This is a genomic window from Gluconacetobacter entanii (genome assembly GCF_003206495.1).
GTDB lineage: Bacteria > Pseudomonadota > Alphaproteobacteria > Acetobacterales > Acetobacteraceae > Novacetimonas > Novacetimonas entanii.
This window is the reverse complement of sequence record NZ_NKUF01000026.1, coordinates 1-43,060: the sequence shown is the minus strand read 5'-3', so window position 1 is coordinate 43,060 and position 43,060 is coordinate 1. Positions and strand designations below refer to the sequence as shown.

At 62.8% G+C, this 43,060-nt stretch carries 37 protein-coding genes; 18 read left to right on the top strand and 19 right to left on the bottom strand.

Features of this window, described 5'->3' with window-relative positions; translation table 11 throughout:
- Positions 1 to 118 precede the first annotated feature (118 nt).
- From CFR72_RS11440 to CFR72_RS11405, 8 genes are all read left to right on the top strand, one after another.
- Positions 119 to 847 carry an aldehyde dehydrogenase family protein gene (locus CFR72_RS11440; RefSeq protein WP_244182266.1) on the top strand — a complete coding sequence of 243 codons (729 nt, stop codon included), beginning with the start codon at positions 119 to 121 and terminating at the stop codon, positions 845 to 847.
- Positions 848 to 1,005: 158 nt separating this feature from the next.
- A complete protein-coding gene (gene hpaD / locus CFR72_RS11435; protein ID WP_110914069.1) occupies positions 1,006 to 1,986 on the top strand; it encodes a 3,4-dihydroxyphenylacetate 2,3-dioxygenase in 981 nt (326 codons plus the stop codon).
- A 50-nt stretch (positions 1,987 to 2,036) separates the two neighbouring features.
- Positions 2,037 to 2,915: a fumarylacetoacetate hydrolase family protein gene (locus CFR72_RS11430; RefSeq protein WP_110914068.1), complete on the top strand. Its 879-nt coding sequence runs from the start codon at positions 2,037 to 2,039 to the stop codon at positions 2,913 to 2,915.
- Positions 2,909 to 3,712: a 2-oxo-hept-4-ene-1,7-dioate hydratase gene (gene hpaH, locus CFR72_RS11425; RefSeq protein WP_110914067.1), complete on the top strand. Its 804-nt coding sequence runs from the start codon at positions 2,909 to 2,911 to the stop codon at positions 3,710 to 3,712. The genes CFR72_RS11430 and hpaH overlap by 7 nt, the downstream gene beginning before the upstream one ends.
- 13 nt (positions 3,713 to 3,725) lie before the next feature.
- Positions 3,726 to 4,526: a 4-hydroxy-2-oxoheptanedioate aldolase gene (hpaI, locus tag CFR72_RS11420; protein ID WP_110914066.1), complete on the top strand. Its 801-nt coding sequence runs from the start codon at positions 3,726 to 3,728 to the stop codon at positions 4,524 to 4,526.
- A 396-nt stretch (positions 4,527 to 4,922) separates the two neighbouring features.
- Entirely contained in the window at positions 4,923 to 6,365 is a 1,443-nt protein-coding gene (locus CFR72_RS11415; RefSeq protein WP_167400364.1) for a SphA family protein, read from the top strand.
- 160 nt (positions 6,366 to 6,525) lie between these two features.
- Entirely contained in the window at positions 6,526 to 8,112 is a 1,587-nt protein-coding gene (pckA, locus tag CFR72_RS11410) for a phosphoenolpyruvate carboxykinase (ATP) (protein ID WP_110914064.1), read from the top strand.
- A 517-nt stretch (positions 8,113 to 8,629) separates the two neighbouring features.
- A complete protein-coding gene (locus CFR72_RS11405; RefSeq protein WP_110914077.1) occupies positions 8,630 to 8,866 on the top strand; it encodes a con-10 family general stress protein in 237 nt (78 codons plus the stop codon).
- Between the two features lie 160 nt (positions 8,867 to 9,026).
- Here the strand turns inward: CFR72_RS11405 and msrQ are convergent, their stop codons facing one another.
- The 3 genes from msrQ to CFR72_RS11390 form a co-directional block, all read right to left on the bottom strand.
- Complete coding sequence (gene msrQ, locus CFR72_RS11400) at positions 9,027 to 9,644, bottom strand: protein-methionine-sulfoxide reductase heme-binding subunit MsrQ (protein WP_110914063.1); 618 nt, start codon at positions 9,642 to 9,644, stop codon at positions 9,027 to 9,029.
- Between the two features lies 1 nt (position 9,645).
- Positions 9,646 to 10,599: a protein-methionine-sulfoxide reductase catalytic subunit MsrP gene (gene msrP, locus CFR72_RS11395; RefSeq protein ID WP_110914062.1), complete on the bottom strand. Its 954-nt coding sequence runs from the start codon at positions 10,597 to 10,599 to the stop codon at positions 9,646 to 9,648.
- A 275-nt stretch (positions 10,600 to 10,874) separates the two neighbouring features.
- Complete coding sequence (locus tag CFR72_RS11390; protein ID WP_110914061.1) at positions 10,875 to 12,266, bottom strand: NAD-dependent succinate-semialdehyde dehydrogenase; 1,392 nt, start codon at positions 12,264 to 12,266, stop codon at positions 10,875 to 10,877.
- Between the two features lie 90 nt (positions 12,267 to 12,356).
- On the opposite strand from CFR72_RS11390, the gene CFR72_RS17570 reads away from it, so the two are divergent.
- The gene (locus tag CFR72_RS17570) at positions 12,357 to 12,509 is read left to right on the top strand and encodes a hypothetical protein (RefSeq protein ID WP_167400363.1); all 153 of its coding nucleotides are present in this window, start codon (positions 12,357 to 12,359) and stop codon (positions 12,507 to 12,509) included.
- 43 nt (positions 12,510 to 12,552) lie between these two features.
- Here CFR72_RS17570 and CFR72_RS11385 read toward each other — a convergent pair whose 3' ends face one another.
- Together CFR72_RS11385 and CFR72_RS11380 are read right to left on the bottom strand one after the other, a co-directional pair.
- Positions 12,553 to 13,608, bottom strand: a complete 1,056-nt coding sequence (locus CFR72_RS11385; RefSeq protein ID WP_110914060.1) for an NAD(P)-dependent alcohol dehydrogenase — start codon at positions 13,606 to 13,608, stop codon at positions 12,553 to 12,555.
- 289 nt (positions 13,609 to 13,897) lie between these two features.
- Complete coding sequence (locus CFR72_RS11380; RefSeq protein WP_110914059.1) at positions 13,898 to 15,238, bottom strand: B12-binding domain-containing radical SAM protein; 1,341 nt, start codon at positions 15,236 to 15,238, stop codon at positions 13,898 to 13,900.
- Between the two features lie 580 nt (positions 15,239 to 15,818).
- Here CFR72_RS11380 and CFR72_RS11375 point away from each other — a divergent pair.
- Complete coding sequence (locus CFR72_RS11375; protein WP_110914076.1) at positions 15,819 to 17,495, top strand: SulP family inorganic anion transporter; 1,677 nt, start codon at positions 15,819 to 15,821, stop codon at positions 17,493 to 17,495.
- Between the two features lie 188 nt (positions 17,496 to 17,683).
- Here the strand turns inward: CFR72_RS11375 and aroA are convergent, their stop codons facing one another.
- Positions 17,684 to 18,955, bottom strand: a complete 1,272-nt coding sequence (aroA, locus tag CFR72_RS11370) for a 3-phosphoshikimate 1-carboxyvinyltransferase (RefSeq protein WP_167400362.1) — start codon at positions 18,953 to 18,955, stop codon at positions 17,684 to 17,686.
- 167 nt (positions 18,956 to 19,122) lie between these two features.
- Positions 19,123 to 21,264, bottom strand: a complete 2,142-nt coding sequence (locus CFR72_RS11365) for an FUSC family protein (protein WP_146220717.1) — start codon at positions 21,262 to 21,264, stop codon at positions 19,123 to 19,125.
- 280 nt (positions 21,265 to 21,544) lie between these two features.
- On the opposite strand from CFR72_RS11365, the gene CFR72_RS11360 reads away from it, so the two are divergent.
- Positions 21,545 to 21,982 carry an Rrf2 family transcriptional regulator gene (locus CFR72_RS11360; RefSeq protein WP_110914057.1) on the top strand — a complete coding sequence of 146 codons (438 nt, stop codon included), beginning with the start codon at positions 21,545 to 21,547 and terminating at the stop codon, positions 21,980 to 21,982.
- Between the two features lie 123 nt (positions 21,983 to 22,105).
- Here the strand turns inward: CFR72_RS11360 and CFR72_RS11355 are convergent, their stop codons facing one another.
- The 3 genes from CFR72_RS11355 to CFR72_RS11345 all read right to left on the bottom strand — a co-directional run bounded on the left by CFR72_RS11355 (position 22,106) and on the right by CFR72_RS11345 (position 24,507).
- Entirely contained in the window at positions 22,106 to 23,257 is a 1,152-nt protein-coding gene (locus tag CFR72_RS11355; protein WP_110914056.1) for an SMP-30/gluconolactonase/LRE family protein, read from the bottom strand.
- A gap of 311 nt (positions 23,258 to 23,568) precedes the next feature.
- Positions 23,569 to 24,108 carry a DUF1269 domain-containing protein gene (locus CFR72_RS11350; RefSeq protein WP_110914055.1) on the bottom strand — a complete coding sequence of 180 codons (540 nt, stop codon included), beginning with the start codon at positions 24,106 to 24,108 and terminating at the stop codon, positions 23,569 to 23,571.
- Positions 24,109 to 24,324: 216 nt separating this feature from the next.
- Positions 24,325 to 24,507, bottom strand: coding sequence for a hypothetical protein (locus CFR72_RS11345; RefSeq protein ID WP_146220716.1), 183 nt, complete (start codon positions 24,505 to 24,507; stop codon positions 24,325 to 24,327).
- Between the two features lie 665 nt (positions 24,508 to 25,172).
- On the opposite strand from CFR72_RS11345, the gene CFR72_RS11340 reads away from it, so the two are divergent.
- Together CFR72_RS11340 and fumC are read left to right on the top strand one after the other, a co-directional pair.
- The gene (locus tag CFR72_RS11340; protein ID WP_408869975.1) at positions 25,173 to 27,497 is read left to right on the top strand and encodes a TonB-dependent siderophore receptor; all 2,325 of its coding nucleotides are present in this window, start codon (positions 25,173 to 25,175) and stop codon (positions 27,495 to 27,497) included.
- 102 nt (positions 27,498 to 27,599) lie between these two features.
- Complete coding sequence (fumC, locus tag CFR72_RS11335) at positions 27,600 to 29,048, top strand: class II fumarate hydratase (protein ID WP_110914052.1); 1,449 nt, start codon at positions 27,600 to 27,602, stop codon at positions 29,046 to 29,048.
- A gap of 222 nt (positions 29,049 to 29,270) precedes the next feature.
- Here fumC and CFR72_RS11330 read toward each other — a convergent pair whose 3' ends face one another.
- The 4 genes from CFR72_RS11330 to CFR72_RS11315 all read right to left on the bottom strand — a co-directional run bounded on the left by CFR72_RS11330 (position 29,271) and on the right by CFR72_RS11315 (position 32,217).
- Positions 29,271 to 30,464: an SMP-30/gluconolactonase/LRE family protein gene (locus tag CFR72_RS11330; protein WP_110914074.1), complete on the bottom strand. Its 1,194-nt coding sequence runs from the start codon at positions 30,462 to 30,464 to the stop codon at positions 29,271 to 29,273.
- 145 nt (positions 30,465 to 30,609) lie between these two features.
- Positions 30,610 to 30,945, bottom strand: a complete 336-nt coding sequence (locus CFR72_RS11325; protein WP_110914051.1) for an antibiotic biosynthesis monooxygenase family protein — start codon at positions 30,943 to 30,945, stop codon at positions 30,610 to 30,612.
- 43 nt (positions 30,946 to 30,988) lie between these two features.
- Complete coding sequence (locus tag CFR72_RS11320) at positions 30,989 to 31,747, bottom strand: SDR family NAD(P)-dependent oxidoreductase (protein ID WP_110914073.1); 759 nt, start codon at positions 31,745 to 31,747, stop codon at positions 30,989 to 30,991.
- Between the two features lie 113 nt (positions 31,748 to 31,860).
- Positions 31,861 to 32,217: a YidB family protein gene (locus CFR72_RS11315; protein ID WP_110914072.1), complete on the bottom strand. Its 357-nt coding sequence runs from the start codon at positions 32,215 to 32,217 to the stop codon at positions 31,861 to 31,863.
- A 286-nt stretch (positions 32,218 to 32,503) separates the two neighbouring features.
- On the opposite strand from CFR72_RS11315, the gene CFR72_RS18075 reads away from it, so the two are divergent.
- Positions 32,504 to 32,842: a hypothetical protein gene (locus CFR72_RS18075; protein ID WP_227744259.1), complete on the top strand. Its 339-nt coding sequence runs from the start codon at positions 32,504 to 32,506 to the stop codon at positions 32,840 to 32,842.
- Between the two features lie 167 nt (positions 32,843 to 33,009).
- Here the strand turns inward: CFR72_RS18075 and CFR72_RS11305 are convergent, their stop codons facing one another.
- The gene (locus CFR72_RS11305) at positions 33,010 to 33,357 is read right to left on the bottom strand and encodes a DUF3147 family protein (RefSeq protein WP_110914050.1); all 348 of its coding nucleotides are present in this window, start codon (positions 33,355 to 33,357) and stop codon (positions 33,010 to 33,012) included.
- Positions 33,358 to 33,458: 101 nt separating this feature from the next.
- Here CFR72_RS11305 and CFR72_RS11300 point away from each other — a divergent pair, with 101 nt between their 5' ends.
- Positions 33,459 to 34,946: a cryptochrome/photolyase family protein gene (locus CFR72_RS11300; RefSeq protein ID WP_110914071.1), complete on the top strand. Its 1,488-nt coding sequence runs from the start codon at positions 33,459 to 33,461 to the stop codon at positions 34,944 to 34,946.
- A 17-nt stretch (positions 34,947 to 34,963) separates the two neighbouring features.
- Here the strand turns inward: CFR72_RS11300 and CFR72_RS11295 are convergent, their stop codons facing one another.
- Complete coding sequence (locus CFR72_RS11295; RefSeq protein WP_110914049.1) at positions 34,964 to 35,866, bottom strand: ion channel; 903 nt, start codon at positions 35,864 to 35,866, stop codon at positions 34,964 to 34,966.
- A 110-nt stretch (positions 35,867 to 35,976) separates the two neighbouring features.
- Positions 35,977 to 36,444, bottom strand: a complete 468-nt coding sequence (locus CFR72_RS11290) for an Lrp/AsnC family transcriptional regulator (RefSeq protein WP_110914048.1) — start codon at positions 36,442 to 36,444, stop codon at positions 35,977 to 35,979.
- A 112-nt stretch (positions 36,445 to 36,556) separates the two neighbouring features.
- On the opposite strand from CFR72_RS11290, the gene CFR72_RS11285 reads away from it, so the two are divergent.
- On the top strand, positions 36,557 to 37,513 hold the full coding sequence (locus tag CFR72_RS11285; protein WP_110914047.1) for a DMT family transporter: 957 nt from the start codon (positions 36,557 to 36,559) through the stop codon (positions 37,511 to 37,513).
- Positions 37,514 to 37,529: 16 nt separating this feature from the next.
- Here CFR72_RS11285 and CFR72_RS17565 read toward each other — a convergent pair whose 3' ends face one another.
- Both CFR72_RS17565 and CFR72_RS11280 read right to left on the bottom strand, forming a co-directional pair.
- Positions 37,530 to 37,667 (bottom strand): hypothetical protein, encoded by a 138-nt coding sequence (locus CFR72_RS17565; RefSeq protein WP_167400359.1) that lies wholly within the window; start codon positions 37,665 to 37,667, stop codon positions 37,530 to 37,532.
- Between the two features lie 14 nt (positions 37,668 to 37,681).
- A complete protein-coding gene (locus CFR72_RS11280; RefSeq protein WP_110914046.1) occupies positions 37,682 to 39,406 on the bottom strand; it encodes an ABC transporter ATP-binding protein/permease in 1,725 nt (574 codons plus the stop codon).
- A 297-nt stretch (positions 39,407 to 39,703) separates the two neighbouring features.
- Here CFR72_RS11280 and CFR72_RS11275 point away from each other — a divergent pair, with 297 nt between their 5' ends.
- Both CFR72_RS11275 and CFR72_RS11270 read left to right on the top strand, forming a co-directional pair.
- On the top strand, positions 39,704 to 41,881 hold the full coding sequence (locus CFR72_RS11275; protein ID WP_167400360.1) for a putative bifunctional diguanylate cyclase/phosphodiesterase: 2,178 nt from the start codon (positions 39,704 to 39,706) through the stop codon (positions 41,879 to 41,881).
- A 343-nt stretch (positions 41,882 to 42,224) separates the two neighbouring features.
- The gene (locus tag CFR72_RS11270; protein ID WP_110914070.1) at positions 42,225 to 42,674 is read left to right on the top strand and encodes a DUF2501 domain-containing protein; all 450 of its coding nucleotides are present in this window, start codon (positions 42,225 to 42,227) and stop codon (positions 42,672 to 42,674) included.
- Positions 42,675 to 43,060 lie beyond the last annotated feature (386 nt).

The following is a 43,060-nucleotide window of genomic DNA, read 5'->3' as shown; positions in this document are numbered from 1 at the left end:
AGTCGTTAAACAGGCTCAGACCATGGATCCAAAACACGGAGAAGAAAAAATGATCTCGCAGTGAAAGTGGCCATTGACGTGAAACTCCTCATGTGAGGGGGCCGACAGCCTCAAGCGCGTGCACTTCGAACTTGGCGGAAAAAACCCTGTCATTGTCTTTGCCGATGCGGACCTTGAACGTGCGGCGCAGGCGGTGGCGTTCATGATCTACTCCCTCAACGGGGAACGCTGCACCTCCTCGTCGCGGTTGCTGGTGGAGGAAAGCATCCATGACCGCTTTACCGACCTTGTCGCGCAGAAGGCGCGCGCCATAAAGGTCGGGCATCCGCTGGATCCCGAAACGGTGGTTGGTCCGCTGATCCACCCGGAACATGAAAGAAAGGTTCTGGAATATTTCGAAATCGGCCGGGGAGAGGGCGCATCGGTCGCCGTGGGCGGGACACGTGTGGACGGGCCGGGTGGGGGCTGTTATGTCGCGCCCACGCTGTTCACCCATGCCCGCAATGACATGCGTATCGCGCAGGAGGAGATTTTCGGGCCGGTCCTGACGGCCATTCCATTCCGTGACGAGGCCGAGGCCCTGTCCCTTGCCAATGGCGTGCAATATGGCCTGTCGGGATATGTGTGGACATCGGATGTCACGCGCGCCTTTCGTGTCGGTGATGCGCTGGAGGCCGGGATGATCTGGATAAATTCGGAAAATGTCCGTCATCTTCCGGCACCTTTTGGGGGGGTGAAAAACTCCGGCATCGGGCGTGACGGGGGGGACTGGTCCTTTGATTTCTACATGGAAACCAAGAATATCGCGTTCGCCACGACCGCGCATCCGATCCCGAAACTGGGATGAGGAAGAATCATGAAATAATAAAAGTTTTTGGGTGTCGCCTTTTTTCAAAAAGGTGACGTTCTTTGAAGCTTTTTGAAAAAAGCTTCACCAAAAACTTCTTTTCGTTTTTTCGGAATGTCTTGTAACGGGCCTGCAGGCAGTAATAACGGAGAAAAATAATGCCGATTCCCATGCCGAACCTCTATCCGCCTTTCAATATCGTGCGCCTGAGCCACGTGGAATTCATCGTGACCGACCTTGCGCGCAGTCGCGCCTTCTATGCCGATACGCTTGGTCTTCAGGTCGTGGCGGAGGAAGGGGAGCGTATCTATCTGCGCGCAATGGAAGAGCGCGGACATCATTGCGTAATCCTGCGACAGGGACCAAAATCCGAAATATCCATGCTGGCGCTGAAACTTTATTCCGAAGACGACCTCGACAAGGCATGGGACTGGCTGTGTGAGCAGGGATTGCCGGTCGAATGGGTGGAACGTCCCCACCAGGGCCGGACGCTGCGTACGCGCGACCCATCCGGCATGCCGCTGGAATTCTATTTCCAGATGGAACGCCTGCCCCCGATCCATCAGAAATATGCGCTCTATCACGGGGTAAAGCCGCTGCGTATCGACCATTTCAACTGCTTTTCCACGGATGTCGATGCATCGGTCGAATTTTACAACCGGATCGGTTTCCGCGTCACCGAATATACCGAGGACGATGAAAGCGGGCGACTGTGGGCGGCGTGGATGCACCGCAAGGGCGGCGTGCACGATATTGCATTCACCAACGGGCGGGGGCCACGCCTGCACCATACCGCGTTCTGGGTGCCGACGCCGCTGAACATCATCGACCTGCTGGACCTGATGTCCACCACCGGATACCTTGCCAATATTGAACGTGGCCCCGGCCGCCATGGCATTTCGAATGCATTTTTCCTGTATATCCTCGACCCAGACGGGCACAGGATCGAAATATACTGCTCTGATTACCAGACGGTGGACCCCGACCTTGAACCCATCAAATGGGACCTGAAGGACCCGCAGCGCCAGACATTGTGGGGGGCGCCCGCGCCGCGTTCATGGTTCGAACATGGCAGCGTCTTTACGGGGGCACGGGTGGAAGAACCCCTGCTGAAGGCCCAGCCAATCATCGCACCGTAATGCCGTCCCCTATCGAAAGGGCAGTTCCCGCCAGAGCAGGATCGCGTGAAATGTTTCCGAAATTCATCAGTTTTTCAAATCAGGGACGCCCCGGTTACGGTCTGGTGCGCGAGGACGGGATCGTGGACCTGTCGCGCCATTATGGTGACCGATGGCCCACATTGCGCGCCGTTGTGGCCGCAGGTGCGCTCGACGAACTGGCCCATGATGCGCAGGGATGGGTGGCGGATCTTGTGCACACCGCCATTCATTATGAAATTCCCATTCCTGATGCGGAAAAGATCATCTGCGTGGGTGTGAACTACCCTGACCGGAACGCGGAATATAAGGACGGGCAGGAGGCCCCGCCCTATCCGTCGCTGTTCCTTCGCCTTGCACGCAGTTTCGTCGGCCATGACGAACCGCTGCGTCGGCCGCCGGAATCCGTGCAACTGGATTATGAGGGCGAGATCGTCGTGGTGATCGGCAAAGGGGGGCGGCGTATTCCCGCCGAACGCGCGCTTGAACATGTGGCGGGCCTGTCGCTGTGTAACGAGGGGACGATCCGTGACTGGGTGCGGCATGCGAAATTCAATGTGACACAGGGCAAGAATTTCGATGGGTCGGGTGCGATCGGCCCGTATCTGGTGCCGTTTTCCGATCCGGCGCAGATGGCCGACATCACACTGGAAACCCGTGTGAACGGTGCGGTGCGCCAGCATGACCGCACGGGGCGGATGATATTCCCGGTTGCGTATCTTGTCTCCTATATCTCGACCTTTACCACCCTGACACCCGGCGACATGATCGTGACCGGCACGCCCACCGGGGCAGGCGCACGCCATGACCCGCCCATCTGGCTGAAACCCGGCGATGTGGTGGAGGTGCAGGCCGATGGGCTTGGCACCCTGCGCAACAGCGTGATCGACGAAGGGGAAAGCCCATGCTGACGACGGCCGAGCGTGAGGCGCAGGTCGCACTGCTGGACACGGCGGAGCGAAACGGTGTGCAGACCGGCCTGATTTCGGGCCGGTATCCCGATGCGGACCTTGACGATGCCTATGCCATCCAGGCGGGGTGGATAAAGCGCAAGATCGCGGCAGGCAGGCGGGTCATTGGGTGGAAGATCGGCCTGACCTCCCGGGCGATGCAGTCGGCGCTGAATATCGAAACCCAGGATTCCGGTGTCCTGCTTGACGACATGATGTTCGAGGACGGGGCACATATCCCGGCGGGACGCTTCATCCAGCCCCGGATCGAGGCGGAGATTGCCTTTGTCATGAAAACCCCGCTGCGGGGCGCGGATGTCGGGATATGCGACGTGCTTGATGCAACGGCCTATGTGGCCCCCGCGCTGGAAATCCTCGATACCCGTATCGTGCGCGTGGACCGTGAAACCGGGCGGGCCCGGACGGTTATCGACACGATTGCGGATAATGCGGCCAATGCCGGGATCGTACTGGGCGGGCAGGCGATCAGGACCGGGGACGTGGACATGCGGTGGATGGGGGCGATCGTTTCACGCAATGCGGTGGTGGAGGAGACGGGACTGGGCGCGGGTGTCCTGAACCATCCGGTACGCGGGATTGTCTGGCTGGTCCGTCGCCTTGCGGCCTATGGGCAGGGGATTGATGCAGGGCATGTCGTCCTGGCCGGGTCCTTCATCCGCCCCATCGAGGCACGACATGGTGACACCATCGTGGCGGATTATGGTCCCCACGGCACGCTGAGCTGTTATTTTGAATAGGGAGACACGGAAAATGCCTGCTCCTGACAACAGGTTCAAGAATGCCATCCGGAATGGGGAATGCCAGGTCGGGTTATGGCTGGCGCTGGCAAATCCCTATACTGCCGAAATCTGCGCCGGTGCGGGGTATGACTGGCTGCTGCTGGATGGGGAACATGCCCCCAATGACATCCCGACCCTGATGGCGCAGCTTCAGGTCCTGCATGGTGGCAGCCATCCGGTGGTGCGGCCCCCGACGGGGGCGGTGTGGATGATCAAGCAGATCCTCGATCTCGGGGCGCAGACGGTTCTGGTTCCCATGATCGAAAGCGCCGGACAGGCGCGCGAGATGGTGCGTGCGGTGCGGTATCCCCCGCAGGGTGTCCGCGGCATTGGCGCGTCGCTGGCGCGGGCTTCGGCGTTCAACCGTATTCCCGACTATCTTGCCACCGCGAATGCGCAGGTCTGCCTGCTTTTGCAGGTGGAAAGCCGCGCGGGCCTTGCCGCGATCGAGGAAATCTGCGCGGTGGAGGGGGTGGACGGGGTGTTTGTCGGTCCCGCCGACCTTGCCGCCGATATGGGATATCTGGGCCAACCCGGTGCGCCTGCGGTGCAGGAAGAAGTGGAAAAGGCCATCCTGCGTATCCGCGCCTGTGGCCGGCCCGCAGGTGTGCTGACGTCCGATCAGGCGCTTGCGCGGCGTTATGCCGAACTTGGGGCAAGCTTTGTCGCCATCGGGAGCGATGTCGGCCTGCTGGTGGCGGCCACGTCGCGGCACCTGCAGGAGTTCCGCACAGGCATGGCGCCGCCTGCGGCACAGGGCGGGGTCTATTGAACAGACCTTCCTGAAAACATGAAAAAAGTTTTTGGTGAAGCTTTTTTCAAAAAGCTTCGAGAAACATCGCCTTTCAGAGAAAAGGCAACGCCCGGAAACGTCTGAATCTCAAGCTTCAAACACGAACGGATGCCCATGCTGCCCCCTCCCGCGTCGTAACAGTGGCACGGGACAAGGCATGGGGCCGGAATCTCGATAAAGTCGGTCTGAAAAATTCTCCAGAATAACAAGAAAAAATGGAGTGCAGGTGACATGGCGACGAACGGGTATGCTGTTGTCCCGCCATCGCGTACAGGGCGATATGCCATCTATGATGCTGTGGCAGCGGTTTATTTCATTCTTGCAAGTGTGGTTTTCATCGGTCTGGGTGAACATGCCCATGACTATCCATGGGTCATGGCGCATCCCTATATCCTTGCGTTCCTGAAATTCGCCTGCCTTGCGACATTCGGGGAATGCCTGCGCGGGCGCATTGCCTCGGGCCGGTGGATCCCGCGTGCATTGCTGGCGCGCGTGGTGATCTGGGGATGTCTTGGGGTCTGGATCGCCTTTGCCTTTCAGGTGATTGATGCAGGTGTGGGCCACCTGCTTGGCCCGGGCGCGCATTCTGCCCTATGGCGTGCGCTGTGTGCGAGCGTGTGGATAAATATCCTGTCCGGTTATGGTTTTTTCATGATGACCGCGCATTTCGTGACGGACCGGGTCATTGATGACGGGTGGCAATCCCCATGGCACGCCCTGCAACATCCCAGCTTTTCGCCATGGGCGCGCATCGTCCTGCTGACGTTGGTGTGCTTCTGGGTGCCCGCGCATACCATCACGTTCCTACTGCCGCCTGCATGGCGTGTCGTCTTTGCGGCCTATCTGTGGATTGCGCTGGGGCTTCTGCTGTCCTTCAGCAATGCGCGCGCGCGCAGGCAGGCGCGGATGGACGCCGGCATGGCGGGGCATGGGGTGGCGCTTGCGCTGGGGTGTCTGGTGGTGCTGGCGTCAGGCCGTGCGTACGCCACCGAGGGCGGGGGCAGCGTCTATCCCACCGGGGTCAATACCGTGATGCCCGCCATCCTGCCCGGCCCGAACGAGACGGAACTGTTCAACTATATCGTTGATGTGCCGATGCCTTCGCTGAACAATGCGAAGGGCAAGTCCACCGTGCCGTTCCGTGCCAACCTGTTCGCCTATGCCCCGCGCCTTGTCCATGGATGGAACGTCGATTACCACGGCCTGCACCTTGAAACCGGTATCTCCCCCGTTCTGCAACGCAAGAGCGTTCGTGTGGGGGACAGCAGCGATTTCGCGATGAACATGTCGTCGTTCGACCTGCAGGCACTGTACCTGACATGGTCGCGTGGAAATGTGCATCTGATGGTGGGGCAGGATTTCTGGTTTCCCGGCTCCACCTTCAACCGTCGCGCGCTGGCCAATGTCAGCCCGAACAAGGTGACCTTCATGCCCGAGGGCGCGGTGACATGGATGCCGGGACGATGGGAAGTGTCCGTGGAATTCACGGGACAGTTTTCAACCATAAACCCTGCCACCCATTACCATGATGGTGCGCTGTTCGATCTGGATTACGGCATCGGTTATCGCCCCTTTCGCAAAATCCCGAAGCTGCAGATCGGGTTCCAGGGTAATTTCGCCAACCAGTTCAGCGATGACATGCAGTACGGCGTGCCGTACGAAAATGGATACCGCATGCGCAACTTCACCATCGGGCCACAGTTTGTCTATAGCATCAGGCGCGGCGTGGGCGTGGCGCTGAAGTGGCAGCATAATGTCATTTCCCACAATACGGTGGGCGGGGAGCGGTTCTGGGTGCAGTTCGCGTTCACGCTGTGAAATGGCTGATGAATAAAACAAAGGTTTTTGGCGAAGCTTTTTTCAGAAAGCTTTGAAGGATGCTGGTCTGTCAAAAAAATCAGCCCCCAAAAACGTCTTCACGGGTTTTGGGGCATGTCCGGATCCGGCTGTCAAACAAGAAAAAACGGGAGCGAACCTGATGAGCGGTTCCATCACCATGCAGACCACGTCCCCCCATGACGGCGCCTTCACCGATGCGCTGGCCGGGGCGCGGCATGTATTTCACAACCTGTCGGCCGGGGAACTGGTGGAACATGCCCTGCTGCAGGGGGGTGCGCACCTGTCGGATGGCGGCGCGCTGATGGTTGATACGGGGGAGCATACCGGGCGTTCGGCGCGGGACAAATTCATCGTCGATGAACCCGCCACCACATCGGAAATCTGGTGGGGCGAGGTCAACCAGCGCATGACACCCGCCCATTTCCAGCGCCTGCGCACCCGGGCGGAGGACCATCTGCGTCGTGGCGTGGTCTATGTGCAGGACGTGTTCGCCGGGGCGGACCCGCAATACCGCATTGCCGTGCGCCTGGTGACCGACAGCGCCTGGCATGCCCTGTTCGTGCGCAACATGTTCCTCCGCCCCACGCCGCAGGAGCAGGAGGGCTTTGCCCCGCATTACACGATCGTGCATGCGCCCGGCCTGCATGCCGTCCCGGCGGAGGACGGAACGCATGGCGGCACCGCGATCGCGCTTTCGCTGGAGCAGAAATGTATCGTGATCGTGGGAACCCGGTATGCGGGGGAGATCAAGAAATCCGTCTTTACCCTGATGAACTGGCTGTTGCCGCCCCACGGCGTCCTGCCGATGCATTGCAGCGCCAATATCGGTGAGGGCGGGGATGTCGCGGTATTCTTTGGCCTGTCCGGCACGGGCAAGACGACCCTGTCATCCGATCCGCTACGCCGCCTGATCGGGGATGACGAACATGGGTGGAGCGCGCAGGGCGTCTTCAATTTCGAGGGCGGGTGCTATGCCAAGGTCATCGGCTTGGACCGTGACAGGGAACCGGCCATCTGGCATGCATCGACGCGTTTTGGCGCGATCCTGGAAAATGTGTCGTCGCATGGGGGCGTCATTGATTTCGATGACGGGTCGCATACGGAAAATACGCGCTCGTGCTATCCGATCGATTCCATCGACCATATCCAGTCCGATGGATGTGGGGGCATCGCGCGCCATGTCGTGATGCTGACGGCCGATGCGTTCGGCGTGCTGCCGCCCCTGTCACGCCTGACGCCACAGCAGGCGATGTATCATTTCATGACCGGCTATACCGCCAAGGTCGCGGGCACCGAAAAGGGACTGGGCGCGATCCCGCAGGCGACATTCAGCACCTGTTTTGGCGCACCGTTCCTGCCGCGTCCGCCGGAAGTATATGGCGCGATGCTGAAATCCCTGATCGAGGAGCATGGCGTGAACTGCTGGCTGGTCAATACGGGCTGGACCGGCGGGCCATGTGGCACGGGGCAGCGTATGTCGCTGGCCCATACGCGCAGGCTGCTCAATGCCGCACTTGGCGGGGAGCTTGATGGGATCGTGTTTGAGGAGGACGGGTATTTCGGCCTCCTGATCCCCACGGAGGTCCATGGCGTTCCCTCCCACCTTCTGCGCCCACAGCATGCATGGGCCGATGCGCAGGCCTATGCCCGCGCGGCGGGGGAATTGCTGGATATGTTTGCGAAAAACGATGCCCTGAAAGAGAAAGTGGCGTCCGGGCGTGCATAGCACGGCCACGGGGCCGTTGTCCGGTCCATGAAACGTCACGGGTTCCTGGTGAAGGTTTTTCCAGGAATATTCAGGCGAACGCTGCCTTTTAGGGAAAAGGCAGCGTTTTTCATTGGGATCATGGATATGCACCCCGCGGACCGGGGTTTTGTCGTGTGTCGGTTCCTGCCGGCACAGTGTTGCGGCATGCCATTTGCCTCTTCCTTCCATCTTTTCCATGCTGTCCATGTTCCATGCCGGTGGGGATGGAGGAAACCGGTCAATAATATTGACACATAATCCGGTGTGTTATTACCAATATAATTCGTTATACATACGATATATATTTACATGCGGGCACAAAACGATCATTTTTATTATGCGGATTCTTTTCGGAATGCCGGAACTGCTGCCATGACGCATCGTTGAGTCGTCCACAGCGGCCCTGAAGGGATTGCTTTCCCATTCATGTTTTTCGCACGTGATGGGGAAAAACAAGGGTTCCGAAGCGTCGCTGCGATCTCTGGAGGAGATGACCATGACATATCGTACAGTCAACAGCCTCAATATCGGTACCATTGCCTTCGCTCCGGCGGACAGTCACGGTGGGGGTGGTGCGGCGAACAACCCCGGCAACTTCGCCAATGACCCCAAACGCGCGGCGGAAGCGGGCCATAAGGGCGGGCAGCACAGTTCCGGCAACTTTGCCAACGACCCGGAACGCGCGGCCGAAGCCGGAAGGAAAGGCGGCCTTCACAGCCACGACAAGTCGTGAAGGCAGGCTGAAAGGACGGGACCCGCAATGGGTCCCGTTTTTTTGAAAATCTGCTAAAAGTAACAAAAGTTTTTGGTGAAACTTTTTCCAAAAAGCTTCAGAAGACGCTGCCTTTTTAAAAAAAGTCAGCACCCAGGAACTTTCACCGCATCGGTCCCGGTTACCTGCGCCGCCGTATGATCCACCGGCCCCGCCACAGCACCAGCAGGCACAGCATGGTGGCATAGCCGACACTGGTGGGGGTATAGGTCTTGAACGCCATCAGGAAATGCACCGCGGCAAGGATCGCCACGACATAGACCAGGCGATGCAGCATCCGCCACCGGCGGCCCAGCCTGCGGATCGACCACGTATTCGATGTCACCGCCAGCGGGAGCAGCAGCATAAACGCACCCGCCCCGATCATCAGGAAAGGCCGGTGCGTGATGTCCCGCCACAGGACGGCCATGTCGAACTGCTGGTCCAGCGCGACATAGACCGCCACATGCATGCAGGCATACCAGAAGGCCAGCAGCCCGAACGTCCGGCGATAGCGCAGCAGGCTGTATCCGCTGACCTCCCGCACGGGGGTGATGCACAGCGTCACCAGCAGGAAACGCACCGCCCACAGCCCCAGCCAGCGTTCAAAGACATTGACCGGGTCCGCCCCCAGTCGGTCATGCGCGCCATACCAGAAATACAGTGCCGCAGGCCCGAGGCCGAGCAGCGTGATGACCCATGTCTCGAACCGCCATGGCATGACGGTCCGGTTGCGCGGTGTGCCGGTCAGGTAGGGCATGTCAGAAGTGGGTCCGCAGGTTCATCTGCCCATACAGGCCCGCGACCTGTTCGCCATATCCGTTGAACATCTGCGTCCTTTTGCGGCCGCCGCCGAAAAAGCCGCCCGCGCCGATCACGCGTTCTGTCGCCTGGCTCCATCGTGGGTGGTCCACATCCGGATTGACGTTGGCAAAGAAACCATATTCCGAAGGGGCCATGCGGTTCCATGTCGTGGTGGGCATCTGCTCCACCAGCCGGATGCGCGTGACCGACTTGATCCCCTTGAAGCCATATTTCCACGGCACCACCAGCCGCACCGGCGCGCCGTTCTGGTTGGGCAGCGTCTGCCCGTACAGCCCGACCGCAAGGAAGGTCAGCGGGTGCATCGCCTCGTCCAGGCGCAACCCCTCCACATAGGGCCACGGCAGGGCGTCAAGGAGGTTGCGCTGCCCCGGCATCTCCCCGGGGCGGAGCACGGATTCGAACGCGACGTAGCGTGCGCTGCCCAGTGGCTGCGCCTGCTTCAGCAGCGCCGCCAGTGCGAAGCCGTCCCACGGGATGACCATCGACCATGCCTCCACGCAGCGCATGCGATACAGCCGTTCCTCCAGCGGCATTTCGGCCATCAGGCGGTCGATGTCCCACACGCGCGGGCGTTCCACCAGCCCCTCGACGGACAGGGTCCATGGGCGTGGCCGGAATGCGCCGCCATAGGTGGACGGGTCGCTTTTCCCCATGCCGAATTCATAGAAATTGTTGTAATGCGTGACATCTTCCAGCGGCGTTGGCGTTTCGGCCGCCTGATACGGGCCGGGCAGCGTATGCAGGGCCGCCGCCATGGCCGGGCCGGCATGGCCGAACGGGGCGGCCAGCGTGGCGGATGACGCGGCAGCCATGAAATGACGACGCGATAGCCATGCCGCGTGTGGCGTGATCTCGCTGGAGGGTGGGCGGGGATAGGACCAGCGTGCCATGGATGCCTCTTTCCCAAAGGGGGACAGCAGCCATATTGGGTGTTGCCCATGCCGGAGGCAAGGTGAGAGGTCGCGTTTGCAGGGGATGGCGGAGGGATTGGGTGCCGTATTTTCAAGGGGGCGATGTTCTTTGAAGCTTTTTGGAAAAAGCTTCACCAAAAACTTTTGATAATAAGAAGTTTTCTGGTTCTTTTTTCAAAAAGGGACATGAAGGTACGACCGGGCCTGCGGAACATGCTGTCCCGCAGGCCCGTGGTCCCCGCATCCAGTGAAGGTCAGGCGGCAGCGTCGATCGGCACGACGTCGATCAGTTTCTTGTTGACGAATTCCTGGATCCCCAGCGACGAAAGCTCGCGCCCATATCCCGACCGCTTGATCCCCCCGAACGGCAGGTCGGCGCGGGTCCAGGTCGGGTGGTTGACGAACACCATGCCGGTTTCGATCTGCCGCGCGATCTCCGTCCCATGGTCGGTATCGCGGGTGAAGACCGATCCCCCCAGGCCGAACGAACTGTCATTGGCGATCCGGATCGCCTCATCCTCGTCGCGCACGCGAAAGAACATGGCGACGGGACCGAACAGTTCCTGGTGGAAGACGTGGTTGTCCGGTGTGATGTCCGTCAGGATCGTGGTCTGCACGAATGCGCCGCGCTGGGGCGGGGTCGGTCCCACACGGATCGCCTTTGCGCCATGTTTCACCGCGATGCGGACCTGTTCGTTCAACTGGTCCGCGGCAGCCTGTGACGACATGGGCGGCAGGCCCGTGGCCTCGTCCATCGGGTCGCCCGGTTCCAGCCGCCCCAGTGCCTCGGTAAAGCGGCGGAGGAATTCATCGGCGATATCATCCATGACGATGATGCGCTTGGACGCCACGCAACACTGTCCGCCATTGTTCATCCGGCCCCATACGGCCCATTTGACGGCCTGTTCCATGTCCGCATCCGACAGCACGATGAAGGCGTCACTTCCGCCAAGTTCCATCGTCGTCTTCTTCAGGTTCTGCCCCGCCCGCGCGGCGATGCGCGCGCCCGCGCCCTCGCTGCCGGTCAGGGCGACACCAATGATGCGCGGGTCGTCAATCAGGGTCTCAAGCTGCGCGTGGGTGGCATACAGGTTGGTGTACAGCCCCTGTGGCGCGCCCGCATCGTCAAAAAGCTGTGCGAAGGCGGCGGCCGACTGCGGCACGTTGGAGGCATGCTTGACCATCACCACGTTGCCCGCCATGAACTGTGGCCCGACCACGCGCGCAAGCTGGTAATAGGGGAAGTTCCATGGCTCGATCGCAAGGATGATGCCCATTGGCTGGCTGATGACCATGGCGCGATCACCCCGTCCCGCTTCATCCGGGACAGGCTGCGGGGCGAGGAATTCCTCCGCCTTGTCGGCGTAGTAATCGAGGATATCGGCCGACAGCGTGACCTCCTGCTGGCTTTCGCGCAGAAGCTTGCCCATCTCCAGCGTCAGGAGCCTGGCATAATGGTCGCTGTTTTCACGCAGCAGCCGTGCCGCCTTTTTCACGATGGCGCGTCGTTCGGAAAAATCGGTGCGCGCCCATCTGGTATAGGTGGCCTGCGCCTGTGCGACCGCCTGTTGCAGTTCGTCGGCGCGCAGGTCGGGAAAGGTCGCGACCAGTTCGTTGGTATAGGTGTTTACGGTCTTGTAAGCCATGGAGGACTCCCGTGCAGAGGGGAGCGAGCGTCCATCTACGTGACATCGACGCGACCAGGATGGTCGCGCGACGCTCGTTCCGGAATTGGCGTGCCCCTATCCAACATGCGGGGCGACCAAAGGTTCGGCAGGAAGCGGTTTTTTTATCGGGGCGTGGTGATTGCTTATGAAAAAGGAAAAAGTAAAAGAAGTTTTTGGGTGCCGCCTTTTTTCAAAAAGCTTCAAGAAACGCCGCCTTTTTGAAAAAAGGCGGCACCCAAAAACTTTTTGTGGTTTCCGGATGATCTCAGGCGGTGGCCGGCATGGTCGCCATATCGATGACAAAGCGGTATTTCACATCGGATTTCAGCATGCGGGCATAGGCGTCCTCGATCTGGTCCATGCGGATCATCTCGATATCGGCGGTGATGTCGTGCTCCCCACAGAAATCCAGCATTTCCTGCGTTTCGGGGATGCCACCAATCAGCGACCCGCTGAAACTGCGGCGCTTCATCAGCAGGCTGAACACCGAAACCGGCAGCGGCGTTTCCGGTGCGCCGACCTGCACCAGCGTCCCGTCACGCTTGAGCAGTTCCAGATAGGCGTTGATGTCATGGTTGGCGGCAACCGCATCAAGGATGAAGTCGAAACGCCCATGCTCGCGCGCCATGGCGTCGGCGTCCTTCGACAGCACGACCTCATGCGCGCCAAGGCGCAGGCCATCGGCGACCTTGCTGGCGGATGTGGTGAACAAAACCACTTCCGCGCCAAAGGCACGGGCGAATTTCACACCCATATGGCCAAGCCCGCCAAGTCCGACGATGCCAACCCGCTGTCCCGGCCCCACCTTCCAGTGGCGCAGCGGGGAATAGGTGGTGATCCCTGCGCACAGCAGCGGGGCAACGGCGGCGGGGTCAAGCTTTTCGGGGACCTTCAGCACGAAAGACTGGTCCACGACGATGGCGCGCGAATACCCGCCAAAGGTGATGCCGCGGCCCTGCCGGTCCTCTCCGTTATAGGTGGGGACGAAGCCCTGTTCGCAATACTGTTCGAACCCGTCACGGCAGCTTTTGCATTCACGGCAGGAATCGACCATGCAGCCAACGCCCACAAGGTCGCCGGTGTGAAAACGCGTGACCGATGCACCCACCTGCGCCACACGTCCCACGATTTCGTGCCCGGGGACGCAGGGGAAGATGGTGTTGTGCCATTCGTCGCGCGCCTGGTGCAGGTCGGAATGACAGACGCCGCAATACAGGATGTCGATCTTTACGTCATCGGGGCCGGGGTCGCGCCGGTCGAACGTGATGGGGCCAAGGCGTGCATCTGCGGCGCTCGCCGCATATCCGGTGCATGAAAACATGAAATGCCCTTTGTGCCAGGATGGGATGATGAAGGATCGGCCACACCATATCGCGTGACAGGGGGGCATGCGACCCTGCAACGTAATTGCACGAAAGCGTGAAAGAGGCGGCTGTCCGCTCCCGCGGTGGCGCATGGGGCGCCATGCATCACGGTCCTGCCCCGGATGGGCCGTTATCGCAGCGGCAGGCCGGGGGCAGGGGGTCTTGTGGAAAGCCCCAAAAAAAACGCCGCCCTTTTGAGGAAGGGCGGCGTCCGGAAGGACTATTTCCGATACGGGCGGCGTATCATCAATAGATATCGAAATCGTTGTTCCCGGTGGACGAAAATGCCATCCGGCGTTCGGACATGTTCAGGATCCACGATGCCATGTCGGACCGCGACTTGGGGAACGGCAGCCGGTGGAAGATCGAATGCATGCCATAGAAGGATTTGTACATCCGCTGGATGCGCTGCTCCATCTGTCCCGGCGTGCAGTCGCGCGGCCAGATATGGCAGACCTGCCCCGGCCAGCGGTCGATATCCTCGGGGTCGATGATGCGCCCGGCCTTGAGCATCTTGTCAAACAGGGCGGTGCCCTTGGTCGGGGTCAGGATGTTGAAATAGGCCGCCGGAACCTTGTGTTCCTCCAGGAAACGCAGGGTATTGTCATAGACATCGGGGTCCTCGTCATCATAACCGAAGATGAAGTTGAGGGAGTAGCTGATGTCACGGCGGCGCATGTTCTCGAACATCTCGCCATAGCGGGTGGTCTTGTTCCAGCCCTTCTTCATGTCGGCCAGCGTCTCGGCATCGATGCTTTCGATGCCGATATTGACGTGCATGACGCCACTTTTCTGCGCAAGGTCGAGGAAATCGGTATCAAGGCACAGGTTGGACGACCACAGCGTGGACCAGCGGATCTTCAGCGGGACCAGCCCTTCCATCAGTTCCATGGCCCGGCTTTTCTTGCCGCCGAAATTGCTTTCGCCAAAGAAGAAATGCGATCCCTTGTTCTTGATGCGCCGGATTTCATCGACCATCTGGTTGACCGGACGCCAGCGGTAGCGCCCGCCAAGGTAGAACCGTTCGGAACAGAAATCGCACACGAACGGGCACCCGCGTGACGACTGTACCGCAAAGGTACGGAACGGGCCGAATTTCTTCAGGTCCAGCAGGTCATAGCGTGGCGGCGGCAGGTTATCGAGTTCCTTGAGCGGCGTCGCACGGTAGATCTTCTTCAGCCGTCCCGCCGCCGCATCCTCCAGCATCGTGGTCCAGATCGGCTCCGCCTCGCCCACGCCGACGGCATCGCAATATTCCGCGGCTTCGTCGGCATAGAAGAAGACATGCGGCCCGCCCATGATGACGGTCACGCCACGGCGGCGGAATTCGGTGGCGATGTCATAGGCGCGCGGCGAATGCAGCGTCCACGCCGTCAGCGCCACCACATCGACGGGCGCGTCGAAATTGATGTCTTCGAGTTGTTCATCAAGCAGCGTGACCGACCATTCCCGTGGCGTCAGCGCCGCAAGGTAAGGCAGGGCGAGGGGAACCATCTGGCGTCGTCGGGTCTTGAAAATCGTCCGGTCCGTTTTGGATCGGTAATGCGAGGGCTGGATGATGAGCAGTTTCGGATGGCTGAGGGACATAACAAAATCTATGGCAATGATGGGGGAACGTTTTTTGTGATAATCCTGTTGTCGGGCAGGATAGACAGCGGACCGATGCGGTCCAGATTGAATATATCTATATGTTATATATCAACGCCATGGCTTAATCGACGCAATATACGTGCAGCGCATACCGGGTTTGTAAAAAGATATAGCCTTGGACGGCGGTTCACGATCACATGACAAATATAAAATACAAAACAGTATTTGAAAAAATCATGAATAATAATCCATTATGATTGATGATTTTTAAGTAAACGAAATAACATGAAGTATTATTTCGGAAACCGCGCAAAACTTTCATGTTGTCCGTCGGATACTGGATACTTCAAAAGTGAATACCTGATATTTTTGTGGCGAATATGTATGTTTGCCCGTCATGGCGGGCATGCGCGATGCATTACCGCCTGTCACGTGCCCGTGCGCGCGCGATCCGTGCGTGCTGTGGCGTGCTGCGTGCATTTTACGATATGATCGACGGTCTTTGCCACGGTGACGTGGCGCGGCCCGGCTTTGTGGTCCGGGTGGCAGGATTACGGGCGATTTTGGTATCATGGTCATGAAAACAGGTGCCGCACAGGGCCCGCGCGCGCCGGGGGGATGGCGTGCGCGCCTGCGTGACGTTATCGCGGGGATATCGCTGGCGTCGATGAACATCCCGCAGGTTCTGGGCTACACCCGCATTGCCGCCATGCCTGCGGTGACGGGGCTGTATACGGTGCTGCTGCCGCTGGTGGCGTTTGCGTGTTTCGGCGCGTCGCGTCATCTGGTGGTGGCGGCCGATTCCGCCACCGCCGCCATCTTTTCCAGCGCGCTGGGCCGCATGGCCCCGCCGGGCAGTCCGCATTACATGGCGCTGGTCAGCATGGTTGCCCTGCTCAGCGCGGGATTCCTGCTGGTTGCGCGCCTGTTCCGCCTTGGGTTCCTGGCCGATTTCCTGTCGCGTACCGTGCTGGTGGGGTTCATGGCGGGGGTGGGGATCCAGGTCGCGCTGGCGATGATGCGCGACATGCTGGGCATCGTGACCACCGCGCACAATCCGCTTCTGCAACTGTTCCAGACGGTGGCGCACCTGCCACGGGCCAGCGGGCCGACCATGGTGCTGTCGGCCTTTGTCGTGGGGCTGATCATGGTGGGCGACAGGCTGGCGCCGCGCGCGCCGCTGGCGCTGGTGACGGTGGTGGGGTCGATCATCGCCAGCATGGTGTTCGGCCTGTCGGGCCATGGGATAGAGACGCTCGGCCCGATCGAAAGCGGCCTGCCCCGCCTGCATGTCCCCGATGTGTCATGGAACGACATGCTCGCGCTGCTGCCGGTCGCCACATCCTGCGTGTTCGTCATCATTGCGCAGAGTGCGGCGACATCGCGTGCGTTCGCCCTGCGGTTTCATGACCCGGTGGATGACAATGCGGACATCCTTGGCCTGTGCGCGGCCAATGCCGTGGCGGGGCTGAGCGGGACATTCACCGTCAATGGCAGCCCGACCCAGACCGCGATGGCCGCGCGGGCCGGTGCGCGCACGCAGCTTGCGCAACTGACCTTCGCCGCCGTGACGGCGGTGGTGCTGGTGTTCCTGACGGGGCCATTGCGGTACCTGCCGCGCTGTGTCCTGGCCTCCATCGTCTTTACGGTGGCGGTGGGGATGGTTGACCTGCGCGCGATCCGTGCCATCCAGCGTGAAAGCCCCGGCGAATGCGGGCTGGCGCTGGTGACGGCGGCGGCGGTGGTCGGCATCGGGGTGGAACAGGGGATCTTCCTTGCCATCGCACTGTCGCTGTTTCGCCATGTGCGCCACAGTTACGAACCCCACACCATGATCCTGTGCCATGACCCGCATTCCGGCCTGCTGGAACCGCGCGGTGTCGCCGCCGGGGTGTGGACGTCGCCGGGACTGGTGGTCTACCGGTTCTGCGCGGACCTGTTCTATGCCAACTCCGCCCGGTTCGTTGCTGATGTGCGCGTGATGGTGGAGGGGGCGTCAAGGCCCCTGTCCTGCCTTGTGGTGGATGCCAGCGCCATTACGGATATCGACTTTTCCGCCGCCAGCGACCTGCGCGACCTGTTCACCGCCCTGCGCGCGCGGGGCGTTACCGTGATCTTTGGCCGGGTCAGCCCCTACCTGCGTGCCGACATGGACCGCCACCGAATCACCCCCGTGGTGGAACCCGCCAACATCCACGCGCAGCTCCATACCGCCGTGGCGGCGGCAGAGGCAATCATCGGACAGGAAAAGTAACGGTTTCCAAAGGTCTGCGATCTTTGGTGGGGGTTCGGGGGCAACGCCCCTGAGGAAGTCGGCGTTTGCCCCACCCGGGCTCTGCCCGGACCCGGCAGGGATCGCGATCCCTGCACCCTGATTCGTTAAAAGTCATGGTTTGCAAAGGGCAATGCCCTTTGCCGGGTTTCAGGGCAGCGCCCTGAGCCTTAATTTGACCCGCAGGGCGCGATCTTCACGCCCAGCGCCCGCAGCGTGTCCCAGTAGGCCGGGAACGTCTTGCCCACGCAGCCGGGATTGAGGATCGAAATCCCCGGGATCTTCAGCGCCGCAAGGGCAAAGGACATGGCGATGCGGTGGTCGTCATAGGTCTCGATCCGCACCTCTTTGGCGGTCTGCGCGGGGTCGGGGCTGGGGAAGACCAGCAGGTCGTCGCCCTCTTCGCGTGCGTAGGCGGGATTGATGCGCTGCATCTGTGTTGCGAGCGCATGCGTGCGGTCACATTCCTTGACGCGCAGGTTCTCGATCCCGACAAAGCGCACCGGCGTTGCGTTGAACATCGCCATGACCGCCAGCGTCGGGATCGCGTCCTGCATCTGCGACCCGTCGATCACGGCGGGCATATGGGGGAAGGACTGGATCACGCGCCACGCGGCGGCATCGGGCTGCGTGAAATCGTCGATGGGAAAGCCGATGTCGATCGCGCCGCCCGACAGCGCCTCGGCCGCCCACAAGTACGTCGCGGCGGAGGCATCGGGTTCGATGCGGAAGTCGGTCGCGGTATAGCCGCCCGGTGCGACGGTCCACGATGCGTCATCCCCGGCCGTGACGCTGGCGCCAAAGGCGCGCATCGCCGCGATGGTCAGCCCGATATAGCCCTGCGCCCCGATATGCGGCCCGGACAGGCTGATGCGCACGGGTTTGCTGCTGCATGCCGCCATCATCAGCAGGGCGGAGACGTACTGGCTCGACAGGCTGGCGTCGATTTCCACCGCCCCGCCCGACAGCCCGCCGGTGCCATGGATGGTGACGGGCGGGCACCCGCTTGGCGCGCTGGCGTCGATGCCAAGCTGGCGCAGCGCGGTGACCAGCGGGGCGATGGGGCGGCGCGCCATGTTGGCGTCACCCCCCACGACCACCGTGCCGCGCACCAGTGCGCTTGCCGCCGTCAGGAACCGCACCGCCGTGCCCGCATTGCCCAGGAACAGCTGGGCGTCCGGCGCGCGCAGCATGCCGGTGGAGCGCACGACAAAGCTGGTCGCATCGGGCTGTTCCACCTCCACGCCCATCTGCCGCAGGGCCTGCGCCATGTACAGGGTGTCGTCGCTTTTCAGTGCGCCCGTCAGGTGCGACGTGCCGCGCGCCAGTCCCGCCAGCAGCAGGACGCGGTTGGTCACGGATTTCGACCCCGGCAGGACCACGCGCCCCTGCAGCGGGGCGGTCACGGGCTCTATGCTCAGGCAGGGGAGGGGCGCGTTCATGAAAAGTCCGTCTTCCGTCATCATGGGGTGGGCCATGCCAGCCCCCGCCCTGCCGTCGCGGCGGGAAAGGGCGGGAAGGGAATGGCCCGTTTTCGTCCGGATCTGGCGATATCCGTGCTGCGGTCATATCACCGCGCCGGAGGTTTTACCACGGGCTGTCGCCGTGCTCAGGCGCGGGCGCGCGGGTCGGGACAGGCGGCGCCGGGGCTGAAAAAGACATTCCCCCGGCCCAGTTCGGTCGCGACGATGATCAGGCCGCCCAGCGCGGCACTTAGCGCGATGCGCGTGCCCGTATCGCCGGAGGTCCGCTCCATGCCATGCAGGCGCTCGAACGTGGCGCGGACCTGGCGCGCCAGCGCGGCCGGGCCGGTGGCGGCATGCGACAGGGCATCGAACAGGGCCGACAGGTCGTCGCGCGCATTGTCCGGAATACGCGGGTCGCCACGGAAATCACGCAGGTACAGCAGGTTGCGGCCAATGGTCATGACCGAAAACGCCCCATGCAGCCACGCATCCGTCAGGCGGTCCCCCCTGTGGCCCATATGCGCGATCAGGTTTTCCATGCCCTGTATGATGCCGCCGATCCAGACGTCTTCCTCCATCCGTGCGGGCGTGCGCCCGATGCGATGCAGGTTGCCCAGCGTGCGGGCGCGGAACAGCGCGCAGAACCGCCGCAGGTTGAACGGCAGCACGTAGCGGAAGACCAGCACCCCGAAGCCAAGGCCGCTGAGCAGCGCGAAGGTGGTGTTGAACCATTGCAGTTCGTCGATGCGGCTGTGGTTGTCGAGGCCGAGCAGGTAGGGGAAGAAATTGCTGAACGACGCGGCCATCGCCGCCGTGGAGGGGTTGCGTGTCGCCAGGCCGCCGATGAACATCGGGATCGCGATGCTGAAGCACAGCACGGGATAGGCCGAGGTCAGCGGCATCACCACGAAGACCGGGACCACGGCGGCCATCGCCGCCCACACCGCGCCATAAAAGAACGCCGCACTGGCCAGCACCGTGTTGCTGAAGGAGGCGAAGCGCGCGCACACGACACAGACAAAGGTGACGAACAGCGCACCCTGCGCCCATGCCGTCGTCTCCCATATCAATGCCGCCGTCAGGACCGCGACGCCCGAACGCAGGCCGTTATGCCATGCGGCATGCCAGTTGTCGGGACGCGGCAGGCTGAAACGCCCCGGCGTCAGCGCCTCGCGCGGGTCATCGGCAAAACAGGCGAGGAGGTGGGAAATCTCGTGCAACAGCAGTTCCATTCCCTGCAGCACGATCCGGTCGCCCGTTGCGGCCTCGATCGCAGCATTATCGGTCAGGGGGCGCGTGGTCCATGCGATGCCATCCGCGCACCGTCGGGTCAGGTGCGCCATGTCGGTCCGTATCCGCGCCAGCGCACGCGCATCGCCCAGCGCATCGGGCAGAAGCCCCAGCAGCGCGATCGTATCGTCGATGACCGCACCCGCAAGCGCGGAGTGATCGGGAATCGCCAGCAGGCGGCTGCGCATGCCCAGGCCCCGCGACGTCATGCGCGTGACCAGTCCCAGCGTCGCGCGGGCGAAGGCGACGACGTGCTTTTCCCGCCCGACCTCGATCGCGCTGAATTCGATCCGGTCATTGAGCAGCAGCGCGCGTGAGAAGATGCCATGCAGGTCGCCTTCCGGCGGGGGACGGCCGGCAAGGATGTCGCGTACCGCCATCGCCGCCTGCGTGATGATCTGGCGCAACTGCGTCGTCACGGCCTCGCGCGCCTGGGCCGCGACGTTGGGCAGGCAGACCATGCCCACCACCATCTCGCAGATCACGCCCAGCAGGATATAGCTGCCGCGCGCCATGGCGAGGGTGAAGACCTGGTCCGCGATGGCCGTCGCACTCAGTGCCACGATGGCGCAGGTATAGGCCGTCAGTACGAAGGCGTAGCTGCGGAAATTATGCACCAGCGTGCCCAGCGCCGTGCACAGCCCCACCCACAGCGACAGCGCGGGGAAGAACAGCCATGGCGATTGCGGGAATGCCGCGATCAGCACGATGGCCGAAGCAATGCCCGCCAGCGTGCCGACAATGCGCCAGTGCGCCTTGGAAATGCTTTCGCCGCGCGTGCCCTGCGCCACGATCCACACCGTCATGGGCGCCCATTGCGGTTCGCCCAGTTCCATGCCGAACGCGATGGCCAGCGCCAGCAGGGCGGCGATGGTGGTGCGCAGCGAAAACCCCGCCGCCGTCAGGCGTGGCGCATACAGCCACGCCCCCGGCAGCGCGGTGGTGAAGGGGCGTGCAAGGAAGCGCCACGGGGCGCGCGAAAGGAAGGGCCGCATTTTCACCGATATGGCGCGCCCCGTGGCGTTCGTCACGCGAATATTACAAATTTATCGAAGCAAAATGCACGATTGCCCTCAGGCGCATGCATCTGCCCCAATCCTGCCCCGTTATGGCCGTAAAGTCAGGCTTCATGGGTCCGCGGGCAGATGCGCATACAGGCCGTCAGGGTTATAAGAGACTGGTCTAATGTGTTGTCTGTTTGCAGATTTTATATAAAAGTGAAACTGGCGACCCGACGTCGCAGGATCAGTCATTGCGTGCGAGATGCAAAATTAGATGCAGCTTTCCCTACACACAGACCATGCAGTGAAATTCCTTATCTGCATGACGCGATATTCCAGCAGGTCGGCCAGTGTTCAGGACATATCGGGCAGGTGCGGCCTGTCGGCCCAGGAAGTCGCCGGGGTCCTGCACGACCTGGACCGCTGCGGCCTGATCGAACGGTCCACCGCCGGGGATGGGCTGCTGCGCCTGCGCAACAAGGACCCGGCGCGGGTGCGTGTCGGCGATGTCATCCGCTGTATCGAGGCCGCACGTCCCGCCACCCGGCAGCCCGGCGCCTTTGCACAGATGTTCGACATGGCACATGCGGCCTTCATGGAGGCGCTGAACGATTATTCCCTGTCGGATATCGCCCACCTGTCTGGCGGGGAGGTCGCACGTACCGGCTTTCCCACGGGTGCGTTTGGCGTCTCCGTCATGGTGCCGGGATAGATAGGCGCGCCTCCATCTGGCGGATAACGGCAGATCTGGGCCGAAAAAGCGTCGAAAGGCACCGCCTTTCCCGATCATGAAGGCAGAGCCCGGGATGTTGATCCGTTTCCCTGCGGCGTCCCTCTACCGCACGGGCCTGAGATGCAGGTCCATGCGGTAGATCGCAACCGGCAGGTTCAGGTGCGACCTGCCATCGCGTTCGAACGTGGCCGTGCGGTTCAACTGCACGGCGGGGATCCATAGCGCGCCATCATGGGCGATCCACATGGCGTCGGCCCAGACCAGTCGCCTGTCCGCCACCAGTGTCGAGACCTGTCCCCCCGGCGTAATGCGCAGGATCCGCAAAAGGTTCGTGTCGGACACATACAGGTTGCCGTCCCCGTCAATGGCCGTGCCGCCGGTGGTGGGCGTGTCGTGGAACAGGCGCACCTGTTTCTCCAGCGCGGCGGGCGACAGGCCCGCATCCTCCAGCGCTGCGGTGGGGACGACCCACATGGGGCCGGAACTTGGCTGGAAATACAGCTTCGTCCCGTCGGGGGAGACCTCAAGCTGGTCCGCATGGACGCGCGCGGGCCTGCCGTTGCTGATCAGCAGTTGTCCTTCGGCATACATCGGGCGTTCATCGGTGGTGGAGCGCGCATGTTCCAGCACCCGCCGCTGCCGCCCGGTGTTCATGTCCACCACCACCAGTCCCGGATCACCCGCATCCGTCAGGAACAGGGTGGAACCATGGAAACGCAGGTCGTCGATATAGGTATGTGGCGTGCTGGCGTCGGCAAGGCTGATGGTGCGGGTGACCTGCCCGGTCGCGATGTCGATGACCACCAGCTTGGCCTTGGCCCCGGTGGGGGGATTGGGCGCGCCGCCGACATTGGCCTCCCCTGAATCCACGACCCACAGCTTCCCGTCGGGGCCGATGCGGATCGCGTTGACGCGCACGAACGCATGGTCGTTGTCATGCGACGTGGCCCAGTCGTTCCATTTCGTATCGGGATAGGGGCGGGCCGTGCCATCGGGGGCCAGTTCGGCCACCGTCGGCCCCGGCGTGTCACCCCCGCCCCAGTAAGGGAAGGAAACGAATACCCGCCCGTCATCCGATACGGTCACCGCGTTCATCACCCGTCGGGAGGTATAGGCGACCTTCAGCGCGGGGGATTCGGTGCGTGTCGGGGTGGCGGCGCCAGCCTGCGGCAGGCCACCGCCCAGACACAGCGCAAGGCCCAGCAGTGCGGGCAGGCGGGGACGGAGGTGGCCGGTGGGGCGGAACAGGCGCATGCGGTTTCCTCGGGCGGTGGTGGGAAATCATCCTATCATCCCGCTCCCACGCCTGCTCATCAACGATATGTGGGCGCGGGGGCACGGCCCATGGCCATCACGTCATGGGAAGGCCATGGTTTCCAAGGGGCAATGCCCTTTGGCGGGTTTCAGGGCAGCATCCCGCGCGCGCCCCACGACATTTCAGGCCCGGCCCACACGCATTCAGGGGCATTTTGCTGGAAAAACCGCAAAAAGAATGCCGCCTTTTAAAAAAGGCGGCATCCGAAAACGCTCATTCCATGTTTTCAGAAACACGGCCGTGGCCGCGTTCAGGCGGTCGGCGTGGTCTTCGCCGCGACTTCGCCCAGTGCCGCGCGCAGCTTTTCCTCGTCGGCTGGGGACAGGGAGGTCTGCAGAATGCGGGCATGGCCCTTGAACTGCTTCAGGTCCGCCAGAACCTTCTCAGGCTGCGACTTGCGCACCAGGATGAACAGGGCGGAGGTGTTGACCGGGATCGTCGCCCCCAGCGACTTGATGAACTTGTCATCAATGCCGTAATCGCTCATGGAGCCAGCCAGCGCGCCCGCGCCCGCGCCCACGACGCTGCCCGCGACGAACCCGGCCAGCGGGTTGAGGAACAGAAGCCCCACCAGCGCGCCCCAGAACCCGCCGGAGAACAGGCCATAGGATGCGCCCACCTTCTCCAGGTTCACGGTCTGCTGCAGGTGGATCTTGCCCGACGCGTCACGCACGACGACGACCGCGTCTTCCAGGTCCAGCAGGTATTCCTTTTCCAGCGCCTTGCATTCCGTCAGGGCGGCGGTGGCTTCGTCGATCGCGTCGAAACCGATGACAATCAGGTCGGACATTAATGTTTCCTCAGTCAGCTTGGGCTTGGGGAGCCAGCATACAGGGCATCCAGTGGATGCGATGTTGTAACACTACTGTATTCCCTCAAGGTTCCGTGACATTTTTCAGAATGGGAGCCTCCATGTGAATGCAGGTCTGCCCCCCTTGCGCCTGGACGGGACCATCACGGGGGCATGGCCAAGGCCCATGATGCGCGTCCACTTCCGCCCATGCGCCTATTGCGGCAGTCCCTGATCGTATCCGCCGCCTGCGGTGCCGCCCCGTTGCGTGGACTGCGCGCCCGATGCGGTCAGGGGCGATGCGGACGGGTCGCCATGGCGCGGTGTGATGCGTGGGTCAGGCCACATGCACCCGGCCATCGCGATGATACAGGACAGGCAGAGGAGGAGGCGCGGCACGGACATGACGGTTCCCCGGATAATCCCGCCCCGATGCGCGAAACGCCGGGGGCAGGAAGTTCAGCGCCGATGATCTTGTGTCTTCTTTCATCCACACGGCATGGGATGCACGTTGCTGAACGCCCGCCCCTTGGCGGGGTTGCGTCGCGTGTCGTGGCGGCTGGCCATCAGGATGGCCGGGTAACGATGTAAATAATTTTCATTCGCAAAGTAATGGGGCCGGCCCCATGTATGTCGTCATGACGGCATCGTGCGGGATGATGTCCTGCCCATGTCACCATGCATGATATTTTGTGCAGGAATCGTCCTGTATTGTCTATATACGGAAGAATATAGTTATTTCGAAAGTTCTGGCCGATATACATTCCAGAAAATTATGTGTCTTTACTGCAACAGTTGGTGCCGGTGCCGCCGCGCCTATGTAATCCCGAACAAAAGAAAGAAACGTTTGGTGCAGCTATGAAATTTATTTTCATGGCAGAGGACGGCCACCGGGACGGTTCGTAAAAAAATGCGGTACATATACGAACGAATATAGACATGCCGTAATCACGATTATATACGCCGGGATATCTTTTATCACAATTCTTTCAGAAGGTAGCCGCATGCGCACGGTCAAGAGGACGGCGATTTATGTTGTTTCGGCAGGACTGGGCCTGACCCCCATGGGCCTGTCGGCCGTTGCCGCCACCGTTGCGCAGCCTGCGTCCAAGGGGCCGTCCACCGGCCATGCCACCACCACGCAGGGCACCACCGCACAGGGCACCGCTGCGCAGGCCGCCCCCACGCAGGTCGCGCCGGGGCAGGAAGCCGTCGCCTCCACCGCCGTTGGTTCCGCCAATGCGGAGGACATGACCGTGATCGGCCACCGGCGCATGGCGTCTGGCGCTGCCGCCGATTACAACAAGAAGACGGCGAACCTCGGCCCGCTGGGCACGCGGCGCACGCTTGACACGCCGATGTCGATCATGACCGTCCCGCATGACGTGATCGTCAACCAGCAGGCGCGCAACGTCAACGACCTGATGCAGTACATGCCCTCGGTCCAGCTTGAAACCCGTGCCGACCCGGGCACCAGCCGTCCGCAGTCGCGCGGGTTCGAGGCCGATGTCATCTCCAACAGCCGCATCGACGGGCTGAACGCCTTTACCGTCACCCCCTATGCCGCGGAGCAGTTCGACAACGTGCAGGTCCTCAACGGGCTGGCCGGTGCGCTGTATGGGCCGCAGAACCCGGCGGGCACGTTCGAATATGGCCTGAAACGCCCGACGGATGAACGGATCAACCGCCTTGCGGTGGGCGTGGATTCCATCGGCACGCTGATGGAAAATGTCGATTCCTCCGGCCGGGTCGGCAAACATGGCTGGCTGGGCTACCGCATCAACCTGCTGCATGGAGATGGCACGTCCTATGTGCAGGACAGTTGGGTGCGCCGTAACCTCGTCAGTGCGGATTTCGACATCCATATCGACCACAACACGGTGCTGGAACTCGACGCCAGCCATTACACGTTCGATGAACGCGGCATGCCCGCGGGCATCAACCTTGCCGGGTACCACCTGCCCACCGCCCCCGACCTGGGCAAGCCGCACATGGGGCAGGACAATGCGGGCTTCAATTCCGAAAACAACGTGTTCCTCGCCAAGCTGAAGCACCGGATCAACGATAACTGGAGCTTCGTCATCGGCGGGCTGTACCAGGATTCCGGCCGTCAGGTGTTCGAGGCGGCCGATACCCTGATCGACAACAAGGGCGATTACAAGCAGGCGATGTCGGCGGCCACCACGGTCAATGACTTCAAGGTCGGCAGCAACATGGCCTATGTCAACGGGCGCGTGCATACCGGCTTCATCACGCATGACCTCGTGGTCGGCACCAATGGCTACATGGAAGGTGGCTATAACCCGCTGAGCGGGCAGAGCTATACGGACATCAAGTCCGCCTCGCTCTATAACCCGGTGGGCCGCAACGTGCCGCAGCCCTATTATCACGGCAAGTATGAATCGCAGTATGTGCGTTACCAGTCGATGATCCTGGGCGACACGGTGCATTTCAACCGCCACTGGTCGGCAAGCGGCACGCTGGCGTGGAGCTGGCTGGACCAGGATTCGACCGGCACGATCGCGGGCAAGCCGACCACCTCGATCATCGACGGCTACACCGTCACGACCACGCACCTGTCAAAGGGCGCGACCAAGCATGCACCCGATGTCGATGCGGCGTTCAGCCCGATGGCAAGCCTGGTGTACAAGCCCACCGACAACCAGACGGCCTATTTCACCTATGGCCGTTCGCTGCAGGCCGGGTCTTCGGTCTCGGCTGGTGCGCTGAATGACAATGAATACACCGCGCCCGTCCGAAGCGAGGAATTCGAGGTCGGGTACAAGTATATGTACCGCAACATGCAGTTCAACATCGCGGGCTTCCGCGCGACGCGCAGCTATTCCTTCATCGATCCCAAGACCGACATCTATGGCAATTACGGCACGCAGCGTAACTATGGCGTCGAATTCCAGGCGATGGGCCATATCACGCCGCGCCTGTCGGTCATCGGCGGCATGACATGGATCGATGCGCAGGTGCTCAATACCGGGACCGCCGCGACCTCCAACAAGCAGGCGGTGGGCGTCGCCCCGCTGCAGGCCAACGTGCTGCTGGATTACCGCGTTCCCTTCGCGCAGGGCTTTGCGCTGAACGGCCTCGCGGTCAATGCCAACGTCCATTACACGGGCCGTCGCGCGGCGGATGTCTACAACTCCACCTTTGCCGGGTCGTATGTGACGCTGGACATGGGCGTGCGCTATCCGTTCCGTGCGGGCAAGCATCCGTGGATGGCGCGTTTCGGCGTGACCAACGTTGCGAACGAACGGTACTGGTCGTCGGTCTATAACGGCACGGCCGAAGGTACGTCGGTCACCACCGCAGGCACCAGCGCCGCCTATGCCGGCATGCCGCGTGCCTATCACTTCACGCTCGAAGCGGATTTCTGATCCGCTGTTTCCCCCGCGCACCGGCTTGTGATGGTGCGTGGGGGCGTATCGGGCGGCAGGCGTTCCCATATTTCCTGAAAACCACAGGAAGGAACGTCCCCCATGACCCAGCCGCCGAAACTGATCGACTGTCCCATTGGCATCAAGGCCACCGGCCTGCGTCGCGAACGTGATTCGATGGGTGACATCGACGTCCCCGCCGACCATTACTGGGGTGCGCAGACGCAGCGCAGCCTTGTGCATTTCTCCATCGGCCGCGACCACATGCCGATCGAGGTCTGCCATGCCTATGGCATCGTGAAGAAGGCGGCGGCGCTGGTGAATGCCGCCGATGGCCGCCTGCCGCAATGGAAGGCCGACGCCATCTGCCGTGCCGCCGACGAGGTCGCAAGTGGCGCGCTGGATAGCGAATTCCCCCTGTTCGTCTGGCAGACCGGATCGGGCACGCAGACCAACATGAACGTCAACGAGGTGATTGCCAACCGTGCGATCCAGCTTCTGGGGGGTGTGCTGGGGTCCAAGACCCCGGTCCATCCCAATGATGACGTGAATATGGGACAGTCGAGCAACGATTCCTTTCCCACCGCCATGCATGTCGCCACCCTGCTGGAAATCGACGACCGCCTGATGCCGCGTGTGGAGGAACTGATTGCCGCCCTGCGCGCCAAGGCGGAGGAATGGCATGACGTGGTCAAGATCGGGCGCACGCACCTGCAGGATGCGGTGCCGCTGACGGTGGGACAGGAATGGTCCGGCTGGGCGTGCCAGTTGGAGGATGCGCTGGATGCGGTAAAGGCCGCGCGTGGCGGCGTGCTGCAGCTTGCGGCGGGGGGGACGGCCGTGGGCACGGGCCTGAACGCACCGCCGGGATTCAGCCGTGCCATTGCGCAGCGGATCGCGGCCCTGACGGGGCGGGAATTCGTCACCGCGCCCAACAAGTTCGCGGCCCTTGGCGGGCTGGACGCCATGGTGCGGGTGTCGGCCGCGCTGCGCGGAGTGGCCGTGGCGCTGATGAAGATCGCCAACGACATGCGCTGGCTTGGCTCCGGCCCGCGCTGTGGCCTGGGGGAACTGCACCTGCCGGAAAATGAACCCGGCTCATCCATCATGCCCGGCAAGGTCAACCCGACCCAGTGCGAGGCGATGGTGATGATCTGCACGCAGGTCATGGGCAATGACGCCACCGTGTCCTTTGCCGGAAGCCAGGGGCAACTGGACCTGAACGTGATGCGTCCGGTGATCGTGGCCAACGTGATCCATGCAATCCGCATCCTTGCCGACGGGTGCCACAATTTCCGCGTGTTCTCGGTGGAGGGGACGCGCCTGAACCTCAAGCGCATCCGCCAGTATGTCGAAGGGTCGGTCATGCTGGTCACCGCGCTGAGTCCCGAAATCGGCTACGACAATGCCTCCGCCATTGCGCACCGGGCGATGGAGCAGGACATCACCCTGCGTGAGGCCGCGCTGGCGTCGGGACTGGTGGACGGGGCGACGTTCGACCGCCTTGTCAACCCGATGGCGATGGTCGGGCATGGGGTTGGCGGGGCATAGGACAAAGAAGGTCAGGGGCTTTGCCACCGCACCCCCACCAAAGGGCATTGCCCTTTGGAAACCAGGACTTTTAAGCGAATCAGGGTGCAGGGATCGCGATCCCTGCCGAGTCCGGGCGGAGCCCGGATGCTGCATGCATCGTTGTCTCGGAGGCGTTGCCCCCGCACCCCCACCAAAGGGTATTACCCTTTGGGAACCAGGAGTTTTAACGAATTCAGGGGGTCAGGACAGGCCCGCGCCCTGCGTGTTGACCACCAGCGTAAACAGCGCATCGGCCGCGCACATGAACAGGGTGTCGCGCTTTGGCCCGCCAAAGGTCAGGTTCGACACCCCGCGCGGCAGGCGCAGCCGTCCGATCATGCGCCCGGCGGGGCTGTAGACCACGACGCCGCACAGGCCGAGCGGCCCGCCCGCGCCGCACCACAGGTTGCCAAAGATGTCCGCGCGCATGCCATCCGGTCCCAACTGGTGTCCGTCGAGCATCATGTCCGCGAACACGCGGCCATTGCGCACTTCCCCGTCCTTCAGGTCATAGGCATGGATGCGCTGGTCCCCGCCGGGGCCGTCCTGTCCCGGTCCCGCGCCGCTGGAAATCACGTAAAGGATGCTGCCATCAGGCGAAAAGCACAGCCCGTTCGGCCCCGCAAGCTGCTGCTGCGTCAGGATGGCGCGCAGTTCGCCGGTGTGCGGGTCGATGCGAAAGACATGGTCGTCCTGCCGCGCATGGCCTGCGAACTGGGCCACGACCTCCCCGTCCATGGCCCAGCGTTCGCGGCCCATGCGGTTGGCACGTCCCCCCGGCGCGTCGGGGTGGCCTTCGACGATGGTGTCGCCATATCCGGGGTCGGTGAACCAGATGCCGCCATCGGGATGGACCACGACGTCGTTGGGGGAATTGAGCGGCGCGCCCTGGTACCGGTCCGCCAGCACGCTGCACGACCCGTCATGTTCCCAGCGCACGACCCGCCGCATGCCGTGTTCGCAACTGATCAGGCGGCCTTCGGCATCGAACGTGTTGCCGTTGCTGTTGTAGGAATAGTCACGAAAGACCGAAACCGTCCCCGTCTCCCACAGGTAACGGTACTGCTGCGCGCGGATCGTGTCACTCAGCAGCAGGAAACGTCCCTGCGTGCTCCACGCCGGACCTTCCAGCCAGTCGCCACCCCGCCATGCCAGCCGGATGTTGGCGTTGCCATAGACAAGGTTGGAAAATGACGGGTCAATCGCAAGGATATCCGGATCCGGCAGGTAGGGCGCCGGGGCATGCGGCCCCCACTGCCGCGGCGGGGTGGTGACCACGCTGGGCGGTTGCGCCAGCGGGGCGGGCGTGCCGGCCCGTGCGCGCGCCGTCATCAGTCCCGCCGCCGTGACCCCGCCAAGGAGGAGGCTGCGACGTGACAGGGCGGCTGGGGACATGGCGATGGGTTCCTGTGGTCCGGGAAAGGAGACGGAACCCGTGGCCCCGCGCAGGGGCCGATCATACGGGATGCGCGCGGGCATGGAAACGTAACATTCCGCGTGCCGCGCGCAAATGTGACAGGATGGGGCGGGGCCTGTGGCCTCAGCCCTCGCCGTCGGGCATGCGCGCGACGATGTTCTGTACCACATCGAAGCCTTCGAATACGGGCGGGCCGATCATCAGCGGTTTCTTCGTGCCCGCGCTGGCGTGGGCGGCGCGGAATTCGTCCGAACGGGTCCAGTTTTCAAATGCGGCGCGGGACTGCCAGATGGTGTGGGAGGCATACAGGATGTAGTCGTCGTGACGCGGACCGGCGAGTAGCTGGAAACTGATGAAGCCGGGCACGGTATGCAGGTGGACTTCGCGCCCCAGCCAGCGTTCGCGAAAGGCGTCCTCGTTTTCGGGGGGAATGCGGAATCGGTTCATGGCAATATACATGTGCTGCGATCTCCTCGGGATGGCTGCAATGGGTGGCAGTGTATCAGCGTCCGCCCGAAACTGTCATGATGCTGCCGGTCATGTACGAAGATGCGGGGGAGATCAGGAACAGCACCGCCTGCGCGATTTCGTCGGGATGGCCGGTGCGGCCCATCGGCACGACCTTGTCCACCAGGGCCTCGGTTTCCGGGGGGACCATGTCGGTCGCCGTCAGGCCGGGGGCGACGGCGTTGACGCGCACGCCCTCCCGCGCGACCTCGTTGGCCAGTCCGCGGGTGAAGGTCTCGATCGCGGCCTTGGTCGCGGCATAGGGGACCAGTCCCGGCAGGCCGCCCAGGCGCGCCGCGACCGAGGACAGGTTGACGATGCTGCCGCCCTGTCCGCCATGGCGCGTGGACAGGCGGCGCACGGCCTCGCCCGCCGCCAGCATGCTGCCACGCACGTTGATGTCGAACAGGGCGTCGAGTGTTTCGGCCGTCTGTTCATCCACGCGGACCTTCGTCCCCGTGACGCCTGCATTGTTGACCAGTCCGCCCAGCGGGCCGAGTTCGCGCGTGGCGCGGTCGAACAGGGCGGTGATCTGCGCCGGGTCGGCCACGTTCGCGGCAATCGCCACGGCATGGCCCCCCTGTGCGCGGATGCTGGCGGCCAGTTCCTCCGCCGGGGCGGCGGTGTGGCTGTAGTTGATCTCCACGGGATAGCCATGGGACGCCAGCAGGCGGCAGATCGCATGGCCGATGCCACGGCTGCCTCCCGTCACGATGATGGCCCTCTTGTCGTGTTGGGTGTCGGTGGTGGTCATGGTCGTCTCCGTGATGCGTCGGTCCGTCGTGTGACGCATACGGTCGCGTCAATGACCCCGCCGCGCAAGGGGGATGGCTGCATCCCACATGCCCCATTTTCCCATGCGCGCCGTCAGCCATCCAGCCGCGACAGGTGGGGCAGCAGGTCCGCCAGTCCCGCGATGGTCGCCGCGTGTGACAGTCCCGTCTGGCGGGAAAAATGGTCGATCACGTCGGCGGGCAGCAGCTTTGTCACGACGTCCGCCTGCGTCGGCGCGGGGGAGGGGGCGGCCTCCCACTGCCGCACGGTCGGCTCCAGCCCTTCGTTGCGGGCGCGTTCATGCAGGATGCGGCGTCCGGTGCCGTTGCGTGCGCCCATATATTCGATCATCGCGCTCATCAGGCCGGACTTGTCCGTCCGTGCGCCCGTCAGGACGTCCGCAACCTTGCCTGCCGCATTCCCCAGTTGAGTGGCTGTTTCGTTGGCCATGATGCCGTTCCTTTCGGTGCTGGTTGTGGTGTGGGGTGTCAACGCAGGCAGGCGGGGATGCGTATCATCACAGATAAATGATGTTATTTCCTGGATTTTCACGTAATAATCGGGAAACTTTTCGACATGTTCCGCGTTGGACACACGTCCCGCCGCGCCCCGGATGGCGGTCCGGCCCATGTTGTCGCGTCGTATTGCGCCGCCTGCCGCGCACCGGGACCTCCATCGCGCATGCCCCATTTCAGGCCCGTTTCCCACGGCCCATTTTTTCAAGGAGGATCAAGACATGCTGCGTCATCATGAAACCGGACATCACGACCTGCGCATCATGGCGTGCGCACTCGTCACGATGTTCTGGGGCATGACGCAGGCCCTGCCCGCCCACGCCGCCGCCGGGCGGGAGGACCAGGCATCGGCGTGCAAGAAGGATGTCTTCAGGCTGTGTTTCATGGACATCCCCAATGAACAGTTGATGGAGGAATGTCTTGAAAGCAAGCTCGACAAGCTTTCCCCTGGCTGTCGCGCGATGTTCGAGGAGCCGGAGAACACGCCCCAGGCCGCCCCTGTCGGGCAGAACGTGCAGGCCACGGTCCCGGCGCACGCATCCCCGCCTGCCTCCCCCTGACGGGGAAGGCGTCTGTCCGGACGGATATTTCTGAAAAAAGATGTATCCGAAAGGATATTTAAAAATATCGGATAGAATTTATAGAAGTTTCTGGTGAAGCTTTTTCAAAAAGCTTCAGGGAACGCCACATTTCCCTAAAGGACACGGCATCCGAAAACTCCCGGTCCCTACAGGTTCACGCCCATGCGCGCGGCGCACCATGTGACCCACATGTAAAGTACGGCGGTCAGCACGCATCCCACCAGCAGCGCGGGATAGAAACCGACCCCATGGCGCATCAGGTACGGGATCAGCAGGAACATCGGCAGCGACGGGATGACGTACCAGAATGTCGCCTCCACATGGGTTTCCATGCGGACCGGATCCTTTGTTTCCGCCCACAGCCACAGCATCCCGAACACCGAGATCAGCGGCAGCGATGCGACCAGCGCGCCAAGGGCGGGATAACGCCGCGCAATGGTGGAGACGAGGGCGATGATAAGTCCCGACAGGACAGTCTTGAACATGAAGAACATGGGCGCGCGCCGGTTATCCAGAAAAGAGGGCAGGTTTCACTTGCAACGGTTTGCAAGGGTATAGCACACCGGCAGGTCCTGCCATCACTGCCGGAATGGACATGCCCCGATCTTCCCCGCCCCCGACTTCCCCTGCCGAGACACCCTGCGCTACCGCGCCCGTCATCGTCTGGTTTCGTGACGACCTGAGGCTGGCGGACAACCCGGCCCTGTCACATGCCGTCGCATCGGGGCGGCCGGTGCTGTGCCTGTTCGTGCATGACCCGGGCCATGCGTTCGCGCGTGCGCTGGGCGGGGCGGCGCAATGGTGGCTTGATGGGGCCTTGCGCGCGCTGCGGGCGGACCTTGTGCGGGTGGGGGCGGTGCTGCATGTGGCGCGCGGTGATGCCGCAACGCTGGTGCCGCAACTGGTGGCGCAGGCGGGTGCGGCGGAAATCGTGTGGAACCGCCGTTATGATCCCGTAGGCCGCGAAACCGATACCGCCATCAAGGCCGCCGTGAAGGAAGCGGGTGTTGCGGCCCACAGCTTTGCGGCCGGCGTGCTGCATGAACCCTGGACGGTGCGCACCCGCACGGGCGATGCGTTCCGGGTCTATACCGCGTGGTGGCGTGCCGCGCGTGCGATGGGCGAACCGCTTCCGCCCCTGCCCGCGCCTGCGCAGGTTCCCGCGGCCCCGCCCCCCGCCGCGTGGGCGGAACAGTGCGTGGGGATTGACGCGCTTGGCCTGTGCCCGGTGGCGCCCGACTGGGCCGGGGGACTGCGCGCGGCATGGCAACCGGGGGAGGCACGGGCGCGCGAACGCCTGCACGGCTTCGTCCATGATGGTTTGGCGGGATATGGCGATGCGCGCGACCGGCCGGACCTGCCCGCGACGTCGCGCCTGTCGCCGGATCTGCGCTTTGGCCATGTCTCCCCCCGGCAGGTCTGGCACGAAGCCGTCGCGGCCGTGCGCGGGGGGGACGGGGCGGGTGAACAGGATTTGGGGAAATTCCTGTCGGAACTGGGATGGCGCGATTTCGCGGTGTCCCTGCTTTATGCGCAGCCTGAACTGGTATCGGGCAATTTCCGTACCGAATTCGATGCGATGCCATGGCGCGATGACGCCGATGACCTGCGGGCGTGGCAGCAGGGGCGCACGGGATACCCCATCGTGGACGCGGGCATGCGGCAGTTGTGGCACACCGGATGGATGCATAACCGGGTGCGCATGATCGTGGCGTCGTTCCTGACGAAACACCTGCTGATGGACTGGCGCGTGGGGGAGGCATGGTTCCGCGACACGCTGGTCGATGCTGATATCGCAAGTAATGTCATTAACTGGCAATGGGTTGCGGGATGCGGGGTGGATGCCGCGCCCTATTTCCGCGTGTTCAATCCCGTGCTGCAGGCGCAGAAATTCGACCCCGATGGCGCGTACGTGCGCAAATGGGTGCCCGAACTCGCGCCATTGCCCACGTCATGTATCCACACCCCATGGACCTGCGATCCCGCGATCCGCAGGCGCGTGGCCTATCCATCGCCCATCGTGGACCTTCAGGGCGGGCGGGCGCGCGCGCTTGCGGCGTGGAAAGGCCTGTCAGGCGCGTAACGGGTGGATGGTGGGGGTCAGGCGCATTTTTCGAGGTCGTCGAAACGGGTGTAATCGACCGTGATGCTGCCATCGGGGTTGGTGTTGATGATGTCCACGAAATGGTGGTCATACAGCATCCGGTCGAACCCGTAGGCCGTGCGGGCGAACACCGACTGTCCGGAGGCCTCGTCCGTGCCGGTGATCGTGACGATGATCTCCGCCTCCTCCGCGCGCAGCATGTCCAGCGTGACCCCATGCAGGGGGCTGGACCCGTCAATCACATGCACCGGCAGGCACGCAAAGCGCAGGACCGGGATGTGGGACTGCCGCAGTGGCAGGGGAGCGAACTCCCGCGTGACATGGCCGTCGGGCTGCGGGATCAGGCGCGCGAGCGAGAATTCGATATCCGCGCTCAGGATCGGGCTGCGGCGGCAGTTGGCGACACGCACGTCGAGGTGGGGTGTCGCGTTGTCGTTGATGATGACGGCGCGCTTGCTGAACATGATGAGTGCGCGCGGGCGCGAAAACCGGGCAAAGACCAGGCCCGTCGCCACGGCGTTGATCATCATCCCGCCCAGCACCTCCGTCGTCGCCAGCAGGTTCGCCGTGCGGCCGACCGGGGCCATGACGCCATACCCCACGGTGGACAGGGTCTGGACGCTGAAGAAGAAGTAATCGAGGAAATCGCCCTGCCGCGCGCCGGACACCTGTGACCCCACCGCCATGTAGGCCAGCGCGAAGACCACGTTGATCCCGACATAGAACGCGATGGACCAGTACAGGAAACGGCTCCACCGTGCCGTCAGCGCATGGTGGTAGAAATCGGACCAGAACCGGTCCGCCTGTCCCACGCGCACGATGGTGTCATGGCCCCTGTCCTCCAGCACATGGGGATGGCGCGAGGCCATGGGGGACGGAGTGGGGGCAGGCTGGATCATGGGATGGGTCCCCGTGGCGCGACTATGACATAGTGTGTCATGGCTGGCGCCATCATGCCAGCCAGCCTTCGTGCAGGGGGCCCATGCAAATCCTTCGGGACAGGCGCGGGCTACAGCGGCACGCCGGTCCCGGTCTTTACACGGTCCAGCACGACCACGGTGTGATAGGAACGCACCAGTTCGTTGTCCGCCAGCAGGCGCGCGGTCCGTTCCTCGTAATCCTCCATGGACGGGACCAGCAGGATCAGGACGAACCCCGCCGTCCCGGTGACACAGTAACATTGCTGCACCTCCGGGGCGTCGCGGAAGAACGCCTTGACGGCTGATACCGTGGCCGAACGGTCATCCGTCAGCGTGACATTCACCAGCACGGTGATGGGAAAGCCCACGGCGGCCTGATCCACGATGGCGACGGTCCGGCGGATGATGCCTTCCTTCTGCATGCGTGCGATCCGGCGCTGCACGGCGGGGGGCGACAGGTTGACCCGGCGTGCGATTTCACGCTGTGGCTGGCCCGCATCTTCCTGCAGCAGGCGCACGATGGCCAGGTCATGTGGGTCCAGCCTGTGAGTGGACATTGCGCGTTCCTTCGGTTTCATGAGCGAAAATTGCACATCCCTTCCCAAAAAAGAGCACATCCCCCGGTATTCTCAAGTTATTTCCTTATGGTTACGAACTGTAAGGTACGCCATGGGCAACGAACGCAGACCCGTTGACGCACGGGCCACGACCATCATGGTCATGATGTGCGCGATCTGGGGCACGCAGCAGGTCATCATCAAACTGGCGGCGGCGTCCATGGCGCCGCTGCTGCAGGTGGGGGTGCGTTCGGGCATCTCGGCGGTGCTGGTCGCGCTGGTGGTGCTGTACCGGCGCGACCATGCGGCGCTGGCGCGATGGACGCTGCGTGGCGGCGTGCTGGCGGGACTTCTGTTCGGGACGGAGTTCGTGCTGGTGGGGGAGGGACTGCGCCTGACCACGGCGTCGCATATCGCGATCTTCCTCTATACCGCGCCGATCTTCGCGGCATTCGGCCTGGGGCTGTGCCTGCCGGAGGAGCGCCTTGCCCCGCTGCAATGGTGTGGCATCGGCCTGGCCTTTGCCGGTGTGGTGGCGTCCTTTGCCGGGCGTGGGCCGGCCCCCGCGGGCAGCATGGCGTGGCTGGGTGACCTGCTGGGCATTGCGGCGGGTGCGGCCAGTGGCTCGACCACGACGGTCGTACGGGTGTCCGCCCTGTCGCGCGCGCCCGCGTCGGTGACGCTGCTGTACCAGCTTGTGGGGGGATTCGTGCTGGCCACCGCTGCCGCCGTGATGATGGGCGAGGTCCGGGTCACATGGACGCCCGTGCTGGTGGCGGGGTTGCTGTATCAGAGCGTGATCGTCTCCTTCGCCAGTTATCTGGCGTGGTTTGCGCTGCTGCGGATCTACCTTGCCTCCCGCCTCGGGGTGATTTCCTTCATGGCGCCGGTGTTCGGGACGGTGTTCGGCGTAACGGTGCTGGGCGAGCAGTTGGATACCGCCTTCATCTGTGGCGCGGTGATGATCCTGGGGGGCATCGTGCTGGTCAGTGCGCAGGACCTGCTGCGTGGCGGGCGCAGGGCGCGGGCCATCCCGGACGGGGGCTGCATCACCGGGAACGGGACGTGACGGGCATTGATGTACCTCAAAGTACACTTTCCCCGGAAAGCTGTACCTGAAAAGTGGTTTCAGGCAGGGCGCTGACAAACGGATAAAAGTTTTTGGGTGCCGCCTTTTTCCAAAAAGGCGGCGTTCCTTTGAAGCTTTTTGCAAAAAGCTTCACCAAAAACTCCTGATTTATGGAGACTGGAGCGTGATGCACGTGTCATGCGCCGCCAGCAGGGAGGCGCGGTGCGTGATCGAGACGATGGTGATGCCCGGACATTCCTGCCGCAGCAGGGCGTACAGCATGCCTTCCGCCGTGGCGTCGAGGCTGGAGGTCGATTCATCGAGGAAGACCCACGCCGGGCGCGCCACAAGGATGCGCGCGAAGGCAAGGCGCTGCTGCTCCCCCGGTGAAAGGGTCTGTCCCCACGGCGCTTCCTCGTCCAGCAGGGGAAGCAGGCGTTCCAGCCCCACCGCCGCGAGGGCCGTGCGCATGTGCGCATCGTCCACCTGCGTGTCGGCCATGGGATAGCATACGGCGCGGCGCAGGCTGCCCACCGGCAGGTAGGGGCGCTGCGGCACGAACATCATCGGGGTGTCGGGACGTTCGATTTCGCCGCGCGCGAAGGGCCAGATCCCGGCGATGACCCGGAACAGGGTCGATTTCCCCGTCCCCGACGGCGCGGAAATGACGGTCATGCCCCCATGGCGCAGTGTCATCGACACATGATCCAGCATGACCGTGCCATCGGGGCGCAGGACCGTCAGGTCACGCAGGACCATGTCCGCCCCGGCGGCGGCGGGAATGACGCGGCATTCCCCCTCCATCGCGCGGGCGCGGTCCATGACGCGCTGGAACGTCGCCAGTCGCGCGACCTCGGCATGCCATGTGGCCAGCGAGGCGTAGGAGGTCGAAAACCACCCCATCGCCCCCTGCACGCGCGAAAATGCCATGACCATCTGCATCAGCGTGCCGAACGTCATCTTGTTGGCGAAATAGCGGATGGAGCCGACGAGCAGGGCGAAATTGCCGGAGATGACCTCCAGCCCCGTCGTCAGCAGCCCCAGCATCCGCGTGCGGCGCATGATGGCGAGGAAATTGTCATAGACGGCGGAAAATGCGTGCTCCAGCCCGGCTTTCTCCTCCGCCTCGCCGCGGTACAGGGCGATTCCCTCGGCATTGTCGCGCACATGTACCAATCCGTAACGCAGGTTGGCTTCCGTGCGCTGCTGCAGGAACTGCAGTCCCGCGAGGCGGTGCCCGACAAGGTGCGTGACCCATGTGGCAAAGACCGAATATACCAGCGCCGCCCAGAAGAAATAGCCCGGGATGGTGATCCCCAGCACCACCAGCGGCCCCGACAGCGTCCACAAAAGCCCGGCATAGCTGAACAGGGTCACGACATTGGTGACGAAGTTGACGAACTGCGTCAGCGTATCGCTGATGAAGCTGTTGATGTCCTCCTGTATGCGCTGGTCGGGGTTGTCGGCCCCGGCCTCCAGCCCCGAGGTGACAAGGGCGATGCGGTAATAGGTCTGGTTTTCCAGCCACTGCGCCGTCATCCGCCGCGTCAGCCACCGCCGCCAGCGCAACTGGAGCAGTTGCTGCAGGTACGGCAGGTACACCCCCATCAGCAGCGCGGGCGCGGCGACGGGGAAGAAACCGGGGATGATGGCGCCGCTTTCGCTACGCACGTACCAGAACAGGCCGCGCAGGAAGGTCTTTACGTCGCGCTGCTGCAGGGCGGTGTAATAGACGTTGCGCGCGAACGACTGCACCAGGTCGATTCCCACCAGCGAGAAGGTCAGCGCCAGCACGCCCAGCAGCAGCGCCCACGCGCGCCCGCGCTCCTCCGACATGAAATAGGGACGGGTCAGGTACCAGACATCTTTGAGCACGAGGCGTAAATGCTGCATGTTCCATGGTCCGCACGGCAGGGCAGGCAGGAGTGCACCGCCCGGCCTTCGTGTGTGTCACGAAGCGCGACGGGACTCAATCTCCATCACGCCGGCATGGCGGGGTGGCGTTGCATTCTTGTATGAACCCCGCCAAGGGGATAAACGGTTAGGGAGAACCGGTTGAATGACCCTGTGCGGCGCACATGCGCGTATCGCTGTCCCCAAGTGTCGGCAATGTCGCAAAGCAGGGCGGTCATGGCCGTTTCTGGCCCGGATTCCCGTGCCGGCAGCGGATTGCAGAAGAAAAACGATGATATGACAACCTATACGCATTCTCCGGACCTGCAGCTTTCCGACCTCGCGCTCCAGCATATTCCCGAGGCGGTGGTCCTGATCAACGACCGGAACGACATCGTTTTCTATAATGACGCGGCACAGAGACTGTGGGGTCTCCCACGTGACGAGGTGATGGGCCAGAACGTGCGCTGCCTTGTGCCGCCCGCCTATCGCGCGGACCATGACGGCTTCATCGCCCGCCACCTGGAGGCGGGCAGCCACCATAATGTCGGCACCACCCGCGATGTGGAGTTCGTCAATGCCGGCGGCGAAGTGCGGCGCGGGCGGCTTTCGCTGTCGCAGGTGGTGCGTCCGGGCCTGCCGGGCATCTTCTACATGGGCGTCATGACCGACGTGACGCAGGAACGTAATGCCGAAAGCATCCTGCAACTGCGCAATGACCTGCTGCGCAGCCTGACAACCGAAAAGCTGCCCCTGGACCAGAGCGGGCAGTTCCTGTGCCAGCGTATCGAAAACACGGTGTCCGACTGCTGCGCGGTGCTGCTGCATCCGGGCGGGCGCGACGGGCGGATGGACGTGACCGCCACCACCACCCTGCCGCGGCGCATGCGCAACGCGCTGGCGACCTGCGTGCCCGACGCGGCGGCCGTGGCCTCCATGAAGGACGATCCCGCCGTTGCGGTGGACCTGGCATGGACGCGCCATGCGGTGCTGGCGCGCTCGTTCGGGTTCGACATGTGCGTCGCCGCCCCCGTCACCACCCATGACGGCACCCCGGCGGGCATCCTGGCGCTCTATCTGCGCGACAGCAGCGTGAAGGACTGGGCGCTGGCCGTCATGAAGGCCGCGACCCCGTTCTGCACGCTGGCGCTGGGGCGCGATGCGGCACGGCAGCGCATTTCCGAACTGTCGGAACGCGATACGCTGACGGGACTGCTCAACCGCTCCTCGCTCAACCGCTATATCGAGACGATGACATCGGACCGGCAGGATGCCGTCTTTACGGTCATGGTCCTCAACATCGACAGTTTCCGCGACATCAACAACGCGCTTGGCCACATCCACGCCGACAACTTCCTGCGGGAGGTGGCGAAGCGGCTGCAGAAGCTTTCGGCCGGGCGCTACATCATCAGCAGAAGCAGCGGGGACGAGTTCATCGTCGTTGTGCCCAACTGCCCCCGCGCGCTGGCGATGGACCAGGCGACGCGCATCATCCGCGCCATCGCCGAACCGATCGAGGTCGATGACAGCGCCATCACCCTGTCGGTGTCCATTGGCATCGCGTGCTTCCCCGATGACGGGCCTGATGGCGAATCCCTGCTGGGCCATGCCGACGTGGCCCTGCAGCAGGCGAAGAACGAGGGACGCGGCACCTACAAATTCGCGGATTCGAGCAAGAACCGCCTGGCGCAGGACCGGCTGCTTCTGGGCAGCGCGCTGCATGAAACCGTGTCCAAGGGGCTTTTGCACCTGTACTACCAGCCGCAGATCGACACGATGACGGGTGCGCTGTACGGGGTGGAGGCGCTGGCGCGGTGGCATCATCCCCACCTTGGCAACATCTTCCCCTCCCGCTTCATCGCGGTGGCGGAGGAAACCGGCCAGATCGCCGCCATCGGCCGGTGGTCCCTGCAGGAAGCCTGCCGCCAGATGGCGCAGTGGGACCGCGAGGGCATCCACGTGCCCACCGTGGCCGTCAACCTGTCCGCCGCGCATTTCGGCGATCACAGCGTCCCTGACTATATCGCCGGCCTGCTGCGGACCTATGACCTGACGCCTGACCGCCTGACGGTGGAGATCACGGAAAACGTCATGATGGAAAGCGGCAAGGCCACGCATGACGTGCTGCAGGCCATCCGCAATATCGGGGTGGGCCTGTCGATGGACGATTTCGGCACGGGCTATTCCTCCCTGTCGCGCCTGACGCGCCTGCCGCTGACGGAAATCAAGATCGACCGCAGCTTCATCAACGATTTCGAACACGACACCAATGCGCAGGCCGTGACCACCGCCGTCATCGGCATCGGCAATCGTCTGGGCATGACGGTCGTGACCGAAGGGGTGGAAACCGTGCAGCAGCGGCAACTGCTTGAGGACCTGAAGTGCGATGTGATGCAGGGCTACCTGTTCGCCCGGCCGCTGCCCGCGGATGAACTGGAAAAATGGATCCGCACGCGTGAGGCGGCCGGGGCATAGGCCGGCCCCGCCGCCCGCGATGGGGCGCGGCCATACATATTTGGTAACATAATCTTGAGTCCGGCATCCCCCGATCATAACAGATCGGCAACGCACCGCAGTCGCCCGCAGGGATCGGTTCAGGAAAACCCGTGACGCAGAAATGATTTTGCGCATCCGCCCCATGACGGATGGTGGCCTGCGCCCATGGCATTGCTGTTATATATCCAAAAGACGAATGTCTGGCATATGCAGTGTAGGGGGCCGGGGCGGGCATCCCATGGTAACATGACACTTACTGACACACGCCAGTCACGCATGCCGTTGCGTCTGGTCGCGCAATAATTGAATAAAGGTGAACAAAATGATCTCGTGTCTCGGTCGCGTCCTTTCCGCCGGTGCCGTTGCAACCGTGCTGGCTGCTGCTCCCATGCTGGCACATGCCGAAACGAATCCCCCCACGGGTGCGGGCGTCGCCAACCAGGTGGAACAGATCAAGATGGGATCGCTGTCGGAAAAGACGGTGATGTCCGCCGTGTCCTCGGCCAAGCCTGCCGACCTTGGCGGTATCCTCAACTACTGCATCCAGTCCAACTACCTGACCGCGTCCGAGGCATGGCCCGTCCTTGCGGCCCTGAACAAGAAGACCAACGACGTCCCGTCCAACAGCAAGGGCAACATGTCCTATGCCGATGGCTCCACCGGCCTGCTGAAGGTTGGCGGCAAGGCCCCGATCTCGCTTGAGGATGCCTCGACCGATATCCGTCGCGAAGCCTGCGCGAAGGTCGAATCCCGCGCGAAGTCGATGCTCTGACCTTCTTTTGCATGCGGGCGTGTCCTTTTCGGATGCGCCCGTGTTTCAAGAAGAAAAAGCAGGAAAACCTTTGAGAATTCCAGGATTTTCCTGACATCCTGATCTGGAAATGTCGTCAGGATAATCAAAGGTTTTTGGTGAAGCTTTTTTCAAAAAGCTTCGAGGAACGCCGCCTTTTTAAAAAAGCCGGCCCCCGGAACCTTTAAAGGGCAAAGGCAGCCCCGATCCGGAGAAAGACCGCCCGGTCTTCCCCGCTGCCCCCGTCCCGTTACTGCACCCATACCTGTGAGATGGGGTGGTTGCCGTCCTCCCCGCACGGCATCGCAATGTGCCAGAATGGTCGTTGGAAGAAACGACTGCGCGAAAGGACGGCAGATGAAGGATAC

Excerpts from the sequence above, each read along its gene's own strand:
- hpaD (WP_110914069.1), top strand. The coding sequence starts at position 1,006 with ATGCCGATTCCCATGCCGAACCTCTATCCGCCTTTCAATATCGTGCGC.
- CFR72_RS11430 (WP_110914068.1), top strand. The coding sequence starts at position 2,037 with ATGTTTCCGAAATTCATCAGTTTTTCAAATCAGGGACGCCCCGGTTAC.
- hpaH (WP_110914067.1), top strand. The coding sequence starts at position 2,909 with ATGCTGACGACGGCCGAGCGTGAGGCGCAGGTCGCACTGCTGGACACG.
- hpaI (WP_110914066.1), top strand. The coding sequence starts at position 3,726 with ATGCCTGCTCCTGACAACAGGTTCAAGAATGCCATCCGGAATGGGGAA.
- CFR72_RS11415 (WP_167400364.1), top strand. The coding sequence starts at position 4,923 with ATGGCGCATCCCTATATCCTTGCGTTCCTGAAATTCGCCTGCCTTGCG.
- pckA (WP_110914064.1), top strand. The coding sequence starts at position 6,526 with ATGAGCGGTTCCATCACCATGCAGACCACGTCCCCCCATGACGGCGCC.
- CFR72_RS11405 (WP_110914077.1), top strand. The coding sequence starts at position 8,630 with ATGACATATCGTACAGTCAACAGCCTCAATATCGGTACCATTGCCTTC.
- msrQ (WP_110914063.1), bottom strand. The coding sequence starts at position 9,644 with ATGCCCTACCTGACCGGCACACCGCGCAACCGGACCGTCATGCCATGG.
- msrP (WP_110914062.1), bottom strand. The coding sequence starts at position 10,599 with ATGGCACGCTGGTCCTATCCCCGCCCACCCTCCAGCGAGATCACGCCA.
- CFR72_RS11390 (WP_110914061.1), bottom strand. The coding sequence starts at position 12,266 with ATGGCTTACAAGACCGTAAACACCTATACCAACGAACTGGTCGCGACC.
- CFR72_RS11385 (WP_110914060.1), bottom strand. The coding sequence starts at position 13,608 with ATGTTTTCATGCACCGGATATGCGGCGAGCGCCGCAGATGCACGCCTT.
- CFR72_RS11380 (WP_110914059.1), bottom strand. The coding sequence starts at position 15,238 with ATGTCCCTCAGCCATCCGAAACTGCTCATCATCCAGCCCTCGCATTAC.
- CFR72_RS11375 (WP_110914076.1), top strand. The coding sequence starts at position 15,819 with ATGAAAACAGGTGCCGCACAGGGCCCGCGCGCGCCGGGGGGATGGCGT.
- aroA (WP_167400362.1), bottom strand. The coding sequence starts at position 18,955 with ATGAACGCGCCCCTCCCCTGCCTGAGCATAGAGCCCGTGACCGCCCCG.
- CFR72_RS11365 (WP_146220717.1), bottom strand. The coding sequence starts at position 21,264 with ATGCGGCCCTTCCTTTCGCGCGCCCCGTGGCGCTTCCTTGCACGCCCC.
- CFR72_RS11360 (WP_110914057.1), top strand. The coding sequence starts at position 21,545 with ATGCAGCTTTCCCTACACACAGACCATGCAGTGAAATTCCTTATCTGC.
- CFR72_RS11355 (WP_110914056.1), bottom strand. The coding sequence starts at position 23,257 with ATGCGCCTGTTCCGCCCCACCGGCCACCTCCGTCCCCGCCTGCCCGCA.
- CFR72_RS11350 (WP_110914055.1), bottom strand. The coding sequence starts at position 24,108 with ATGTCCGACCTGATTGTCATCGGTTTCGACGCGATCGACGAAGCCACC.
- CFR72_RS11340 (WP_408869975.1), top strand. The coding sequence starts at position 25,173 with ATGGGCCTGTCGGCCGTTGCCGCCACCGTTGCGCAGCCTGCGTCCAAG.
- fumC (WP_110914052.1), top strand. The coding sequence starts at position 27,600 with ATGACCCAGCCGCCGAAACTGATCGACTGTCCCATTGGCATCAAGGCC.
- CFR72_RS11330 (WP_110914074.1), bottom strand. The coding sequence starts at position 30,464 with ATGTCCCCAGCCGCCCTGTCACGTCGCAGCCTCCTCCTTGGCGGGGTC.
- CFR72_RS11325 (WP_110914051.1), bottom strand. The coding sequence starts at position 30,945 with ATGTATATTGCCATGAACCGATTCCGCATTCCCCCCGAAAACGAGGAC.
- CFR72_RS11320 (WP_110914073.1), bottom strand. The coding sequence starts at position 31,747 with ATGACCACCACCGACACCCAACACGACAAGAGGGCCATCATCGTGACG.
- CFR72_RS11315 (WP_110914072.1), bottom strand. The coding sequence starts at position 32,217 with ATGGCCAACGAAACAGCCACTCAACTGGGGAATGCGGCAGGCAAGGTT.
- CFR72_RS18075 (WP_227744259.1), top strand. The coding sequence starts at position 32,504 with ATGCTGCGTCATCATGAAACCGGACATCACGACCTGCGCATCATGGCG.
- CFR72_RS11305 (WP_110914050.1), bottom strand. The coding sequence starts at position 33,357 with ATGTTCTTCATGTTCAAGACTGTCCTGTCGGGACTTATCATCGCCCTC.
- CFR72_RS11300 (WP_110914071.1), top strand. The coding sequence starts at position 33,459 with ATGCCCCGATCTTCCCCGCCCCCGACTTCCCCTGCCGAGACACCCTGC.
- CFR72_RS11295 (WP_110914049.1), bottom strand. The coding sequence starts at position 35,866 with ATGATCCAGCCTGCCCCCACTCCGTCCCCCATGGCCTCGCGCCATCCC.
- CFR72_RS11290 (WP_110914048.1), bottom strand. The coding sequence starts at position 36,444 with ATGTCCACTCACAGGCTGGACCCACATGACCTGGCCATCGTGCGCCTG.
- CFR72_RS11285 (WP_110914047.1), top strand. The coding sequence starts at position 36,557 with ATGGGCAACGAACGCAGACCCGTTGACGCACGGGCCACGACCATCATG.
- CFR72_RS11280 (WP_110914046.1), bottom strand. The coding sequence starts at position 39,406 with ATGCAGCATTTACGCCTCGTGCTCAAAGATGTCTGGTACCTGACCCGT.
- CFR72_RS11275 (WP_167400360.1), top strand. The coding sequence starts at position 39,704 with ATGACAACCTATACGCATTCTCCGGACCTGCAGCTTTCCGACCTCGCG.
- CFR72_RS11270 (WP_110914070.1), top strand. The coding sequence starts at position 42,225 with ATGATCTCGTGTCTCGGTCGCGTCCTTTCCGCCGGTGCCGTTGCAACC.